At 50.1% G+C, this 57,671-nt stretch carries 52 protein-coding genes and 1 pseudogene; 22 read left to right on the top strand and 31 right to left on the bottom strand.

The window, feature by feature from the left end:
• Positions 1-44: 44 nt before the first annotated feature.
• Positions 45-641 (bottom strand): dephospho-CoA kinase, encoded by a 597-nt coding sequence (locus tag HZB31_07875; GenBank protein ID MBI5847850.1) that lies wholly within the window; start codon positions 639-641, stop codon positions 45-47.
• Positions 642-746: 105 nt separating this feature from the next.
• Here HZB31_07875 and HZB31_07870 point away from each other — a divergent pair, with 105 nt between their 5' ends.
• Positions 747-1,127: a zinc ribbon domain-containing protein gene (locus HZB31_07870; GenBank protein MBI5847849.1), complete on the top strand. Its 381-nt coding sequence runs from the start codon at positions 747-749 to the stop codon at positions 1,125-1,127.
• Entirely contained in the window at positions 1,124-1,900 is a 777-nt protein-coding gene (locus HZB31_07865; GenBank protein MBI5847848.1) for a sugar phosphate isomerase/epimerase, read from the top strand. Before HZB31_07870 ends, HZB31_07865 begins: the two co-directional genes overlap by 4 nt.
• On the opposite strand, the gene HZB31_07860 is transcribed toward HZB31_07865, so the two are convergent.
• Genes HZB31_07860 through HZB31_07850 form a run of 3 tightly spaced genes read right to left on the bottom strand, consistent with a single transcriptional unit; the run spans position 1,872 to position 4,707 of the window.
• The gene (locus tag HZB31_07860) at positions 1,872-3,017 is read right to left on the bottom strand and encodes an SAM-dependent methyltransferase (protein ID MBI5847847.1); all 1,146 of its coding nucleotides are present in this window, start codon (positions 3,015-3,017) and stop codon (positions 1,872-1,874) included. The two genes, HZB31_07865 and HZB31_07860, sit on opposite strands and share 29 nt — an antisense overlap.
• Positions 3,018-3,066: 49 nt before the next feature.
• Positions 3,067-4,053, bottom strand: coding sequence for a quinolinate synthase (gene nadA, locus HZB31_07855; GenBank protein ID MBI5847846.1), 987 nt, complete (start codon positions 4,051-4,053; stop codon positions 3,067-3,069).
• Complete coding sequence (locus HZB31_07850; protein ID MBI5847845.1) at positions 4,054-4,707, bottom strand: lytic transglycosylase domain-containing protein; 654 nt, start codon at positions 4,705-4,707, stop codon at positions 4,054-4,056.
• A 217-nt stretch (positions 4,708-4,924) separates the two neighbouring features.
• On the opposite strand from HZB31_07850, the gene HZB31_07845 reads away from it, so the two are divergent.
• Together HZB31_07845 and HZB31_07840 are read left to right on the top strand one after the other, a co-directional pair.
• Positions 4,925-5,608: a response regulator gene (locus HZB31_07845; GenBank protein ID MBI5847844.1), complete on the top strand. Its 684-nt coding sequence runs from the start codon at positions 4,925-4,927 to the stop codon at positions 5,606-5,608.
• Between the two features lies 1 nt (position 5,609).
• Positions 5,610-6,143, top strand: coding sequence for an NUDIX domain-containing protein (locus HZB31_07840; GenBank protein MBI5847843.1), 534 nt, complete (start codon positions 5,610-5,612; stop codon positions 6,141-6,143).
• Here the strand turns inward: HZB31_07840 and HZB31_07835 are convergent.
• From HZB31_07835 to HZB31_07770, 14 genes are all read right to left on the bottom strand, one after another.
• On the bottom strand, positions 6,133-7,629 hold the full coding sequence (locus tag HZB31_07835; protein ID MBI5847842.1) for a DUF4445 domain-containing protein: 1,497 nt from the start codon (positions 7,627-7,629) through the stop codon (positions 6,133-6,135). The genes HZB31_07840 and HZB31_07835 overlap by 11 nt on opposite strands.
• On the bottom strand, positions 7,619-9,550 hold the full coding sequence (locus tag HZB31_07830) for a molybdopterin biosynthesis protein (GenBank protein ID MBI5847841.1): 1,932 nt from the start codon (positions 9,548-9,550) through the stop codon (positions 7,619-7,621). The genes HZB31_07835 and HZB31_07830 overlap by 11 nt, the downstream gene beginning before the upstream one ends.
• A gap of 94 nt (positions 9,551-9,644) precedes the next feature.
• On the bottom strand, positions 9,645-10,601 hold the full coding sequence (locus HZB31_07825; protein MBI5847840.1) for a diguanylate cyclase: 957 nt from the start codon (positions 10,599-10,601) through the stop codon (positions 9,645-9,647).
• 95 nt (positions 10,602-10,696) lie between these two features.
• Entirely contained in the window at positions 10,697-11,182 is a 486-nt protein-coding gene (locus tag HZB31_07820; GenBank protein ID MBI5847839.1) for a hypothetical protein, read from the bottom strand.
• Positions 11,183-11,229: 47 nt separating this feature from the next.
• On the bottom strand, positions 11,230-12,426 hold the full coding sequence (locus tag HZB31_07815; protein ID MBI5847838.1) for a class I SAM-dependent RNA methyltransferase: 1,197 nt from the start codon (positions 12,424-12,426) through the stop codon (positions 11,230-11,232).
• A gap of 5 nt (positions 12,427-12,431) precedes the next feature.
• Positions 12,432-12,782, bottom strand: coding sequence for a response regulator (locus HZB31_07810; protein ID MBI5847837.1), 351 nt, complete (start codon positions 12,780-12,782; stop codon positions 12,432-12,434).
• The gene (locus HZB31_07805; GenBank protein ID MBI5847836.1) at positions 12,779-16,972 is read right to left on the bottom strand and encodes a PAS domain S-box protein; all 4,194 of its coding nucleotides are present in this window, start codon (positions 16,970-16,972) and stop codon (positions 12,779-12,781) included. Before HZB31_07805 ends, HZB31_07810 begins: the two co-directional genes overlap by 4 nt.
• Entirely contained in the window at positions 16,969-18,420 is a 1,452-nt protein-coding gene (gene glgA / locus HZB31_07800) for a glycogen synthase GlgA (protein MBI5847835.1), read from the bottom strand. The genes HZB31_07805 and glgA overlap by 4 nt, the downstream gene beginning before the upstream one ends.
• Complete coding sequence (galT, locus tag HZB31_07795) at positions 18,417-19,412, bottom strand: galactose-1-phosphate uridylyltransferase (GenBank protein MBI5847834.1); 996 nt, start codon at positions 19,410-19,412, stop codon at positions 18,417-18,419. Before galT ends, glgA begins: the two co-directional genes overlap by 4 nt.
• A 254-nt stretch (positions 19,413-19,666) precedes the next feature.
• On the bottom strand, positions 19,667-19,852 hold the full coding sequence (locus HZB31_07790) for an SAP domain-containing protein (protein MBI5847833.1): 186 nt from the start codon (positions 19,850-19,852) through the stop codon (positions 19,667-19,669).
• A gap of 106 nt (positions 19,853-19,958) precedes the next feature.
• Positions 19,959-20,792, bottom strand: a complete 834-nt coding sequence (gene nadC, locus HZB31_07785; protein MBI5847832.1) for a carboxylating nicotinate-nucleotide diphosphorylase — start codon at positions 20,790-20,792, stop codon at positions 19,959-19,961.
• Positions 20,792-23,446: a valine--tRNA ligase gene (locus HZB31_07780; protein ID MBI5847831.1), complete on the bottom strand. Its 2,655-nt coding sequence runs from the start codon at positions 23,444-23,446 to the stop codon at positions 20,792-20,794. The genes nadC and HZB31_07780 overlap by 1 nt, the downstream gene beginning before the upstream one ends.
• Positions 23,447-23,509: 63 nt before the next feature.
• A complete protein-coding gene (locus tag HZB31_07775) occupies positions 23,510-24,502 on the bottom strand; it encodes a response regulator (GenBank protein ID MBI5847830.1) in 993 nt (330 codons plus the stop codon).
• A 125-nt stretch (positions 24,503-24,627) separates the two neighbouring features.
• On the bottom strand, positions 24,628-24,834 hold the full coding sequence (locus HZB31_07770; GenBank protein ID MBI5847829.1) for a zinc ribbon domain-containing protein: 207 nt from the start codon (positions 24,832-24,834) through the stop codon (positions 24,628-24,630).
• 128 nt (positions 24,835-24,962) lie between these two features.
• Here HZB31_07770 and amrS point away from each other — a divergent pair, with 128 nt between their 5' ends.
• Positions 24,963-25,991, top strand: a complete 1,029-nt coding sequence (gene amrS / locus HZB31_07765; GenBank protein ID MBI5847828.1) for an AmmeMemoRadiSam system radical SAM enzyme — start codon at positions 24,963-24,965, stop codon at positions 25,989-25,991.
• Complete coding sequence (locus HZB31_07760; GenBank protein MBI5847827.1) at positions 25,984-27,177, top strand: PAS domain S-box protein; 1,194 nt, start codon at positions 25,984-25,986, stop codon at positions 27,175-27,177. The genes amrS and HZB31_07760 overlap by 8 nt, the downstream gene beginning before the upstream one ends.
• Positions 27,178-27,185: 8 nt before the next feature.
• Here the strand turns inward: HZB31_07760 and rimI are convergent, their stop codons facing one another.
• The 10 genes and pseudogenes from rimI to HZB31_07710 form a co-directional block, all read right to left on the bottom strand.
• Positions 27,186-27,653, bottom strand: a complete 468-nt coding sequence (rimI, locus tag HZB31_07755; protein ID MBI5847826.1) for a ribosomal protein S18-alanine N-acetyltransferase — start codon at positions 27,651-27,653, stop codon at positions 27,186-27,188.
• Positions 27,635-28,321 (bottom strand): tRNA (adenosine(37)-N6)-threonylcarbamoyltransferase complex dimerization subunit type 1 TsaB, encoded by a 687-nt coding sequence (gene tsaB, locus HZB31_07750; GenBank protein ID MBI5847825.1) that lies wholly within the window; start codon positions 28,319-28,321, stop codon positions 27,635-27,637. The genes rimI and tsaB overlap by 19 nt, the downstream gene beginning before the upstream one ends.
• A 7-nt stretch (positions 28,322-28,328) precedes the next feature.
• Positions 28,329-29,540, bottom strand: coding sequence for an MFS transporter (locus tag HZB31_07745; protein MBI5847824.1), 1,212 nt, complete (start codon positions 29,538-29,540; stop codon positions 28,329-28,331).
• Positions 29,541-29,559: 19 nt separating this feature from the next.
• A complete protein-coding gene (locus tag HZB31_07740; GenBank protein ID MBI5847823.1) occupies positions 29,560-30,384 on the bottom strand; it encodes a metal ABC transporter permease in 825 nt (274 codons plus the stop codon).
• Positions 30,385-30,398: 14 nt separating this feature from the next.
• Complete coding sequence (locus HZB31_07735; GenBank protein ID MBI5847822.1) at positions 30,399-31,142, bottom strand: metal ABC transporter ATP-binding protein; 744 nt, start codon at positions 31,140-31,142, stop codon at positions 30,399-30,401.
• Complete coding sequence (locus tag HZB31_07730; protein MBI5847821.1) at positions 31,133-32,125, bottom strand: zinc ABC transporter substrate-binding protein; 993 nt, start codon at positions 32,123-32,125, stop codon at positions 31,133-31,135. The genes HZB31_07735 and HZB31_07730 overlap by 10 nt, the downstream gene beginning before the upstream one ends.
• Positions 32,118-32,558, bottom strand: coding sequence for a transcriptional repressor (locus HZB31_07725; protein ID MBI5847820.1), 441 nt, complete (start codon positions 32,556-32,558; stop codon positions 32,118-32,120). The genes HZB31_07730 and HZB31_07725 overlap by 8 nt, the downstream gene beginning before the upstream one ends.
• A 159-nt stretch (positions 32,559-32,717) precedes the next feature.
• The gene (locus tag HZB31_07720) at positions 32,718-32,885 is read right to left on the bottom strand and encodes a hypothetical protein (protein MBI5847819.1); all 168 of its coding nucleotides are present in this window, start codon (positions 32,883-32,885) and stop codon (positions 32,718-32,720) included.
• A 77-nt stretch (positions 32,886-32,962) separates the two neighbouring features.
• Positions 32,963-33,681: pseudogene (locus HZB31_07715) on the bottom strand (hypothetical protein).
• A gap of 76 nt (positions 33,682-33,757) precedes the next feature.
• Positions 33,758-35,908 (bottom strand): response regulator, encoded by a 2,151-nt coding sequence (locus HZB31_07710; protein MBI5847818.1) that lies wholly within the window; start codon positions 35,906-35,908, stop codon positions 33,758-33,760.
• 219 nt (positions 35,909-36,127) lie between these two features.
• Here HZB31_07710 and hpt point away from each other — a divergent pair, with 219 nt between their 5' ends.
• The 13 genes from hpt (at position 36,128) to HZB31_07645 (ending at position 49,244) form a co-directional block, all read left to right on the top strand.
• Entirely contained in the window at positions 36,128-36,649 is a 522-nt protein-coding gene (gene hpt, locus HZB31_07705; protein ID MBI5847817.1) for a hypoxanthine phosphoribosyltransferase, read from the top strand.
• Positions 36,650-36,667: 18 nt separating this feature from the next.
• Entirely contained in the window at positions 36,668-37,039 is a 372-nt protein-coding gene (queD, locus tag HZB31_07700; GenBank protein MBI5847816.1) for a 6-carboxytetrahydropterin synthase QueD, read from the top strand.
• Positions 37,029-38,369: a TldD/PmbA family protein gene (locus HZB31_07695; protein ID MBI5847815.1), complete on the top strand. Its 1,341-nt coding sequence runs from the start codon at positions 37,029-37,031 to the stop codon at positions 38,367-38,369. Before queD ends, HZB31_07695 begins: the two co-directional genes overlap by 11 nt.
• Before the next feature lie 11 nt (positions 38,370-38,380).
• The gene (locus HZB31_07690) at positions 38,381-40,135 is read left to right on the top strand and encodes an aldehyde ferredoxin oxidoreductase (GenBank protein MBI5847814.1); all 1,755 of its coding nucleotides are present in this window, start codon (positions 38,381-38,383) and stop codon (positions 40,133-40,135) included.
• A gap of 7 nt (positions 40,136-40,142) precedes the next feature.
• Complete coding sequence (locus HZB31_07685) at positions 40,143-41,321, top strand: class II aldolase/adducin family protein (GenBank protein MBI5847813.1); 1,179 nt, start codon at positions 40,143-40,145, stop codon at positions 41,319-41,321.
• A gap of 95 nt (positions 41,322-41,416) precedes the next feature.
• A complete protein-coding gene (locus tag HZB31_07680; GenBank protein MBI5847812.1) occupies positions 41,417-42,577 on the top strand; it encodes an acyl-CoA dehydrogenase family protein in 1,161 nt (386 codons plus the stop codon).
• A 440-nt stretch (positions 42,578-43,017) separates the two neighbouring features.
• Positions 43,018-44,643, top strand: a complete 1,626-nt coding sequence (locus HZB31_07675) for a CZB domain-containing protein (GenBank protein ID MBI5847811.1) — start codon at positions 43,018-43,020, stop codon at positions 44,641-44,643.
• Between the two features lie 113 nt (positions 44,644-44,756).
• The gene (locus tag HZB31_07670) at positions 44,757-45,197 is read left to right on the top strand and encodes a dTDP-4-dehydrorhamnose 3,5-epimerase family protein (GenBank protein ID MBI5847810.1); all 441 of its coding nucleotides are present in this window, start codon (positions 44,757-44,759) and stop codon (positions 45,195-45,197) included.
• Positions 45,197-46,222, top strand: coding sequence for a dTDP-glucose 4,6-dehydratase (rfbB, locus tag HZB31_07665; protein ID MBI5847809.1), 1,026 nt, complete (start codon positions 45,197-45,199; stop codon positions 46,220-46,222). Before HZB31_07670 ends, rfbB begins: the two co-directional genes overlap by 1 nt.
• Positions 46,219-47,052 (top strand): dTDP-4-dehydrorhamnose reductase, encoded by an 834-nt coding sequence (gene rfbD / locus HZB31_07660; protein ID MBI5847808.1) that lies wholly within the window; start codon positions 46,219-46,221, stop codon positions 47,050-47,052. Before rfbB ends, rfbD begins: the two co-directional genes overlap by 4 nt.
• A 7-nt stretch (positions 47,053-47,059) precedes the next feature.
• Positions 47,060-47,740 (top strand): YdcF family protein, encoded by a 681-nt coding sequence (locus tag HZB31_07655; protein MBI5847807.1) that lies wholly within the window; start codon positions 47,060-47,062, stop codon positions 47,738-47,740.
• 11 nt (positions 47,741-47,751) lie between these two features.
• Entirely contained in the window at positions 47,752-48,492 is a 741-nt protein-coding gene (locus HZB31_07650) for an ABC transporter ATP-binding protein (protein MBI5847806.1), read from the top strand.
• Positions 48,489-49,244, top strand: a complete 756-nt coding sequence (locus HZB31_07645; GenBank protein MBI5847805.1) for an ABC transporter permease — start codon at positions 48,489-48,491, stop codon at positions 49,242-49,244. The genes HZB31_07650 and HZB31_07645 overlap by 4 nt, the downstream gene beginning before the upstream one ends.
• A gap of 3 nt (positions 49,245-49,247) precedes the next feature.
• On the opposite strand, the gene HZB31_07640 is transcribed toward HZB31_07645, so the two are convergent.
• Positions 49,248-51,701, bottom strand: a complete 2,454-nt coding sequence (locus tag HZB31_07640; protein ID MBI5847804.1) for a copper-translocating P-type ATPase — start codon at positions 51,699-51,701, stop codon at positions 49,248-49,250.
• Between the two features lie 122 nt (positions 51,702-51,823).
• Entirely contained in the window at positions 51,824-53,590 is a 1,767-nt protein-coding gene (locus tag HZB31_07635) for a VCBS repeat-containing protein (GenBank protein MBI5847803.1), read from the bottom strand.
• 232 nt (positions 53,591-53,822) lie between these two features.
• On the opposite strand from HZB31_07635, the gene clpS reads away from it, so the two are divergent.
• The 3 genes from clpS to HZB31_07620 are packed head-to-tail and all read left to right on the top strand — an operon-like array spanning position 53,823 to position 57,135.
• Positions 53,823-54,137: an ATP-dependent Clp protease adapter ClpS gene (gene clpS / locus HZB31_07630; GenBank protein ID MBI5847802.1), complete on the top strand. Its 315-nt coding sequence runs from the start codon at positions 53,823-53,825 to the stop codon at positions 54,135-54,137.
• Positions 54,134-56,383: an ATP-dependent Clp protease ATP-binding subunit ClpA gene (gene clpA / locus HZB31_07625; protein ID MBI5847801.1), complete on the top strand. Its 2,250-nt coding sequence runs from the start codon at positions 54,134-54,136 to the stop codon at positions 56,381-56,383. The genes clpS and clpA overlap by 4 nt, the downstream gene beginning before the upstream one ends.
• 59 nt (positions 56,384-56,442) lie before the next feature.
• Positions 56,443-57,135 (top strand): leucyl/phenylalanyl-tRNA--protein transferase, encoded by a 693-nt coding sequence (locus HZB31_07620; protein MBI5847800.1) that lies wholly within the window; start codon positions 56,443-56,445, stop codon positions 57,133-57,135.
• Here HZB31_07620 and HZB31_07615 read toward each other — a convergent pair.
• Positions 57,132-57,671: hypothetical protein (locus HZB31_07615; protein MBI5847799.1), on the bottom strand; the 540-nt coding region annotated here is incomplete at its 5' end. The genes HZB31_07620 and HZB31_07615 overlap by 4 nt on opposite strands.

Here is a 57,671-nt window from a genome sequence, read left to right as displayed (position 1 = left end):
CAGGTGATAGAAGCGGGTACCGCAAAGGCAACTACATATGCAGACTACGGAGTATTATCGTCCCTCAGAGCCTTATAGATCTTCCTTACCTGAACCAAAGTTTGCCGCCTCGTTCCATTGTTATCAATTACATAATCAGCAAGACGCTTCTTCTGGCGTATGTCCAACTGGGCATGCAGTCTTGCCAGAGCAGCCTTACGGGAAACGCCTTTTTCCTTAAGCCGGGCAAGGGAAGTCTTCTGGTTTGTGTACACAGTGATGGTCCTGTTGAACCGTTTTTGAAAACCGGACTCAAAAAGCAGGGGTACTTCTACGATCACCAGACAATTATCCCCCCTGAGCTTCTTTATTGAGGCTTCCATCGCCTTAAAGACCAGCGGGTGCAGCAATGCCTCGATTCTTCTTCGTGCTGTATTACTCTGAAAAATAATATCAGCAACAACACTCTTATTAAGCTTGTGGTCAAGGTTCAGAACCTCGGGGCCAAGCAGCATGCTGATCTTGTCAATGACCGCCTTTCTTTGGAGAAGGTCTGCGACAATCGCATCACAGTCAAGCGTATAGGCACCGCATTCCCTGAACAGTGACGCCACTGAGCTCTTCCCCATGCCGAAATTTCCCGTAAGTGCCACGACAAACATGATTCATTATACCCAAACAATCAACGAGGGTGTGCCGATTCGTTGACCCCAGCACAATTATTCAGTTATATTATATAGTTAGCTTAGCATTGGAGGTATTGGAGTATGCCGATTTATGAGTACAAATGCGAGAAGTGCGGAATAGAACATGAGGTCATGCAGAAAATCACTGCAAAGCCTCTGACTGTCTGTGAGAAATGCGGCGGCAGGCTGAAGAAGTTGATTTCGAGCACTTCGTTTGTCCTGAAAGGCTCAGGCTGGTACGTGACTGACTATGCTGACAAGAACCGCAAGAGCAGCGCAAATGAAGTCGCAGATAAGAAGGAAAAAGCAGACAGCACCGCACAGAAAGAGACAAAGAAAGAAAAGACCGACAGTACAACAGGGAAAGAGACAAAGAAGGAAAAAACGGAAAACGCTGCAGGGACAGAGACAAAGAAAGAGTCAAAATCTGAGCCTAAGACAGCACAGAAGTCCAAAGAGTGATCTCTCCTCACGTTCACGTCCCTTTCAACAGACTGACCGAGCATCTTGATCTTATCAGGGAAAAATCGCTGAATCTAGAGCTATACTTTACCGGTGATGTACTTGATTCCATAACCCTGGGCGATGTCCGGAAGGCAAAAAAACTTCTTGACCACAACCCATCGCTGTCGTTTCATGCACCTTTCATGGACCTTTCGCCAGGCGCAGTTGATTCTCTCGTCAGGAAATCCACCATGACGAGACTTAATCATATACTCGATGTCGCAGAGATATTGCGACCAAAAGCGGTCGTCTGCCATTCAGGATATGAGAAATGGCGGTATGCTCTGAAGCAGGACTGGTGGCTCGAAATGAGCCTTCTTACCTGGCAGCCGCTCAACAAAAGAGCCCTTGATATCGGCGTTGCGCTGGCAATTGAGAACATTTTCGAGGACGAGCCGTCAAACCTGAAGATGCTTATGGAGCATATGAACGCTGAGAACTTCGGCATCTGTTTCGATACCGGCCATTGCAATCTCTTCTCAAAGGTCAGGCTTGAAGACTGGTTGGCGGCATTGAACCCGCATATCATCGAACTTCATCTTCATGACAATGACAAGTCATCAGACCAGCACCTTCCGGTTGGCGAGGGGACATTTGATTTCGGCAAGTTCTTCCATCTGCTGAAAAACAGGGACTGTATATATACCATTGAAGCACATTCACCGGATAAGGTGATGCGATCAATGGAAAATATCGCCCGATTTACAGGAACCGCAGCTGGTTCCTTATAGAAAATGCCCGCAGCGCAGGAGTCCCATCGCCCTTGTATTGTATGAGCACCTTGTGCGATTCACCCATACCCTGAGGAAGAAAGAGTGTTTTGATGCGGCTCAATTCAATAAGATAATCAGCTGAAGTCTCGGCGAGTTTTGCAATCTCCTGATCGATACCCATGGCAAGAAAAAACGCACCCTGACTGCAGTAGCCCAGGGGCTTCAATCCTGCCTCTTCCCCCCAGCGCCTGACTGATGAGAAGTTCACGTGGCTGGTCATATCCTGGTCGCCGATATGTATATAGGGGTCTTCGCTAACCTCATGGTTGTGATAGCAAAGAAGCGTACCCCTGTTCCTGTCATCGCTATAATATTCTTCTGCCGGATGGCCGTAGTCAATCGTAAAGACAAACCCTTTTTCCAAAACAGCGCTGATATCCTGCAGCCAGCCGCGGATGCGCAGATTCACTTCCGTGGTATATCCGGTCTCGATCGCGATCCCGGTATCACTGAAATAGTTGTCGATATCATCTGTCGAGAGCTCTCCGGTCTGCTCATGAAAACTGGTGCCGTCATGGCTGAGATAGACCTCTTTGAGCCGGCCCTCCATCCTCAGGAGATGAACAGGGAAAGCGTCAAGGAGCTCGTTCGAAAATATGCAGCCCCTGATCGTCCCCGCTTCCCTGACAGCTGAAATCCACGCAATCTTTTCCTTATATATACTCAGCAGCTCCTGCTGACGTTTACGCTGAAGTTCGTTTCTCTCCACAATAACATACCGCAGCGTTTGGAAAAAACCGCCCCCGGTTCCCTGTTCCTCACTCCCCAAACGTGCCAGATAATCGAGCATATCCTTGCAGACATATCCTTCTCCTGCGCCCATCTCAATAATTGTAAACCCCTCGGGAGAACCGATACATTCCCACATCTCCCTGATCTGTTTGCCGATCATTGCACCGAATACGGGGTGAAGATGGGAGCTGGTGTAGAAATCCCCTTCTCTGCCAATCCGCTGCCCCCGGGAAACATAATAGCCGAATTCAGGGTCATAGAGGGCCATAGCCATGAAAGACTCAAAGGTAATGGGCCCTTCTCTCCTTATCCGTTCCGCAATCTTCTGTTCAAGGGGATTCATTGTATCTGTTCGGGGTTATTTGTCGGGGATACGCGTGTATTCAATCAGCCTAGGAAACTTCGAGCATCCTGTCGAGCGCCTTTTTTGCCCTGATACGAATCTCTTCCGGCACTTTAACGACATACGTTTCATTCTGGAAGGCCCGCAGAACACTCTGGAGTGTGGTTTTCTTCATGTTCGGACATATCATGTCCTTCCTGAGTGCATAAAAGGTCTTGTCGGGATTTTCTTTTCTAAGCCTGAACATGAGGCCGATCTCGGTGCCCACAACAAACACTTTTGCCGAAGAGGTATGAGCAAACCTGATCATGCCCGATGTGCTGGTAACATGATCGGCGATCTCAAGCACCCCGATAGGGCACTCAGGATGCGCCATGATAACTGCCTGCGGGTGCTGTGACCGTGCCTCCTGGATATCCCTTACCGTAACACGCTCATGCACATTGCAGTAACCGTCCCACGCAATGACCTTTTTATTCGAGTTCCGTGCCGCCCACATCGAAAGATTCTTGTCCGGAACACAGATAACGGTATCACCCGGCAGAGAGTCAATGACCTTCACGACATTGGCTGACGTGCAGCAGATATCGCTTTCTGCCTTGACCTCAGCAGTAGTATTCACATAAGCGACAACCGGAACGCCGGGATTCGCCTTCTTCATCTCTTTCAGCGTAAACTCAGGGGGATAGACATACGCAGGAGGATTATCAAAACCGGGGAAGCTCTTCCTCACAGGCCGCGGCGCATCGACGCTGATCATATCTGCCATAGGACAGCCGGCATCAATCTCGGGTAAGAGAACGGTCTTGTCAGGCGAAAGTATCGAAGCGCTCTCGGCCATGAAATGGACGCCGCAAAATACGATCATTTCGCATTCCTGTGTTGCCGCGATACGGGAAAGTTCAAGGGAGTCACCGACAAAATCAGCGACCTCCTGAACCTCGTCCCGCTGATAGTTATGGGCCAGAATTATTGCGCGCTTTTCCTGCTTGAACCTCAGAATCTGATCCCGAAGGGCGGAGAGATCTGGCGTCATTTACATCCTGGTCTTATTATTCTTTTCGAGTGTAGCGTTTGTGAAGAGGACCGTGCCATCTTCAAGAACCACTTTGTAAATAGGGGCTATTTTCTCGCGGGGAGCAACGCTCGCATCGGCAAACGTATAACTCTTTCTGCCATTGTACAGATTAAATATCCTTTTCACATATTGACGGGTCTCATCGATTGGAGGCACATTCCCATATTTTTCAACCGTGCCGGGACCGGAATTATACGCAGCAAGCGCAAGAGTCATATTCCCATTGAAGCGCTCAAGGAGATATTTCAGGTATCTGGTTCCCCCTTCGATATTCTCCTCAGGGTCAAAAGGATTGGAAACGTTCATATCTCTTGCGGTCGACGGCATGAGCTGCATAAGCCCTTTTGCACCTTTCCGGGAAATAGCCCTATGGTTGCCGTTGGACTCTGTCTTTATCACGGCCTTGATCAGTTCAGGCTCAAGCGCATATTTTGAGGCAGCCTTGTGGATATACTGCGAATAATCCCTGGGGAATGCAATAGCAGCTGCCGGCTGCTCTGCCTTCGCCGCTTTTTTGTCACTTGTCCTGTCGCTGCTGACCTGCTGAGGCTTTTTCCCGTACGGCGCATCCGTGAAGCAGACAACGCCGTTTTCATCTACGTATTTGTAGATATCAGCGGAAACCGTTGCTACAGCAAAAAAAAGACAACAGACAACCATTACTATTTTACGCATAGATACATGTTAGCACGGATACTATAGCGAGTCAATATTTCGGCCCTATTGTATGCTTTATCAGTGGGTTACGGGAAATTGTATTATATTCACTTTAACTGTTTTGCGCATCGTAATCGGAAAAATCGCAGCGTTTTCATGCTAAAATTACGACATGAAACATAAGATTCTTATCGTAGACAATCTGGAGGAAATGCACGAACGAGGAAAGACTGTCCTCAACAGGGTGAGTTTTCAGATATTTACCGCATCGACAGGTCACGAGGCTCTGTCGCTGCATAAGGCGCATCAGGTAGACCTCATGGTCATATCTCTTGACCTCCCTGACATGGGCGGAGATAAACTCTGCTCCCTGATACGGAAAGACCCGGACCTCCGGCAGGTATCGATCATTATGACCTGTAGCAACAATCCTGACTGCGTAGCGCGCGCCACGCACTGCGGCGCAAATGCCCATATCACAAAACCATTTCATTCCGGCCAGCTGACAGAACAGGTTACTAAATTCCTGGCTATTCCGCTAAGACAAGGCTGCCGGGTTCTCATCAGCATATCGATCAAAGGCAGTCTGGACCATGAACCATTCTTCTGCTCTTCCCATGATATCAGTTCCACGGGAATCATGATCGAGACAGACAAGAGGCTTGAAAAGGGCAATCTGTTGTCCTGTTCCTTTTTCCTTCCCGGCGTTGGAAAAATCGTAACGGACGCTGAGGTCATGCGGACAGACCATAGTGCCGATACATTGCGCTACGGCGTTCGTTTCCGCTATCTAGATCCCGAATACAAAAACGGCATTGATACCTTTATTGCCAATCGGACAGAACAACTAGCCTGATATGACTTCAGATGAGGAGATCTTCGAAGTTCTTGATACGAACGACCGGGTAATTGGTCTTGCAACGCGCTCAGAAGTGCATCGCGATCCCTCCCTTATTCACCGCGTAGTCCATGTTATGGTCTTTAACAGGCAGGGAGACCTGCTGCTTCAAAAACGCTCGATGAACAAGGATATCGCTCCAGGCAGATGGGATACGTCGGTCGGAGGACATGTCAATCCCGGTGAGGAGATCCATGCTGCCGCAGTGCGCGAAATGAGGGAAGAACTTGGCATCGTGCCGCACGATCTACAGTTCCTCTACCGGTATCTCTTCAGGAATCATCGCGAGTCTGAACGGGTAAGCACATTCAGCTGCAGCTGCGATGAAGAAATCCGTTTCAATAGAACCGAAATCGACGAGGTAAGGTTTTGGCAGATAAAAAGGATCAAAGAGCAGTTGGAAAAAGGCATCTTCAGCAGTCACTTTGAGCACGAATTCAGACACTACGTACAGCAGATTGAAATCAGAAATAAAGTCTATCCTATACCCTGAGCATCTCCGGATTCGTATGAGGGATAAAGAGTGCACCCTGCAACACATTCAGAAGGTCCGGGTCCTCACTCATCTCCCGATAGGTTATCAGGGACCGGATCTGTTCAATCGCTTCTATCTTCGAACTGTCAATGAGAATCATGGAAGCACCTTTCAGTGAGGAATTGCCAATAAGCGCAATGTTATCCCTCTGAATATCAGGGAGCATGCCGATATTCACCGCACTTTCGATATTAATGCCGCATCCCAGGGCACCGGAAATATAGATCTTCCCGATATCACCGATCCGCATGCCGACCAGTCTGAGGAACACATACAGAAAAGCGAACAGGGCAGCTTTGGATCGAAGAAAATTCTGAAGCTCGTGCTGGGTAAAAGTCAGCTCCCGCTCCGGCGACTTATACAGCCGATAGGCCGGCACCCCGTCCTTGATAACAACTCCTTTTCCCGCCCTGTTGAACTTGCCGGCCTGATCAATAATTCCTGAGGCGTAGAGTTCGGAAACGAGGTCTATAAGCCCTGATCCGCAAATGCCCTCCGGAACTCCGCCGCCGATAACGGACAGTTTCGGTGTTTGGGAAGCACGATCTATCTCCACACGGTTGATCGTACCACTCTCTGCCTTCTTCCCCATATCAGCCACCCCGCCTTCAAGCGCCGGACCGGCCGCTCCGGCGCCGACCATGATCCAGTCTCTGCAGCCGAGCGTAATCTCCACATTTGTGCCGACGTCCATAAAAAGGACAGGGTCTTCCTGTTCATGGAGTTCCGTATATAGTATGCCGCTTATGATATCACCACCGACATAACTGCCCGCATTGGGAAGGATGTAGACCATTGCATCGGGATGAATCATAATGTTGATTTCACCTGACGAACAAAAAATGGCGCTGCTATTGGCAGGTGTATTGGGCGTAATGGGGATGTTCCTCACGTCAAGTCCGAGAAAGAAATGGGACATAATGGTGTTTCCGGCAACGGTCATTGCATAAACATCTCTTCTCTGAATGCCCTGCTTCGTACAAATGTCCAGAATAAGGCTGTTTACGCCGTCTCTCAATAATGCAGTCAGGTCTGCGCCTTTCCCTGTCATTGCCATCTGAACACGGGTCAGCACATCTGCTCCAAAACCTATCTGAGGGTTCTCTCTTTCTGATACATCAATCCTTTTTTGCGTGTCCAGCTCAAAGAGTGCACATTCCAGCGTAGTGGTTCCAAGATCAAGCGCAATGCCGTATATTTTCCCCGGGTTAATATCAATTACCCTGTACCCGTAACCGTCGCGTCCCATTACTACCGTCACGGAAAAATCGTTTTCCCTTAGTTTTTCAGGAAGTCTTCGGAGAACAGGAAGAGGGATAGATACAGGGGAGAGTCCCAATCTAGCAAGCGCCTCTATCAGCCGCTCGGCATCGGCAGCCTTATCTTCAGGTGAGGGACGCTGAAGCTCAAGGGCAAGGGCAAACGCAAGCGGCCTAAGACTCATACATTATTGTTCCCATATCCGAGACGTCATATCCCCCGAGCTTTTCGACCGACACCCTGAATGCCGTATCGTTTCTGATAATATCGAGCATCGCAGTTATCTGCTCCATCGGGACAAAGTCCTTTGGAATAGCCAGATCGTATCGCTCCTTTGCAACGGGTATGAAATCCAGCCCCAGCGCATTGGCAGCAGCCAGTATGCCCATGCCGGTGTCAGCAATGCCGGTAAGGACTGCAGATGCGACTCCCATATGCGTATATTCCTCACGGTCATACCCCTTTATCAGCCCCGGAGAAATTCCCTTTTCTTTCAGATGCTTGTCTGTCAGAAGTCGGGTGCCGGACCCTCCCTGCCGGTTGATAAAACAGACATCGTCCCGCAAGAGGTCGCCAAAATCTCTGATATTCTTAGGATTGCCCCTTATTACCATGAAGCCCTGCTCCCTGTACACAAGATTGATAAGGAGCATTTTATTGTCCTTCAGATACTTCTGCAAAAAAGAAACATTATATTGCCCCGTTGTCTCATCAAGCATGTGCGTACCGGCAATATGGGCCTCCCCTTTCTTCAGCGCTATAAGACCTCCCATGGAGCCCACATGAGCGGACGAAAGTGAAAATTTGGGATACGCCTTCCTAAGCTGATTTGAAAGCAGATCAAGGGCATTGTCGTGACTGCCGATGCATACGATGGTATTGTCGATCTCATCCTTTCCCCGCAGCATCTCGACGACTACTTCAGTCCCTGCGCCGCATCCTTCAGACATGGCAGGAATCCTCACAAAGCCGTCAGCCCGAACCAGAGACATCAGAATACCCGCACCCCTGCTTACCGGTGTTGCAATGAGGTTCTCACCTACCCGGCCGAGCTTTACCCTGAGGAATTCTTCCTGGCCGAGCGAAGAGGAGACCTGCCGCGACAGCTTTGCCTTCATCACCTCGATTGTCGGTACGTCTATACCCTGCAAGGCATGGATGACTATTTTGCCGAACAGATTGAATGTCAGATATGCGGCAACCGGATATCCAGGCAGGCCGATTACGGGTTTGCCCATAACCCAGCCCAGGATAACAGGCTTGCCCGGTTTTATGTTGACACCATGCAGAAGAACCGTGCCAAGTGATGAGATGGCACGTGCGGTAAAATCCTCTGAGCCAGCAGAGGAACCGGCATTAATCACAATAACGTCATAGAGCTCACAGGCTTTTCTGAGCGTTTCCGTTATCTGGTCAATATCATCAGCAACCGGACCGAACCGAATCGGTTTACCTCCCCACTCCTCGACCAGCGATGACAGTATGCGGGAATTAAATTCAATAATATTACCCTTTTTAAGAGGCTCACCCGGCTCAACAAGCTCTGACCCTGTCGGAATAACAGCTACCTTCGGCCTTCTTCGGACCTTGACCTCCGTATGGCCACCCGACAGCATTGCGCCGATGTCAATAGGTCGAATCCGGTGGCCGTCGGTGAGGATAAGTTCGGTAATTACGATGTCTTCGCCAATCACCCTGACATGCTGCCAGGGGGTTGTCGGACTGATGACCTCGATCGAATCCCGACCGTCCTTCATAATACGGTTCACTTCTTCGATCATGATGACAGCATTGAAACCCTCGGGAATCGGGTCTCCGGTATCGACATACCTTGCATCGTCCGGTATAAAAAGGCTTTTCGGTTCAGTTTCGGACGCTCCAAACGTATCGCTGAATCTTACGGCAAATCCGTCCATTGCAGAAGAATGATAAAAAGGGGAAGAAACCAGGGCAAAAACAGCCTCGGCAGTCAGCCGTCCGAGAGCTTCGTGAACAGGGACTGTTTCGTCAGGCAGCGGTCCTGCACTATGGTCAGACAGTGTATCCTGCCAAATCTGCAGAGCCTTTTCAAGCGGCGTATTTTCGATATATATTCCTTTTTTCACAAGCCTCTTCCTCCCTGACGAGCCGTATATCGCATCTGAATTTACGTATTAAACACAGGCGGGGTTAAAACAACAAAAGACAATACCGGAAGAGCTATTCTTTTACGTATTCAAGTTCAAGAGCCTCGGCAGTAACCGTTCGGTTTCTGCCGAGCTGCTTTGCGCGGTACATGGCAAAGTCTGCACAGCGGATCAGTCTGTCTTCATGCTCGACCTTGGCATCAGGCATTCCTGAAATACCGATGCTTACAGAAATCTTTCGGTCCAGTTCGGCAAAATCATGACGCTCTATCTCCTGCCGCATCCGTTCGGCAACAACCCGGGCATTAACTTTATCCGTATTCGGAAGAATGACCATAAACTCCTCGCCGCCATAACGGGATGCAGTATCAATGTCCCTGATGCTCTTCAGCAGTATGCCCGAGACTTCTTTTAACACCGCGTCTCCCACATCATGGCCAAACGTGTCATTGATCTTCTTGAAATGATCGATGTCCAGCATGATAAGCGAAAACGGCGTGCCATACCGTTTCGCGCGTTCAAATTCGCTGACCAGCACATCGCGAAAACGCCGTCTGTTGTACAGACCGGTAAGTGCGTCCGTGATCGCCATGTAATTGACCCGGTCAAGCAGGTCCTCGAGCTGTTTATTCTTCAGTTTCAGCTCATCCTGAAGCGCCTTTGTCCTGAGTGAGGCATAAATGCGGGCATTGAGTTCAAGCTCGTTGTATGGCTTGGGAAGGTAATCGTCAGCGCCGATCTGCAGCCCGGAGATCTTGTCAGAAAGCTCCTTCTTGACCGTAAGCATAATTACCGGTATACCTTTACTGCTTTCATCAAGCTTCAGCCACCGGCAGACCTCATAGCCGTCCATACCGGGCAGAATCACATCCAGAAGAATGATGTCAGGTTTTTCCGACTTCACCAGCTTAATGGCATTGATCCCGTCTTCGGCCCAAAGAACCTCATATCCTACCTTCAGGAGGATATCCTTTGTGGCTGAGGCCTGTATGGGATCATCTTCAACAAGTAAGACTTTTGCTTTTGCCACCGATAGAGATCCTCCCCTGAGTCCGTTTAAGCATAACAATTGAAAAAAAGATATTCAAGCTCTTTTGGCAGCCCGCACGGGGCTTGTCAACATCTTCAAAGACTGCTGGCGATGATGCACCGGCTTTCATCCGAAACGAGATGACAGTAAACGTGCATCCCTTTTCTGTTGGCCTTAGCTTCAGCCTTTGACCTGGCTGCATGGCAGAGACGCCGCAGAATATCAAATTTCCGGCCGTAATAGAGCCAGGGGAGAAGGTCGCTGATTTCCGCCTTCCCGAAGGGCTGCAGTTCCGCCTCCGCAGCGCCGGACTTTTTCAGCAGGCTTAAGACATCGAACAGGGGAGGCTTCCCGGGTGACCAGAGAGCAATCCTGAGGAGATTCTCCCAATCCGCTACGATATGGAGACGGTCAGCGCCTTTTTCGAAAACGGAAAGGAGCGAAGCAAAAAGATCCGTCCCGCTTATACGATAGCGGCTGGCCTCAAAAGCATAAAGCTCTTTGTGAGCCTGTGCAGCAAGATCATTAACAGCGAGGACCACCTCCCGGATTTCTTCAAGACCGGCTGGTTCATTTATCACGCTGATGGCAACTCCTTCCGCATGTCGATTATGAACAGGGCACTACTTCATTTTCGCCTTAAAAAGGCTGCAGCCTCTATATGAAAGGTATTCGGGAAAAAATCGATCATCTGCACGGACTGAATTTCATACGCTACTTTCAGCTTTTTCAAATCCCTTGCAAGCGTTGAAGGATTGCAAGAAATATAGACGATGGTATCTGCCGGAGTCTCAAGTATTTTTTTTACAACTTCAGATGTCAGGCCGGGCCGCGGAGGATCAAGTATGATCAAATCAAATTTTTTCTGAATCCGGTATTTTTCAGCCGAGGATTTTACGAATTTACAGTTCTTCAGCGCATTGAGTTTCAGGTTCCGGGTTCCGTCTTCAACCGCAAAAGGGTTCTCCTCTACCAGCACTACCTCTTCTGCATACCGGGAGAGGGGCAGCGAAAAGTTTCCTGCTCCGGCATACAGGTCCAGCACTTTTTTCACTTCCAGCGGAGCAGTCAGCCCCGTAATATACTCAGCCACTTTCAGGTTAAGGCTCCAGTGCGCCTGGAAAAAAGTCCACGGAGATAACGTATAGTTCAAGCCGTTCAAATCAAACGCAACCGTGCCGGAGCCTTCAATAAGGCTGTTGTTAACCGCGATGCTCGCAATTCCTGCTTCCCTGAAGGCTTCGGTCCGTTCAACGTCTGCCAGGTCTCCCTTCAGCAGGACAGCGGCAGAATCCCCTACCGAAAGATGAATCTCTTTGAGGCCGGAAGCAAGATTATTCTCCCTGATCCGCTGAAGCAGTTCGTTGATGCGACCGATCATGAGGGGACAGGAATCAAATACTACCACATCTCTCGACGACTCCCTGAAGAAACCGATCGTCCCCTCCCGGGAAACTTTGAATTGGGCTCTATGGCGGTAATGCCACTGCTCACCGGTCAGTGACGGCGAAAGCTGAACCTCGATGCCACCAAGTCTTGTCAGTGAATCTACCAGGACCTCCTCTTTCATGCCCACCTGTTTCTCATAGGCGATAAACTGCAGATGACACCCGCCACAGATACCAAAGACAGGGCAGTTCGGCTCGACTCTGAACTCTGACGGTTCTATTACCTGGGTGACCGTCGCAAGCATATAGTCACGTTTTCTTTCATCAATATTCACGTCAACGAGTTCACCCGGGACAGCTCCTTTGATCAGAATGACCTTCTCTTCCCTCGCTATGGTGTATCCGCCGTATGCCGGCAGTGTTGGTCTTAAAATCAATGACGTTATTCCTTTCCTGCAAGTTTCTTGATCGTTGCCTTCATCTCGCTAAGGTCAGCAGACTTCACGAGATATGCTTCTGACGCCCAGACCGAAAAATCATCGCGGTAGTCATAGGCCGTCGACATAATAATCGGCATTCTCGGTTTCTTCTCTTTCATTTGTCTGAGCAGCTTGATGCCGTCAATATCAGGGAGATGAATGTCCAGCGACACCAGATCAAAGTCTTCGGCTTCGAACTTTGACAGCCCCTCCTTGCCGGTTGCTGCAGTAACAATCTGATATCCCTCCTCTTCCAGCTCTTCCTGGTAGAGCCTAAGGATGCTCAGGTCATCATCAACAATGAGAATTTTCATGTTTGTTTCTCCTTTATCGGTATAGATATTCTGAAGACTGTGCCTTTATCAACTTCGCTCTCGACCTCAATTTGTCCGTCATGCTCCTGTATAATCCGGTGTGTTATCGCCAGTCCGAGGCCCGTGCCGGACGATTTGGTTGTAAAGAAAGGGTTGAAAATAGAGTTAATCTCTGCCGCAGGAATACCCTTTCCTGTATCGCGAACCTCAAGGACTACGCTGCCCTCTCTAACGTAGGTTCTCACCGTAATCGTACCCGTGCCCTGAAGGGCCTGCATTGCATTGGTGATAATGTTCACAATCGCTTCTTTTATCCTGTTGGGATCAATAAATATCTCAGGCACAGCCTGGTATTCCCTCTGCAGGCTGATCCCGCGCTCACTCATATCAGACTGCATAAGCTGAATAATATCATCAACAATATCGTTCATGCCCACCAGCTCACGGGCAAGCCTCACCTCTTTTACAAAACCGAGGATCTCCCTGAGAATGCCTTCAAGCCGGGATACTTCTTTTACAATGATCCCGGCATACTCTTTGAGATTCCCGTCAAGCTTCTTCTCAAGACGCTTTGCAAACCCGCCGACGGAAACAAGCGGATTCCTGATCTCATGGGCAACTTTGGCAGCAACTTCGCCCAGCGCAGCCATTTTTTCGGACATACCCACTTTTTCCTGCAGCTGCTTCAGTTCGGTAATATCACGGACGACATGCACAGAGCCGATAAACTCTCCGCTCGTATCAAATATCGGAGAACTTGAGGTGAGGAATGTGCCGCCCAGATGGGGCTCATCGAGCTCTTCAACGTAGGCCTTCATGGTGTTGACGGTCTTGTGATGGGGGCACTTCCCCAGAGGCTCGCTTGTCCCATGAAACAGTTCGTAGCATTTTTTGCCGAGTATCTGCTCTGAAGAAAGTCCGAGTCTGTTTATGACTGCCTTGTTCACCCTCTTTACGACATAGTCGCTGCTGTTAAAATAGACCATGTCAGACATGGATTCAAAGATATTCTCGAGCTGCTGCTCAGCCATGGTCATCTGCTCATACAGGCGCGCACTCTCAATGGCAGACGCAATCTGGTTTGAAAAACTTGCGAGGAATTGCATGTCCTCGTCGGTAACCGCTTTACGGTTAAAATAATTGTCCACCCAGATCAGACCGATGACCTTGTCACGGGCGATGAGCGGGACCACGGCATATGCCTGCGTACCAAGCTGCTGAATAAGCACGGCGTCCGAAAGCGCTTCCTGTCGCACGTCAAGCACGTTGAATGGCAGCTTTTCCTTTACTGACTTCGTCAGTATCGTATTTTCGTTGAGGGATAACTCAATACCTACGGTAAGACGCTCCAAAAAAGAGTCCCTATGGACAGGGTTCGAAATAATATCCTGCATGATGTTGTCAAGCGTCTTGTGCCTGAGGGAAAGATCATCCCAGACCTTCCAGGCCTCCTCAGGCGTCGCAGGGCCCACTCCCATAACACCCTTGAGTACTTCCCGCTCGTCATCTACCAGAAAAAGTATCGCCCGGTTGAATCCCATACCGTCGCTCATGGTAACCGCAGTCAGTACCATCCTGAGAAGCTTGTCAAGCTCCAGCGTGCTGCGCATGGCCGCAGAGATGAAGAAGAGCCGTGACATCTCCTGATTCCTCCTGATCAGTTCCTTTTCAACCCGCTTCTTTTCAGAGATATCCCTCGATATACCGCAGATGCCGATCACCTCGCCTGCTGCGTCTTTGATCGGAGAAAGGGTGAGGCTTACCTCGATAATGGAACCGTCCATCTTTTTTCGAAGCGTTTCAATATCCTTGAGCACTTCACCTTTCTTGAGTCTGTCGATATGCTCTTTTTCCTTTTCAAGCAGAAAATCAGGGACAAAAGGAAGAAACTTTCCCTTCACCTCGTGTTCAACAAATCCGAAGGTCCTCTCGGCGCCAAGGTTCCATGACGTTACGATGCCGGCAAGGTCACTGGTCACGATGGCATCGGCAGAGTTATCGATAATGCTCTCAAGATAGTCCTTGGTCTGGATCACTTCGCGGTACAGGCTGAGGGTCTCCTCCTGATACAGGATCCTCTCGGTAATGTCCAGAATGAAGACCACCGCTTCAGCAATTTCTCCCTGTTCGTTCATGATCGGATAGGCGGTCAGTTCTGCATAATTGACACCCCGCGATTGGGTTATCGTATTGATCTCTCCCGTCTCAAAGGTCGCCTTGGCGGCGCAGTGGGGGCAGATACCGATCCTGTCATGAAAAATTGCGAGACTGTCCTTTCCTATCAGGTCAGGGTTGGAGAGTCCCATCCATTCCTCGACGAATTTGTTGGCAGAGGTGATCATAAAGTTTCTGTCCAGGGTAATGATACCGCCCTGGACACTATCAAAAAGAATATTGAGGCGCTTCTTTTCATCAAGTGCCTGCTTCTGCCTGCTGATTTCAGTCTCATAAATCCTGGCTTTCTCTATGGCAATCGATGAGATGGAGGCAAAACCCTCGACCGTGTTCAGGTCATCGGCAGCAAAAGGGATCGGTTTTCCCTGGCTGTCCAGCTTATCATAGAGGCTGAGCGTACCAATCACGGTCTGTCCCACGATCAACGGAACGCATATGACGGTCTTGATATCAATCCCGGGGGTCTTCATGTTCGCCGCAATATTCTTGGTATCTTCAACAAGCATCGACTCATTGTGCTGTGCGACCCATCCTGCGATGCCTTCTCCGAGGGACAGCTCAAGCTGAGGTTCAAGCTCCTTCTGAAGGCCGTAGGAAGCCCTGATCTTTAATTTGTTCTCCTCTAACAGGCGAATGATACAGCCGCGTGAAGAGACAAGGCGTGACATCTCTTCCGTGATCTTCTTCAGAAGCTGACCGGAATCAAGGAGTGATGTTATCGCCCGGCTCAGGTCAAAAAGCACCGTCATCTTCAAAATCTGGTTTCGAGCGGCATCATACAGTTCGGAATTCCGGAAAACCGAACCAATGGTATGAGAGACGATCCTGAGCGTGCTGATCTCATCATCAGAAAACACATGTTCCTGCCGGTTCCTGATAACAATCATGCCGACACAGCTGTTTTCACGCGTTATAGGCATGGCAAGTCCGCTTTCTCCCTTCTCCCCAAAAAGGTCTTCACCATCAACGCTGAAGTCCCCCGCTTTAAAGATGACCGGTTCAAGCGAGGATATGATCTTTTGAAACAGGCGGTTCTCTGTTGAGATCCGAAATCTCTTTTCACCCTCTGCGGGATCGTTCGACGCATCAAGCAGAAATGCCTTACGCTCAACGTGTCTCATGTAAATGGAACAGATGCCATAGTTAAGCTTCCCGGCAAGTATCCCGGCCATTTCAACAAAGGCGGTCTTTCTGTCAAGCGTACTGCCGGCGATGCGGGCAATGTCCAGAAGCAGCTCTGTTTCGTTGAGCTTGCGCCCCAACTTCCTGCTCGACGCTTCAAGGTCAGTCACCATATCGTCAAATCGCGCCGCGACAACGCCGAATTCATCAGAGCGTTCCATCCGGATGCGGTAAGAGAGGTCACCGGCACTGATCTTTTCCGTTGCCTTGAGCAGCTCATTAAATGGGGACGCAATAGCCCTGCGAATACTGATAATCAGGATAAAGGAGATTATTGAAGTCAAGCCGATCAGGGAAAGATGGTAGGTAATCATCCTCCTCCTGGTTTTCTCGCCTGAAAGGGCAACGTTCGAAACTGCTTTTACCGAGGATTCCTGAATCGTATCGATAGCAGAGACTATTTCGAGGGTAAGGCTTTCAATTTTGCGGATTAGTACTGCAACCTCATGATCTCCGGCAGGGTCCCGTTTATCCATAATAATTCTCGCATATCCAAGAACAACGTAGAATTTTTCAGAAAGAATATCAATATCAGCCTTATGCCCGGACTGAACGCTGAGAACCCCCAAATTCCTGTATACGTCAGAAAGCCGGTTCGTGAATTGCCTCCTGAACCGCGCCTCTCCGGTAATGCCCCAATCTCTCACATCTTCGACAAAATCAGATATATTGCGCTCAAGATCGCTGATTAATTTGCTTTCTGCGCTCGCAACACTGAGCGTGCCCATATGCCTGCTCAGGTTCTCAAAAATCAGGATCGTTCCGGTCCCGAGAATTGCGATCAGAATAAGAAAAACAGAGAGCATAAAGGTGATTCTGGTTCTAAGTGTCATGTATATCGCTTTTTCCCTGCCTTACGGTACAGGTCAAGATATCCTGTGGCAGCCGTCTCCCAGGTAAAATTCTTCTCCATCGCCTGGCAGATCAACGCCTGCATCTTTTTTCTGTCAGTATAAACGCAGAACGCTCTTTTTGCGGCTGAAAGCAATGCTTGTGATGCGTATTCCTCAAAAAGAAATCCCGTTCCCCTGCCAACAAGATGATCGTAGTCATCAATGGTATCTGCAAGGCCACCGGTCTTTCGGGCAATCGGAACAGTTCCGTATTTCATGGCGATCAACTGGCCCAAGCCGCATGGTTCATACCGCGATGGCATAAGAAAAAAATCAGATCCGCCGTAGATAACATGGGCCAACGGCTCTTCAAAGCCGATGCGCAGATAGACCTTTCCCCGGTGCTCTTCAGCCTTGCCTTTCAGTGCAGACTGGTAGAGTTCCTCGCCCCTGCCCAGCACCACGAGATTCGCACCAAGGTGGACAAGTTCATCGATAGCATCGAGGACTATGTCAAGCCCCTTCTGAGAAGAAAGCCTGCTGACGATACTGACAACAGGGGCCTTCCTGTTTTCAAACCCTGCAAGCCTGATCAGTTCTTCTCTGCAGAGGCTCTTGCCCCTGAGCTCCTTTGCGCTGTATGTTGAGGGGAGAAATGTATCCTTCTGCGGGTCCCATTCCTGAGTATCAATTCCGTTAATGATGCCGAACAGATCCTCTCTTCTTTTCGTAAGCAGTCCGTCCATGCTGCATCCGTGTTCGGGATCAAGGATCTCCCGACCATAGGTTTCACTTACCGTATTGAGCAGATCAGCATACAGCAGCCCTGCTTTCATAAAGCTGAGCGTACCGAAAAACTCAAGCCGCTCCGGCACAAAATAGTCCCACCCCAGACCGGTAAAAGGCACATTGGCAGGCTCATAATTGCCCTGATACCCGAGGTTATGTACCGTGAAGAGCGTTGCGGTCGCGCTGAACTGCCGGTGATGGGCGTAAAGGCTTTTGAGATATACCGGTATCAGTCCGCTCTGCCAGTCGTTGCAGTGGATAATGTCAGGATGAATATCCAGCACAATGCAGGCTTCAAGAACCGCGCGGCAAAAGAAAATAAATCTGACGGCATTATCCCCATACTCGCCATAAGCAGTTCCATAGAGTTCGGGTCTGTCAAAGAGCTGATTGCACTCGATAAAGTATGCATCAGGCACAGTACCCTTCCCTGCCATATAGATAGTGCCTTCAAGGGCAAAATTGCCCATAGGAACCCTGATCGTTTTCCCTGTTTTATGCAGTCTGAACTTCTCCCTGATAGTCTTATACAGGGGAAGGATCAGTGAGGCCTTATGCTTTTTCCTGCGGAACTCACGGACAAGAGCGCCCGTCACATCAGCGAGCCCTCCGGTCTTTGCATACGGTACTGCCTCACTGCATGCGATCAGAATATTCAAATCCTGGCCTCGCGCATGAACTTGGCAGACTCCTCAGGCGGTGTCGGATTAATATAGAAGCCTGATCCCCACTCAAATCCCGCAATTTTTGTAAGCTTCGGCACCAGTTCTATATGCCAGTGGTAATAGTCATTCACCTCATCATAAAACGGCGAGGTATGGATAACAAAATTATAGGGCGGCGCATCCAGAATCCTGTCCATCTGGCGCAGAATGCGCTGGAGGATCTCAGCCAGATCGCTATAGTTCTTTTCAGCCGGACTGAATGTCGACTCATGCCGCTTCGGCAGAATCCATGTCTCAAAAGGTGCACGGGGAGCAAAAGGAGCAAGCGCCACATATTTGGCATTTTCGTAGATGACCCGTTTGCCATCTGCAAGTTCCTGACTGATAACATCGCAAAAGATGCACCGCTCCTTGAACTCGTAGTGTTGACGAGCCGCATCAAGCTCTTCCTTGACCAGTTTCGGTACGATAGGAAGCGCGATAAGCTGCGTATGAGTATGCTCAAGAGATGCTCCGGCAACCTCTCCCTCGTTTTTGAAGACCAGGCCATATTTGAAGCGCTGGTCCTTCTTCAGGTCGGACAGTCTGAGAAACGCTGCCCAGAGTACATCCTCAACTGCCTTCTGCGACATGGTCGCAAGGGAAAGGTTGTGGTCGGGTGTTTCAACAATGACCTCATGGGCGCCAACACCATTCATCTTGTCAAAAATACCTTCGCCTGACTTGTTCAGGTCGCCGTAAATCTGCAGGGCAGGAAATTTGTTGGGCATAACGCGCAGTGTCCAGTCAGGGCTGTTGGCCGCGGAATTAGGCGGCCTGAAGGCCATTATTTCCGGCGGTGTCGTATATTCATTCCCCGGACAAAAGGGACAGAAGCCGCCTTTTTTTCTCTGCGATGCAGAAAGAAAATCCGTCGGTCTTTTCCCCCGCTCGATCGATATAATCACCCATCTTCCTACAATGGGATCTTTTCTCAGTTCAGGCATATATCCTCCGATTATTGCAACGAAAGGAGAAAAAAGATAATCTTCCCCCCATTTCATGCGTTTTGATTTCGGTTATTATATCATGTGTACAATTGAAAGCGACATTCCGTCAGGAGTATGCGGAAGATCTGAAAAGCGATGGCGGCAAAGATCCCTGCACTCCGGTATAGCTAGCCCAGATAAAGGGATTCACGGCGAATAAGGACAGAGGAAACTGCGAAGGAGCTTAAAGGGGAAGTGCCTTGTGTACCCTTTCAACAGCTCAGGCAGTCCTTGCGCCAGAGACAATCCTCCTGAGAACAGTCACCTGATACAGCAGTCCCAAAGCAGTCGAAATTGCCCTCTGCTCTCTGGATAGCCCTGACAAGCTCGTCTTTTTTCATCTTGCCAGCCTTGATATCATAATTCATGGCCCTCTCCTTAACCTCTTTCAGCGTCATACATACCACCTTTCCTAGTATTTATATTTATAAGGGCATCATATGAGATGACATTAGTGCAAAATAAACAGGAATGCAAGAAAAAAATCACGGGATCTCAGGATAACTACTGGACTATCTTGAGGCTGATGTCTGCAGCGGTCACGGAATGGGTCAGGGCACCGACAGATATCATATCAACGCCAGTTTCAGCAATCTCACGGACATTGTCGAGAGTGACATTTCCCGAGGCCTCAAGCGCAACCCGGCCATTGACAATCCTCACCGCCTCGGTCATGTCAGCTATAGACATATTGTCAAGCATAATGATGTCAGCCTTTGCCTCAAGCGCCTCCTCAAGGTCTCTGAAGTTCTCGACCTCCACCTCGATCCTTGCCAGGTGATGACCCGCCTTTGCCAGGCTGACCGCTTCTTTTATCCCCCCGACCGCTTCGATGTGATTGTCCTTGATCAATATACCGTCAAATAGTCCATACCGATGGTTTACACCGCCGCCCATGCGGACGGCATACTTTTCCATGAACCGGTGGCAGGGGGTCGTTTTCCTGGTGTCAAGGATCTTCGCTTTAGTTCCTGCAACAGCCTCAACAAACTGGGCTGTCAGGGTAGCTATTCCGGAAAGATGTTGAAGGATATTCAGACTCGTCCGCTCACCCGCAAGAAGCAGCCTCGTTTTTCCGGCAACTTCGCCCAATACATCGCCCCTGATGACCTTTGCACCCTCTGCGTGGAATGTTTTAAACGATACGGTCTTGTCAAGAATATGAAACACTTCCCGACTGAACGGAAAGCCTGCAAGCACAAAGTTTCCCTTTGCAATAAAGAGAGCCCGGGCCTCACTTTCCTTTGGGATAATAAGAGACGACGTTATGTCACCGTGACCGATGTCCTCTTCGATCGCATGCCGCAGAAGTTGGGTGACACTTGCCGGCAAATCCATTATGCCTCTGTTCCCTTAAGGTCCAGCATTTTCTGCAGATTTTCCTTAACGCGGTCCATCCTTCTTATACAATCGTCGTATTTTTCTCTTTCTTTTGCAACGATCTCTTTCGGGGCCCTGCCGACAAAGTCTTCATTGTTCAGTTTTTTACCAAGGAAGGCCGCCGTCTCCTGCAGCTTTTCCATTTCTTTTTTGATGCGTTCTATCTCGATGTCAAGATCAAGCAATCCCTCAAGAGGAACATATACTTCGACATGGGTCCTGACCGCTACAGAAGAACCCTTCGGTTTTTCGACATCAGCGCCAATCTTCTGAATATCAGCACGGCTCAGTTTCTTCAAAAAGAGCATATTATCTGCAAGAATATCTTTTGTATGGTCAGCATGGGTCTTTACGATCGCCCTCAGTTCAACGGACGGAGATATGTTAAGCTCACCCCTGATAGTCCTGATCGCCATGACCGTCTCCATGATAACTTCCATCTGCTCCTCAGCAGAAATATCACGGGGGATGTCCCGGGGATACGGGGCCGTTACGATACTCTCTCCTTCATGAGGCATAGTCTGCCAGATCTCTTCCGTGACAAAGGGCATGAACGGATGGAGCAGCCTGATCGTACTTTCGAGGATATACAGGAGGCACTCTTTTACCGCTTCTTTATCTCCGTCTTCGCCGTAGAGCACCGGCTTTACCATTTCGATGTACCAGTCGCAGAGTTCATGCCAGACAAACGAGTACATGCTGCCAGCCGCATCATTGAAGCGGTATTCCTCAAGCGCCCTATGCACGTCGCCCGCTGCAGCAGAAAGTCTGGAGACGATCCATCTGCTGCCGACATCAAGATGCGCCATATCAGCAACTGCCGGTTTCCTGCTGCCTTCAGTGTTTGCGAGGATGAACCGTGAAGCATTCCAGAGCTTATTCACAAAGTGGCGGTACCCCTCAACCCGTTCCTCCGAGAACTTAACGTCACGTCCCTGGGCAGCAAAGACCGCAAGCGTGAACCGGAACGCATCAGTGCCGTATTTGTCCATCATGAGCAGAGGATCGATCACATTGCCCTTTGATTTCGACATTTTCTGGCCGCTTGCATCTCTGACAAGGGCATGAATGTACACATCCCTGAACGGCACCTCTTTCATGAAATGAATTCCCATCATCATCATGCGAGCAACCCAGAAGAAGATGATATCAAATCCGGTAACCAACACCGCCGTCGGATAATATTTCTTCAGTTCCGGGGTTTCGTCAGGCCAGCCCAGCGTCGAGAACGGCCAGAGCGCCGAAGAAAACCAGGTATCAAGGACATCATCATCCTGTTTGAGCCGGATATTGCCGCATTTACCGCATTGTTCAGGCTCTCTGCGGCTGACCATCACTTCACCGCAATCGCAGTGCCAGGCAGGGATCCTGTGGCCCCACCAGATCTGGCGAGAAATGCACCAGTCCCTGATATTCTCCATCCAGGCAAAATAGGTATTCTCCCAGGACTTGGGCACAAAATTCGTCTTGCCGGTCCGAACCGCATCCATCGCCTTTTCCGCAAGGGGGGCTACCTTCACATACCACTGAAGAGCAGGCAGCGGCTCGATGACCGTTTTGCAGCGATAGCACTGACTGATGGCATGCGTGTATGGGTCCTGCTTTTCGATCAGATCCATTTCAAGAAGATCTTTAATGACCGCCTTCCTGCAGGCATACCGGTCCATTCCCGCATACTTCTTCCCCGCTTCTGCGGTCATGGTCCCATTAAGCGCAATGACCGTGATAAAGGGGAGCACTGGCGACTGCCTCTTTGCCGTGGCCTCGTCATTAAAATCATGAGAAGGCGTCACCTTCACGGCACCGGTTCCGAAAGCCGGGTCGACTGAAGCATCAGCAATAATTGGTATCTTCCTGTCCGTAAGCGGAAGGTCAATGGTCCTGCCGATCAGATGCTGGTATCGCTCATCTTCCGGATTCACCGCAACTGCCGTGTCGCCCAACATGGTCTCAGGTCGTGTGGTAGCAACAATTACATGGCCGCTTTTGTCAGTAAAGGGATACTTGATATGAGTCAGTTTGCCGTCAACATCCTCGTGCTCCACCTCAATATCGGAAAGCGCGGTATGACACCTGGGACACCAGTTAATCAGCCGGTTGTCACGGTAGATAAGCCCCTGCTCATAAAGGGTAACAAAGACTTCGACAACAGCCTTTGAAAGGCCTGTATCAAGAGTGAAGCGCTCGCGTGACCAGTCACAGGAAGAACCGAGCCGCTTAAGCTGATTAATAATCCTGCCGCCGTATTCACCCTTCCATGTCCAGACCCGCTCGATGAATACATCCCTGCCCAGCTGATGGCGGTCGATCTTCTCCGATGCCATTTGGCGCTCGACGACGTTCTGCGTAGCTATCCCGGCATGGTCCATACCCGGCACCCAAAGGACATTGTACCCGCTCATCCGTTTCCAGCGGATCAGAATATCCTGCAGGGTCGCATTCAGCGCGTGACCCATATGAAGCGTCCCCGTAACATTGGGGGGCGGGATAACGATCGTAAAGGGCTCACCGGGCGCGTTCGGGTCAGCAGTGAACAGGTTCCTGCCTGTCCAGAACTCATACCATTTCTTTTCTGTTATTTCGGGGTTATAACTCTTATCTAATTCTGCCATGCCAAAGAAAAACGGGGATTCGGTTTTGCCGCTTCCCCGCCCTTTCTGTATAAATTATGAAACCTAAAATTCAGACTTAATCTTCTCGATCTCCTTCGAGATCATGGTAGTTGCCAGATCAGGAACAGTCTCCCAGATAACCTTTTCCACCTGACCGGTAAGAGAGGCAATTGAGCCCTGGAGAACTTCTTTAAGCAGCTTCTCGGCAAGCTCCGGAGCTATCTCCCAGAGGACCTTTTCAACCGATTCTTTCATGGCCGGTGTAAGCGATTCCAGGATTACTCCCTTGATATCAAGGTTTGACAGGAAAGCGGTTACGCTCGAATTCACCGTCTTTTCAAAGACAGCCAGCATCTCCTCTTTTGAGGGCAGAACCACTTCCGGCATCACGACTTCCCTGACGACCCGAGGCTCAGGCACCTCGATAGCCGCTGCAACAGACGCAGGCCGGGCAGGAGCTTCTTCAATTTCGGGAAACACAGCCTCCTCCGCAATTTCAAAGGTCTCTTCTTCTGACTCTGCACTGAGCGCTTCAGTGATTTCCGGAACCTCTTCCATAGACCATAGATCATCTTCAGCTTCGGCAACCGCTACCACCTCTTCGGCATCTTCCGCAAGAACAAAGACATCTTCACCTGTTACTGCATCGCTCTCTTCAGCAGCAAGAAACTCTTCTTCACCGGCAGACCCCATGGTCAGAACTGAATTGATCTTGCTGATCAGCTCCTGTGATTCAAAGGGCTTAATCACAGAATCGTCAGCTTTGATCTGGGATGCGAGCTCTTCGTCAATCGGTTCAAACGCTCCGGCAAGGAGAATGACAGGGATATGAGCGGTAGCAGGATTCTTTTTAATCTTGTCGCAAAGTTGATACCCGTTCACTTTGGGCATCTCTATATCAGCAAGTACAATGTCCGGTTTGAAGCCTTCGATCAGATTCAGCGCGTCCTCACCATTACTCACGGACTTTATCTCAAAATCTTCCTCAGCGAGGACGAGCTCCACAACCTTCTGTATGGTTATACTGTCATCCGCGAGTAATAGCTTGCGAGCCATTCTTCACCTCAATTTAAAGTATTTTGACAAATTTTAGTGCTAAGTGCTGAAATTGTCAAGACTTTTTATCAGTTCGTGACTATCCGGAACAGGGCTGAACCAACGGCTCAGCAGGAAGAAACACCTCAACCTCCGCCGCTAAATCCGCCTGAAGGCATAGAGGAGGAAAGGCCGTTGCCCGATCCTGACGAACAACAAAATGACGACATCAACTTCTTCACGTTAGCAGATCCGCATTTCGGACATTTTGTCTCATTCTTTCCAGATGTTATACTCTGCAGAAAAGAAAATCTCTCTCTGCAGTCCAAACAGTCATATTCATAAATAGGCATTGTTACCTCCTGTTACTTAATTTCATACATTAGTATACTAAAAAGAAGGACGTTTCTAAGTCAATTAGAGATCAATATTGTTTAATAAAAAGGGGTTACATCTTGCTGATACCTGATATAATGAAGTCATGAAAGAAGCCATGATGTATGAAAAACGGGACGGGGATGATGTAGCCTGTCATCTCTGCAGTCATAACTGCCTCATCCATAATGACAAGAGGGGGTTGTGCGCGGTCCGGGAAAATCGACAGGGAACGCTCTACAGTCTTGTGTACGGCAAAGTCATCTCAATGAACATTGACCCTATTGAAAAAAAACCGCTTTTCCATTTTCTCCCCGGTACGACATCTCTTTCCATCGCCACGGTCGGCTGTAATTTCAGATGCCAGCACTGCCAGAATTACGAAATATCCCAATTTCGCCCTGAAGAGAAGTTCGCCATACCGGGGCGGGATGTGACCCCTGAAGATATCGTAAATGCAGCTGTCTCAGAGGGCTGCAAAAGCATCTCCTACACCTACACCGAGCCGACGATCTTCTTTGAGTTCGCCTATGACTGCGCGCAATTTGCCAGGACAAAAGGCATCAGAAATGTCTTTGTATCCAACGGATATACCGGCTCCGAAGCAACAAGGCTGATAGCACCATTTCTTGACGCCAATAACATTGACCTGAAAGGCAGCGATACCTTTTACCGCACTATCTGCGGGGCAAGACTCCAGCCTGTACAGGAGACCATCAGACTCATGAAAGAACTGGGGGTCTGGATTGAGGTGACGACTCTCATCATCCCTGAACTCAATGACTCTGATGCCGATCTCACAGCCATTGCAGAGTTCATCGCATCGGTCGATCCGGTCATACCCTGGCATGTAAGCCAGTTCCATCCTACCTATAAGCTGATGGATAAGCCCCGGACGCCTGTTGATACTCTTCGCAAGGCAAGGGATATCGGATTCAGGGCAGGCCTGAAATACGTTTATGAGGGAAATGTGCCTGGTGAGGGGGGGGAGAACACCTACTGCCCCTCATGCAGAAGCCTGCTCATAAAGCGCGTTGGATACCGGATACTCGAAAACCATCTTACGGCAGAACAATGTCCGCAATGCAAGGCAAAAATCAACGGCATCTGGGGAGATCACCCATACAATGCATAGGACCTTTCAGCAAAAAAACTATCTCCTCAAGATCATCAACTCGGCAAATGAGGGTATCTATGTCACGGACAAGGACAGAAGAATCGCGATCTGGAATAAGAAGGCAGAGGCAATAACCGGCTTTACGAGCGAGGATGTTATCGGTAAATTCTGTCATGACAACTTGCTGAACCATTGTGACCAGACGGGCAATAATCTCTGCATGGGCAGGTGTCCGCTTTCAGGCACGATCGTAAGCCGATCGTCTTTCGGACCCGAAATCGTCTATCTGCGCCATAAGGACGGCCATACCATACCGGTCGAAATATCCACTTCGCCGCTTCTTGACGAAAAAGGCGATGTGATCGGCGCAGTTGAACTCTTTGAGGATGTCACCAGCCGCATCGAAAATGACAAACGCCTCATCGAAAAGACGCGGAAACTTGAGGCCGTGCTGAACAACATCCGGGAGGGAATTATCTTCCTGGACAACTCAGGCACGGTAACCCTCTACAATAAGGCACTTTCCTGTATGCTCGACGTCAACGACGACCTGAAAGGCAAAAATGTATTGTCGCTTTCCTTAAACCATCACCTGAGACAGGCGGTATTCCGTGTGGATAAGTCCTATAGGGGTCCCTTCTGCTGGGAGATTAACCGCTGCAGTTCAGAAGAGGCCTGCCCCCTCAATGGTTCAGGATTCTGCAGGTGCTGGATCTTCGCCTGCGGCCGGAAAACGTGTTCTCACACACCCTGCGTTGATTGTCCTGCATACAACAAGGTGAAGCGCTTTCTTGAAGAACCCAAAGAAATTGAGATCGCAGGCAGAACCATATCAACTCACTCTACCTTTATTGAGTTCAGTGACAAAAACGATATATGGGAAGTTCTCGTATTCAAGGATGTGACCGCAGAAAAACTTGATGCCGTAGTGAAACTTGCAAGCGGAGCAGCTCACGAACTCAGGCAGCCGCTCCAGGTTATTGTGGGTGCCGTATCACTGCTTGCCGATGAGCTCGGCACTTTGACGGATTCTACGAAATATCTGGGAGCCCTTGAGGAGAGCTGCTTCCGGCTCAATGATATTGTCACAAAATTAGGTCATGTAACGAGCTATAGAACCAAGTCGTATACCGAGGATATTACCATCCTCGATATTGACAGCTCATCGAAGAAAAAGGCAAAAAGAAATACCCTGACATCCTGATAGAATACTCAGGGTTCTTCTGTCCGCAGCGACATGATCACCGCATCCTCAACCGGCAGCGTATAATAGGCTTTTCTCGTCGAGATCCTGCCGAATCCCGCTTTCTCATACATCCGGAGCGCAGCCGTGTTAGATTGTCTCACTTCGAGAAAGATCGCGCGGCAGCCCTCTTCCCAAAGCAGATCGAGCATAGAATGGACCAGCCGGGATGCAATGCCCTGCTTGCGAAAGTCGGGATGAACGGTAACATTCAGGATATGTCCCTCCTCAAGAAGATAGTTAGCGCAGATGTAGCCAACGATCATATCTCCGATTGCAGCCGCCTTTGGCAGAGACCTGGGCTTGAAAATTTCATTCATGAAAAGGATCTCTGACCAGGGTGTGCTGAAAGAACTCCTTTCTATTGCAAGCACTTCCGGAACATCCTCAGGTCTGAGGTCACGGATCAGGACATCCATCAGCGTTTTTGTAGCCATTTTACCTCAGCCTCTGACTTCCTGATATAAAAAGGCTCAGCAGCCGATGCATCAGTGAATGCGCCCTGAACTGCCTTTTCAAGGCCGAGCAATGCAACATTGGCCGGAGACGGCACCATATGTATGAGAGGAGCAAACAGTGCCCTGTCTCCGAGTAATGCAAGAAGTCTGTCACGATAGACCAGTGCCCCCTCGCCCGCAAGAATAACCGGGCTGTCAACATCTCTGAACAGGTCTTCCGGGGCCGCAGAGACCTCATCAAGGAGTTTTACGAAACCGCCGCTCCACTGGTAAACCGCAGCATATACCTCGCCCCTGCGCGCATCAAGCATAACGCAGACAGGATGCCTGGAGAAGGGGAAACTGCGTGCATAGGCATCGAGCGTTGGAACCAATACCAGTGGTCTGCCCGTTGCATAGCAGAGTCCCTTGGCCGTGCTGAGACCTATCCTCAGGCCGGTGAATGAACCAGGACCAGAGGCGACCGCAAAGACATCAATATCGCAAAGCGCCAGCTCAGATTGTCTCAGCTGCTCATCAATGGTCGCCATCAGCCGCTCAGAGTGTGTGGACTTAACATTCAGCCTCGTCTCTGCAATAAGGCCCTTTTCATCAGCTATGGCAACGCCGCCGAGCATGGTCGATGTTTCAATGGCAAGAATTTTCATACCGGTATTATATCGTAATGCGCTGCTTCAGATATCGTTTCGCAAAAAAGGACGCAGCGAACAGACAGATAAGACCTGATACAGAAACTGCATGCGGCGTACCGAAATAGTCGGCAGCGACTCCCATGATCGCATTGCCAATAGGGACGGTGCCCAAAAATACGAGCGAATAGATGGACATGACCCGCCCCCTGAGTTCATCAGGAACCGTTATCTGAATAACGCTGTTGGCAACAGCCAGATAGCTCACCATACCCCAGCCTGCAGCCATAATAATCAGCAGCGACAGCCAGAATGTGCTGGACAGAGAAAAGAGAAAAAGCGCTGCGGAAAACGTAAGCGCAGCAAAAGACATAAAGCGCGGCTTGTCCCTTATATCCCTGCGCGCGGCAATAAGAAGGGCTGCCGTGAAGGCCCCGATGCCGGATGCGCCGACCAGAAATCCAAGCCCCTTTGGGCCTGCATGGAATACCTCGCCAGCAAAGATCGGAAGAAGGCTGATATAGGGCAGGCCTATTACGCTGAAAACAGCGATCAGCAGAAAGACGTGCTTCATCTCTTTGTTTCCTCCGATAAAGACAACCCCTCTCTTAAAGTCCCTGAGCATCCCCTCTGATCTTCCTCTGATCTCGCCCCTGGCCTCGATACGGTACAATGCGATGATGACGGCAACAAAGCTCAGGGCATTCAGATAAAAACATGCCGGAATGCCCAGGTAGGCTATCGCAATACCGGCGATCACCGGGCCGATTATGCGCGCTCCGTTAAAGGCCGCCGAGTTAAGGGCAATGGCATTTGCAATATGGCCTTTTCCGACCATCTCTGCAAGAAAAGACTGGCGCACCGGAATATCAAGTGCATTGATCGTTCCCAGAAATGCAGCCAATGCTGCAACATGCCAGACAGTCGCTATATTGTGGCTCACGAGATAGCCGAGAATTACTGCAGGTATGATCGAAAGCGCCTGCGTGAGAAGAAGCAGATTACGCTTTGGGTAGCGGTCTGCAATCAGACCTCCAAAAAGCGAGAAAAGCAGTATCGGCAGGGCATTTGCCGCAGCGACCATGCCGAGATGAAGTGGTGATTTTGTGAGGCTGTACACCAGCCAGCCCTGTGCAACCGTCTGCATCCAGCTGCCGGACAGGGATATTATCTGTCCGAACCAGAAGAGTCTGAAGTCCCTGAATGAGAAGGCAGAAAATCTGCCGGAATGTTCCATGGTCTATTGAGCAGCTGTACTATTCTGCAGCATGACTGCCGAAAAAATGCCTGAAAAGAAAGGAGCCGCACAGAAGAAAGACGTTGACCATCACAATGGTAGCGCCTGCAGGCAGGTTCAGGGTAAAGGAGATAAACACACCGGACACAAGGGAAAGGAACGAGGAGATTGATGCAATGATGATCGCATTCCTGAACCCCCGTGCATTCTGAAAAGCGGTCACGGCAGGTATGACAAGAAGCGCAGAGGTGAGCATAATGCCAACAACCTTCATGGTAAGCACAACCGTAACCGCAGTCAGAACCATCAGCACCGCATTGATGCGGTCAACCGGGATGCCTGAGGCTCGCGCAAAATCCTCATCAAAGGTGATCGAAAATATCTCATCAAAGAAGAAAGAGATGGCTGCAAGCACGGATAGAGATATGAGCACTGCTGCGGCAACCTCAAACGTGCTGATCGAAAGGATATTGCCAAACAGATAGCTGAAGAGATCGACATTAAATCCTCCGGAAATGCTGGCAAGCAATATCCCGATTGCTATGCCGATCGATGAGACAACCGCAATGGCAGCATCCCCGAATACCCGAGCCTTTTCCATCATCTTGAGTATGCCGAAGGAGCTTACCACGACGATCGGCAATGAAACCGCAAGGGGATAGAAGTTCAGTGCCATGGCAAGGGCGACACCGCCAAAGGTGACATGGGAAAGGCCGTCGCCGATCATCGAGAGTCTCCGCAGCACAAGGACCACGCCAAGCACAGCGCAGAGCACGGATATGAGAGAACCGGCAATAAGCGCCCGCTGTATGAACCCGTAGTCTAAAAACTCAATAAAATCCATTTACATCCTTTTCGTCAATGTTTATGGCAGATAATATGCTGCGAAGCAGAGCCAAAAAAACTCGCCATGTTCTCTGAAAGGCAGAACTCATCAAACCCGCCAAAGAAGATCACCCTTTTATCGAGGTACATCAGCTTTGTTGCGTACTGGCCAACGCCGCCGATATCGTGCGTAACCAGAACGATCGTGACCTTCTTCTTCTGATTCAGATCGTGGAGCAGCTCGAAAAAACTTTCCCTCACTTCAGGGTCAAGCGCACTGGTAGGCTCATCAAGGATAAGAAATTCCGGTGCGTTCGCAAGTGCCCTCGCAATAAAGACCCGCTGCTGCTGGCCTCCCGAAAGCTCCCCGATCAGCCTGTTCCTGAGAAATCTCAGGTCAAAGAGCTCTATCACTTTTTCTATCTCTTCACCACCTGACTTTTTCCCTGCCCTTTTGTTGGCGATCATTCCCTGTGAGATCACCTCGGTCACGGTCGTAGGAAAACGTGGGTTGAAAAACTCCATCCTCTGCGGCAGATACCCGATCCGCTCACGGCTCTTCATTTCAAGTGGTGCTGAACCAAAAAGAGAAATATCTCCGTGAGAAGACTTGATCAGGCCGAGCATGCATTTGATAAGCGTTGACTTGCCTGATCCATTCGGGCCGACAAGCCCGATGTAATCGCCCTGCAGGATACTGAAGTTCACGCCGGACAGCACCTGTCGCCCGTCAAATGCAACACTGAGGTCCCTGGCCTCGACTATAGTTAACGGCATTGAAGACCTGCCTGCAGATTAGCAAGATTCCTTTCCATCAGCTCAATAAATGTCCTGTTTGCATTGAACTCTTCCTTCGAAATATTATGGGCCCCATGGAGCTTCAGAAGTGATGCACCGGTCTCCTTTGCGATCGTATCGGCAATCCTCGGGCTGAGGAGTTCCTCATAAAAAAGGTGCCTCAGCCCCTCTTTGCGGAGCGTTTTGCTTATATCCGCAAGGTTCCTTGCGGTCGGCTCAGCATCAGGAGAAAAACCGTATGTTGCCCTGTATCTGAGCCCATATCGGTTGGCAAGATACCCGAAGGTATAGTGGCCTCCGTTAATAAAAATCTTTTTTCGGCAGTTAGCAAGCCCCTTTTGATAGGCCCTGTCCAGAACTTCGAGACGGGCTTTATAGGCCTCTGCATTTTTTTGATACATATCTCTGTTGACAGGATCTTTTGCGATAAAGGCGACTGCAATAGTATCGACCATCTTTTGGGCATTGCTGAAGTCGAGCCATATATGCGGGTCTGCCCCATGGACCTCATGCTCTTTGTAATCTTCCTTATGTCCGGGCTTGCTCTGATGGTCATGCTTTCCGTCTTCAGCGCCGTCAATGCTGCCTTCGATAAATCTTACACCGCTGCTTGCATCAACAACCGTAAGGCCTTTGGACTCTGTTCCCTTCAGCAGTTTCTCTGCCCAGGGCTCCATATATCTGTTCGTATAGATAAATATGTCAGCATGGTTAAGCATTACCATGTCGCTTGTCCTGAGCTCGAAGCTGTGGGGTTCTGCACCGGGCGGCAAAAGAAGCTTCACTTCAGCCCGGTCCCCTGCTATGTTCCTTGCAAAATCATAAAGCGGAAACAGGGTAGCAATGACAATAAGTTTTCCGGATCGATCCTTGCTTTGTGAATCCTTTGATCTGGAGCAACCAAACGACAATGGGAGCGTCAGTAAAACCATCAGAATCAGTAGTGACCTAATCTTAGCCATGCGCCGGAACCTTCTCAGTCAGACATCTGCTGCAGAGCCCGTTAATCTGGAGGATATGCGAAAGGACCTTGCCCTTCATGCCTTTGACCACCAGAGTTTCTATCTCCTTTTCAGCGCAGAAATGCAGGTCCTCGACCCTGCTGCAGGAAACACAGATAAAGTGATGATGGTGTTCTTCATTCCTGCAGAGATAATAGTAGAGCTTTCGGTCAGGATGGAGTACGCGGGATATGATGTTGCCTTCATGCAGTTCTTCGAGGATACGATACACGGTAGGAAGGCCGATACTCTTGAACCTCTTCTGCATCTTCTTCCAGATCGCCTCAGGACTCAGGTACACCTTTTCGTCATCGAGGATCTCTAATAGCGCAATCCTCTTCGGCGTTGATTTCAGACTGAGGCGCTTCAATAATGGCTGAAAATCAGGTTTCATGACTCCCCTTCGTAAATAGAAACTGTTTCTATTTAACGCGGAAAGAAAGGAGAAGTCAAGATGACAGGCGGGCGATAGAGAGGACAGGTCATATTAAGAGAAAGCTCGATTTTCCAGGGTCTACTTTTTAGGACGGAGGTTGCACCTCGTCGCTACAATTCAGCTTCGACTTTCATTCTGCCTCACGATAAAAGCATATTGAGCTTTTTCCCTTCTTGTGCCAACCTTCCATATGCCTCTGGTTATCTCAAGCAGAGCCTGTCCACTCATTCCATCTTGGTATTTTTGACTAATGCGTATAAGGATTGATGGTTCTGATATTTTCATTAAAAGTTACCTCCTCCCGAAATAATTTATCAAAATATAGTCTATGGAGTCAGACTCATTTATTGAGATTCGCACATCTATGAATCCGTCGCGTTGAGACCTTTGCCGGCAGGATCAAGCTTCACGCCGCTGAGTGCAATCGCCTGTGTAAGCACTGCTGCAAGCCCGTCAGCCGCACCGCCGCTCCCAATAGTTAGGATATCCGGCATTATCTTGATCTTGCCTGTAGAGATATGTTTTGCGAGTTCGATAGCCATAATGGCCTGAGGCCCGATGGCTGTCTTCTGCTTTTCATACGCCTCTGCCGTAGCAGTACCGATTGACTCGATTGCCCTGGCATCACCCTCACCCTTCAGTTTTGCGCTTTCAGCATTACCTTCAGCGAGTGTAACGGTCTCTCTTTTCTTCTGGTCTGCAACTTTAACCGCAATCTCGGCCCGGACAAGTTCAGGCTGCTGATCAGCTGTCGCCTTGGTCTTTTCCATCTCTATTCTTGTCACCTGGGCCTTCTGTTCTTCCTGAAACTGTGTAGTCTGCTGCTGTGCGATAATCTTTTTGGTCTGGGTATCCATGAGCTCCTGCGGCAGCATGATGCGATAATCTTTTTGGTCTGGGTATCCATGAGCTCCTGCGGCAGCATGATCTGGCAGATAAGGACCGAGACGCATTCGACATGGTACCGTTCGAGTTCCAGCCTTGCCCTTGTTTCAGCTTTTGTCTGCTCTTCCTGCCTGTCCTGCATGAAGTTCATGGCCGACGTTGTAGAAGCCTGGTTTCTGAAGCTGGAATCGATCATGGGGTGAATAACGTGAAGGATAAGGTTGTCGATAGAACCGACCTTTGATACCAATATCCTTTAGGGACAACGTAGTTCAGTCGCCCGCAATCACGCGGGCTATCATATCGGTAATTGTGCTGAACTCAAAAGGCTTTTCGATGACCCCTTTAAGGCCGTGCCGCCCGAACTGGGCCATAATCGGATCATGAGAATATCCGCTTGCGACAATCACCTTGGCCTTTGAATCAATCTCAAGCAGTCTTTCAACTAATTCTTTTCCCCCCATTCCGCCGGGAATGGTAAGGTCGGTTATGACCAGATCAAATGGCTCTGACGCTGCCATGGCAGCTTTATAGGCAGAAAGGGCTTCTTCACCATCCGCCACCGGCAAGACCACATATCCACAGCCCTCAAGCAGAGTAAACAAAATTATCCTAAGGTCCTCTTCATCATCAACTACCAGAATTTTTCCTTTGCAGGAGGCGGCAGAGATCATAGCCCGCGGAGCATCTGTCTCTACTTCCTCAAATGATGCAGGCAGATAGACGTTAAACGTAGTGCCCTCACCAAGCCTGGACTCCAGCTTGATAAGCCCATTATGTTTTCTGATAATCGAATATGAGATCGTAAGGCCGAGACCCGTACCATAGTCCTTGGTCGTAAAATAAGGGTCAAATATCTTCGCCATATTCTCTGGAGAAATGCCGGACCCATGGTCCTGAATCGTGATGGCAACGTAACGGCCAGGTGCCAGGCCCGCAATCTCTCCCTCAAAGGCTGTAATATTGGCCGCTGTCACCCTGATGCTGTCCCCCTCGGAGGAGGCCTGAGCGGCGTTAATCAGCAGATTGCTTATTACCTGACCAATCTGTCCCGGATCTGCGTAGACTGCCCATAGGGTATCGGAGATGCTGATATCGCCCTTTATCGGCGAGCCGCTCAGCGCAAACTCCACATTTTCCCTTAGCAGATTCGAAAGAGTAATGCTTTTAATGATCGGTTCTCCGCCCTTTGCAAAGGTCAGCAACTGATTGGTAAGCGCCGTAGCCCTACGAGTTGCCTTTAAAATCCTCTCCAGAAATGGACCGGCATCCTCTCCCCTGCTGCCCGTTATTTTGGCCAGCTCCGCGTTGCCAAGAATGCCGGACAGGATATTATTGAAATCGTGTGCAATTCCGCCGGCAAGCAGACCGACCGACTCGAGTTTCCCCGTCCGGTACAGATCTTCTTCCATGCGGACCTGATCCGTAACATCACGGAAAACAAGCACAGCACCGACAACTTGCCCGTCTCTGTCAAAAATGGGGGCGCCGCTGTCAGAGATAATCCTCTCAATGCCTTTTCGGTTCACAAGGACTCTGAGCTCCATGGCCGCCACGATCGTCTTTTTTTCAAAAACCTCGGTCAATGAGATGTCGCATGATTTCCCGGACGCTCTGTCATTGACATGAACAATATCCCCGACAAACCTGCCTGCTGCCTCCCCCTGAGTCCATCCGGTCAATTTTTCTGCAACGGTATTCATAAGAACAACCAGTCCGTTCATATCTGCAGCAATAACACCTTCTCCAATAGAACGAAGCGTCACCGCAAGTCTCTCCTTCTCTGATATAAGGGCCTTCCTCGCCTTACTGAGTTCATCAACCGCTTCTCTTAATTCCGTATTCTGGATCTCGATCTTAAGGGCAGCGGACATGACATATTCAAAGAGAGAGGTGATAATCCAGAGCACTAGCACACTCGGAATAAATCGTATTTTTATCTCGCTGACATAGGTTGTCTTAAGAAAAGGAGTGCCGGGCCAAAAAAGAATTACCGCAGCAAACAGAAGCGATGTAAATACGATAAGGGAGCCTTTTCGGGCGCCAAGCAGAAAAAGAGAGATGAGTGGAAATGAGTAATACCATAAGATCCCCGAGTTTCCACTGCCGCCGGTGGCCAGCAGATAGAGAAATGTCCAGAAGAGTACAAAAACAAGAAAATAGCTGCCGAAGATGAAGTTCTTTGTTTTCCTGAGAAAGGTAAACGTTGCGGCACAGAGGAAACCGGATGCCGTAATGATATAACCCAGAGGCTGAAGACCGCGGTATATATCGAGAATCCCAAATACAAGCAAAAAGGGCGTTCCAACAATAAGGATAAGGTTCAGCATCATGAATTTATACATGACTGCCGGTTCACACTTACCATACATGCCGCTGGTAAAAATATCCTGTTTATTCAGCCGCAATCCGTGATCCCTCACCGATCACCTATCCTCTCAGAAAATTTACCAGGCCGATAATTATGTCTCACCCTGCCGATCAGCCGGGCGCGCATCTCATCCCTCATAGGATATATGCCAATATCTTATGAATATGAATATAAAAGAGCAAGTGCTGGAGGCAGATACCCCTTTTAGTTGTAGAATAGTAGTCCGGAACGTTAAAATAGCTGCACTTATTTATTGTTGCGGGAGGTTTTCATGGTCGTTGGCAAACCGTTTCTTACCGTAGAACAGATACAGAGCAAAAACAGGGAACTCGCAGCAAGAATATCAGCCGATTATAAAGGCAAGAACCTTCTGGCCGTCGGCATCCTTAAGGGCGCCTTTATTTTTTTCAGTGATCTTGTGAGACTTATCCAGACTCCGCTCACGATCGATTTTATCGTGGCATCAAGCTATCTGAAGTCGGAAACCTCCGGAGAGATAAAACTGCATTATGATATCAGGGAAGAGCTTGCCGACAAGGACGTACTGCTTATCGAGGACATCATCGACACCGGCATCTCGATGAATTACATCAGGGAGCGTATCCTGAACAGGGAGCCCCGCAGCCTCAGGATCTGCACGTTCCTCGACAAAAAAGAACGCAGAGAGGTCGATCTGCCGCTGGACTATGTCGGCTTCGAAATACCGAACGAATTCGTCGTGGGCTGTGGCCTTGACTACGACAACCAATACCGCAATCTTCCCTACGTATCCATATTCAAAAAAACCACCTGAACTTTTCGGAGGACTATAATGTTTGAACTGTCGGTAGAAGTTTCTTTTTCTGCAGCCCATCAGCTGAGAGAATATAAGGGCAAGTGCGAGAACATGCACGGCCATAACTGGAAGGTACAGGTCAGCGTCATGGCCGAGACTCTGAATGAAATTGATCTTGCCATAGATTTTCATGATCTCAAGAGAATGGCAAATGAAGTGGTAGCACCTCTTGACCACGCATATCTGAACGACATCTTTCCCTTCACCGAGAAGAACCCCTCGTCAGAGAATATGGCGAAATGGATCTTTGACAGCATGAAGAAGAAGATCACCGATGAACGCGTCAGGGTCTCTGCGGTTTCGGTCTGGGAGTCGGACACGGCATCAGCCACCTATTATGAGTCCTGATCCCGGCTTTGCCGAGGATATTCTTGGCAGGGCACTCAAAAGCGGTGCTGACCAGGCAGAGGTATTCTGCAAGTCTTACCGGAACATTGCCGTTGAAATAAAAGACCAGGCCGTCGAATCTCTTTCTACCTCTTTCAGTTCAGGCTATAGCGTGCGGGTCATCAGAAACAACCGTCTCGGCTTCTCATTTTCTACGGCTATCAGCGAAGCTGACCAGGTAATTGCACGCGCCATGGATGTATGCCGCTCAGTTGAGAAAGACCTCTTTCACTGTCTCCCTTCGCCGTCGTCGCCAAATACAGTCGATATTTTTGATGCTGCCATCCGCGATCTGAAGGAAGACGATGCAATCTCCATGACAATGCAGATCGAACGCGCCGCATATAATGCGGACCACAGGATCAAAAGAGTAAGAAAGCCCTCGACATCCTTCACCGTTGCTGAGACGATTATCGCAAGTTCCCTCGGGGTAAAGGCACAATATCAGTCGACCTCTTGTTCAGCGCAGCTGACCGCTATTGCAGAGTCCGGCAAAGAGAGCCAGACAGGGTGGGACTACATGGGCTCCCGTTTTCTAAAAGAGATTTCCTTCGAGGACGTGGGCAGGACAGCAGCGGGATCAGCCATCCGCCTGCTCGGATCACGGAAGATACAGTGCGGGAAAACTACGGTCATTCTTGACCATTCCGTTGCCAATGATTTCTTGGGCATCTTTGCTTCATCCCTTTCCTCTGATGCGGTCCAAAAAGGCAGGTCACTGCTTGCAGACAGACTCAATACACTGGTCATCAGCCCGAAGATCTCGATCATCGACAGCGGCCTGCTTCCCGGCAGACTCGGCAGCAAGCCTCTTGACGACGAGGGCGTCGCCACACAGTCAAAGCCGCTGATACAGCAAGGTATGCTGCAGTCCTATCTCTTCAATACCTATACCGCAAGGAAAGGGAATACCGTCTCGACCGGCAATGCGGTCAGGGGCAGTCATGCGTCTCTGCCTTCAGTGGGCGTCACGAACCTGTATCTCGAACCTGCCACTGCTGCTGACCGCATTGCCGCAAAGGATCTTTTCAGGACAATGGGCAGAGGGCTTTATGTCGTCGATGCCATGGGCATCCACATGGTAAACCCTATTTCCGGCGATTTCTCGATCGGCGTCACCGGACTCTGGATCGAACAGGGAGAGGTCGCCTTTCCGGTTAAAGAAGCGCTTATATCGGGGAATCTTCTTGACTTCTTCCGGAAGGTCTCTGCCGTGGGAGATGATATGAAATTTTACGGAAGTCTCGGCTCTCCAAGTTTGCTCATCCCCGATATTGATGTAAGCGCCTGAACGGCCCACCCATGTACGGATACGCGTCCAAAAGCCTGAGAATCGACCTTTCTGCAAAAAAGACCGAAATCGTTGATACTCCGGTCGACCTCATTGAACAGTATATCGGAGGACGGGGTATTGGCGTAGCACTGTTGGGTAAAAGGATTGTGCAGAACTATGATGCTCCTGAGATGCCGCTTATTTTTGCATCAGGTCCTCTCGTGGCAACAGACACACCAACCTCCGGCAGGTCTTCCGTCGTATCGCGTTCCCCCCTCACCGGCACCATATTTGACTGCTCAGTGGGCGGCAGGTTCGGGACAGAGCTAAAGCGTGCCGGCTATGATTTCATCGAGATAACCGGCAAGGCCGATACATGGGCGATGGTCCTGATCGATGACCAGACTGTCGTGATCGCTGATGCCGGTCACCTTGCCGGGAAAAATGCAGAGGACGCGCGGACCCTGCTCGGAAGCAAGGGTTCTGATGCCATAATCGGCATTGCTGGAGAAAATCAGGTTTCATTTTCATCGATTGTTTTTGACGGGCACTACCTCGCAGGCAGGGGCGGACTCGGCGCAGTCATGGGAGCCAAGAAGCTCAAGGCGATACGCATAAAAGGTAGCGGCTCGTTCGACATATTTGACGCCGCTGCAGTCAAAGAGAGTCGGGAAGATATTATGCGGCTGCTCAGGGCATCCCAGGCAGTCTTTGGTGAGCTCGGCATTTCAGAGTTCGGCACCGCCGCACTTGTCGACCTTATCCATAGCCGCAGGATGGAGCCCACCAGCAACTTCAGGCAGACCTTCTATACTGCGTCCTCATCCTATTCGGGCTATAACCTGAAGCGTCTTTATGACGCAAAAAAAACCGGATGCATGGGCTGTCCGATCCTCTGCAAGAAGATTGGCAGCAGGGGTGAAGTAATGCCAGAATACGAAACGGTTTCGCACTTCGGCGCACTGAATACTAATAGTGACGCTGCGACAATCATAGAAGCAAACAGGCTCTGCAATGATTACGGCCTCGACACGATCACAACAGCAGCAACCATCTCCTGCTTTGCCGAGACAGAAGGAATAGAACTGAATTCTGGTGAACTTCTTGCGCTCATCACGGAGATTGCAGAAATGAATACCGAACGGGGCAGAATGCTGTCGCGCGGCTCGCGTCACTATGCCATGGCTGTCGGAAAACCGCAGGCAAGCATGTCGGTCAAAGGGCTTGAATTGCCGGCCTATGACCCTCGCGGCGCATACGGCATGGCACTGGCGTATGCAACATCGAACCGTGGAGGCTGCCATCTGCGTGCCTACCCCATCAGCCACGAGATATTAAGAAAGCCCGTTGCCACGGACCGTTTCTCCTTTGAGGGTAAGGCACGGATCATCAAGATCGCCGAGGACATGAACGCAGTCATTGATTCACTGACTGCCTGCAAATTTGTCTTCTTTGCTGCATCCCTTGAAGAATATGCAAAAGCGGTCTCTGCGGTAACCGGCAAGGCCCATGATACCCAGTCTTTACTCAGGACAGGCGAGCGCATTTACGTGCTCGAACGCTACCTGAACTCCCTGAACAATATCACCGGCGTTGAGGACGACCTTCCCGGGAGGTTTTTTTCCGAGGAGGGCACCTCTTCAGCGCAGATCAAAGTGAGGCCGCTGGACAGAAAGGAATTCCTGGGTGCACGAAGCAATTACTACAAGATCAGGGGATATGACGAGAAAGGATTACCAACAAGTGTCTTGATGGAGAGATTGGGATTGGGAGCGTATCTGTAGCAGAGCGATGAAAAAGCTTATTGCCAAATATGCAGACAAAATCGTCCGACAGGGGCTGGCTCAACAGAACAGTATTTCATTCCTCGGCCTCGACGCAGAACTGACTTCAAACAGGTCTTTGACTGATATCGACCCTGAACTGGTTAGGGTCTTTGACCTCATGCAGATCAATAGTCTGCTCTATGCAGAGCCTGCTGAGCCGTACAAGAGCATCCTTGCCTATTATGCAGATCATCAGAAATCCGCTCTGGTGCCGACAGACTGCGAGACAAGGACCTTTCTCCATGACATCCCTATCATCCCTGTGCATTCTGCTGTGGCGATCAGCCGCGCCCTTTCCAGACGAAAGGCGGCCATTGTCGGAAACAGAGGCATTGTCTCCTGTGGCACGGTCAGCCCTGAACAGGCCTTTGTTTCTTTCAGCTCGGTCTGCTTCTCGATTTTTGTCAAGTTTTTTTCAGATGTCATGTTCCATCTTGAAGACCGTAATACTGGCAAGACGCCTGAAAACAGAAATCTGCTGAATGCATATCAAAAGATCGTTGATAAAATACCTGTGGCAATTGGGTCCGGCACTGATATTCCATCTGTCCCGCCCCGGAATGAGCAGGAGGTATATCAGCAGCTCATACTGACGGGCAGGGAGCTTGTTGGACAAAAACTCGTCGACTCCTATTTCGGCAATATCTCTTACATTTTCAATAACACAATTTATATAAGCCAGACGGGCAGTTCCCTGGATGAGCTCGAAACCTGTATTGACGCAGTCCCTCTTGACGGATCGTCCTCCTCAGGAATAACTGCTTCGTCAGAGCTTTCCGCGCATATCAGCGTCCACAAAAAGACGGGCAGACGCGCCATTGTCCATGGCCACCCAAAATTCACGGTAATCATGTCCATGTCCTGCAGAAAAGAGGGCTGCGATATCTCAACCTGCTATCGCTCCTGCAGGCAGCAGAGGGCAGTATCGCGGATACCAATCGTATCAGGCGAAATCGGTACAGGTCCGACAGGCCTCGTAAGAACCGTTCCTGAAGCGATGGAAGACAGTCGGGCAGTTATTGTCTTTGGGCACGGCATCTTTTCTGTCAGCGACGATACCTTCAGTCCAGCCTTTGAACTCATACAATCCACTGAAAATATCTGCATGCATGAATATTTGAAGAAAATTCAGGGACTTATCTAAAAGTTCTTTCTTCCAAAAAGCCTTCCGTATCTGTTAAAATGACCGCTGATATTTTGATATGCACTCTGCAGCGAATTTACGTTGGAGGATTGATTATGGATTATTTATTGACTGAAGAGCAGGTAATGATACGGGATCTTGCCCGGCAGGTTGCCGAAGAAAAGATTGTTCCTGTTCGGGCCCATCTGGATGAGACCGGTGAATTCCCCTGGGACATCATGAAGGTGCTCGCTCAGTCAGACCTCTTCGGCCTCTTCATCCCTGAAGAATACGGCGGTCTCGGCAAGGGATGCCTTGAACTCTGCCTCTGTGTTGAGGAACTGTCCCGCGCCTGTGTCGGTGTCTCAACGTCATATGCCGCCAATGCTCTCGGCACCTATCCGCTGCTTCTCTTCGGCACTGATGCGCAGAAGAAAAAATACCTTCCGGACATTGCAGCAGGCAAGAAACTCGTTGCCTTCGGTCTGACCGAAGCAAATGCAGGCAGCGATGCGAGCGGCATTCAGACAACCGCAAAACTTGACGGCGATGAATATATTCTGAACGGCACCAAACAATGGATCACAAACGGCAGCGTAGCAGATGTCTATACGATCATAGCGATCACCGACAGGGCAAAAGGACCCCGCGGCGCTTCGGCCTTTGTTGTCGAAAAAGGCACGCCCGGTTTCACCTTCGGCAAGAAAGAGGACAAGATGGGTATCAGGGCGTCCATAACGACCGAACTTGTTTTTGACAACTGCAGAATTCCGAAGGAGAACATCATAGGTAAAGAAGGTATTGGCTTTATCGTTGCGATGAAGACCCTGGACAGTTCGCGCGCAGGTGTTGGCTCGCAGGGACTTGGCGTTGCGCAGGGCGCCTACGAAGAAGCGGTAAAATATGCTCGCAAGAGGATCCAGTTCGGCCACCCGGTCATCAGCTTCCAGGCAGTGCAGCACATGCTGGCGAATATGGCAATGGACATCGAGGCGGCAAGGTCTCTTGTATACTCAGTTGCAAGACTGGTTGACAGCGGAGCAAAGGATGTGTCCAAGGAATCTGCCATGGCCAAGTGCTTTGCAACAGACGTAGGTATGAGGGTCACCACGGATGCGGTCCAGGTCATGGGCGGCTCAGGATACATGAAAGAGTACCCCGTCGAAAAGATGATGAGGGATGCCAAGATCCTCCAGATCTATGAAGGAACGAACCAGATTCAGCGCAATGTCATCGGTCAGGAGATTATCAAGGAATTCGCGAGAAACAACAAATAGTCATTTATTTACCATAAAAGCCCTGCCCTCGTATCGAACAGGCAGGGTTTTTTATTTTTTGAGAACTTGCCTCATTTACCATTGACTACGGTATCCCCGCCAGATTCATTCAAAATCTCAGATAGTTATTGACAAGTCCTTCGCTTTGCGCTAAGTTTTGATTGTGCACATGTGGCTTGCATTTCAAGACCACGGGTGGCAGGGGATTGAGGGGACTGGCCTTTGCGTTGGGCCAATTATCAGACACTGCGGTTCTCAAACGGAGGGGACACCGATGAGTGTGCTTTTTTTCTTGTATCAATCCAGGCATCCTATTCCTGTTCAATGCTCAGCAGGCATTTATCCATCCGCATATGGACTGCCTGGACTCTCATGCCCTTGCCCTCTCCGAAAAGTGAACCACGCACTGTCTGACATAGACACCAGGAGGGATAACTGTCATGAAACTCAGAACAACGTTGCAGATCGCCGTAGGATCACTTGCAGTAATTTTGCTTGGGCTGGGAACATTTGCACAGATCTCGATCAAGGAGACAATGAGGGAGATTAGCGAATCCAATGCGCTTCGCGAGATCCAGGGCAGCATTGCACCAAGAATCATTGATCACTATAAATGGGCAGAGGGCCTTGCGGTTGGCACGATCCTCTTCGGAAAGGATTTCCAGGGCAAGCTCGATCACCGGCAGTGCAATCTGGGCAAGTGGTATTTCGCCTTCATTCCACCCAGGGGGCTTGAGCAGTCGTACAAAAAAATAGAAAGTCCCCATGAGCGCTTCCATGCTACCGCAGCAAAGATTATCGGGGCAGTAAAGAACGGAAGACAGGATATTGCAAAAAAGATCTACGAGGAGGAAACGGCTCCTCTTTTGACGGAGACACAGACTGCCCTCAGCGATTTCCGCGGAGAGGTCAAAAAAATGGTCGATGCGAAGGCTGAAGCAATGATCTCCAGACAGAAACAGATGCGCTATATTTCACTGGCACTATATGCCGTCATATTGGGAGCATCTCTTGCCGGATCCATCCTACTTATGAAATACCTCCTGAGCAAACTCGGCGGTGATCCTGCCCAGATCGCCGGTATAGCCAGACGAATCTCCGAAGGCGATCTGACGATGGAGTTGTCATCTACCGGCACGGAAAGCGGTATTTTACTGGCCATGAAAAATATGCTCGACAGTCTCAAGAAGATCGTTGCGGAAGTAAAGTCTTCCGCAATCAGCGTGGCTTCAGGAAGTGAAGAATTAAGCACCACATCCGACCAGATCAGCCGCGGCATAGCTGACCAGGCCTGCCGGACACAACAGATCGCCACGGCATCTGACGAGATGTCGCAGACAGTAGGAGATATCGCCAGGAACGCAACGAATATTGCATCTTCTGCAACGGAGGCCAATTCACTTGCCAGGGACGGACAAGGCATTGTCAACAGGTCGGTGGAAGAGGTGAAGAGCATCGCGGCAACGGTCGAAGAATCATCGCGTCTCATGGAGTCTCTTGGCGGGCGCTCGAGCCAGATAGGAGAAATCGTCACGGTGATTAGCGACATAGCCGATCAGACAAACCTGCTTGCCCTGAATGCTGCCATAGAAGCGGCCCGTGCCGGTGAACATGGACGAGGCTTTTCTGTTGTGGCTGATGAGGTAAGAAAACTGGCTGAACGCACTGCAGCTGCAACGGGAGAAATCAGCGGCATGATCCTGGCCATCCAGGGTGAAATCCGGGATGCCGTGTCGGCCATGAACAATGCCACCGAAAAGGCAGGACGGGGGGTTCAATACACATCTCAGGCAGGAACAGCACTGGCAAGGATTGTCAGCAGCGTAGAAGAGCTTCAGGGCATGGTTCAGCATATAGCGACCGCCGCAGATGAGATGTCTACAACGACCGAACAGGTCAACGGCGATATCCAGTCAATTGCAGTCGGCTCGCAGCAGATGTCCTCAGGAACTGAACAGATAGCCAGGGCATCCACTGACCTGGCAAGGTTGGCAGAGGTCCTGAAAGGTACGGTCGAACATTTCAGGTTCACCTCTAAAGGCCGTCCTGAGCAGGCCAGCGCCTAGAAAAGACCAAAAACAAGAGTTCACTTATCTACGAGCGGCTGTTGCCGGCATAGCCGGAGCAGGCGCCTGATTTCGGCGAACTCATGCACGGATTAATGCTATAATAGCGCACCATGGAAGGCGTTATCATTAAAGAATTGAATCAGTTTCACGCTGATCGCGGATGGCTTGTAGAGATATACCGCGATGATGAGCTCGACTTCAGGCCTGTTATGTCGTATATCTCCATGACAAAACCTGGCGTCTCCCGCGGTCCGCATGAACACAGGGATCAGTCGGATTACTTCTGTTTCTTCGGCAATTTCAGGCTTTACCTGTGGGATAATCGCAGGGACTCTCCTACCTATCAGAAGCAGATTACCTTTGAGACGGAGGGGAAACCGCATATTGCAATTGTGCCGCCAAACGTTGTGCACGCATATAAGAATATCGGAGATGGCGAGGGACTTGTACTCAACCTCCCGGACAAGCTCTACAAGGGCAAGGGCAAAATGCAGCCTGTTGACGAGATCAGATATGAGGGTGATCCTGACGCTCCTTTCAGGGTTGAGTAATGCAGATACTGGTCACCGGCGGCGCCGGATTCATCGGCTCGAACTTCATCCGCTACATGCTTGCAACGCACCCCGAGCATACGATCACCAACCTGGACAAACTGACCTATGCGGGCAATCTCGAAAATCTTACCGACATCAAGGATCTCCCAAACTATACCTTTTTCAAGGCTGATATCTGCGACAATCTTTTTATCGACAGCCTCGAATTCGATGCCATCATACACTTTGCCGCTGAGAGCCATGTAGACAGGTCTATCCTCGATTCCTCCCCGTTTCTTCGCACAAACGTACTAGGCACGCAGAGTCTGCTTGAGGCTGCAAAGAAACGCAACTGCCGGATGCTCCATGTTTCGACAGACGAGGTCTATGGCTCGATCGAAAATGGGCTTTTTACCGAAGAATCCCCGATCATGCCGAACAGTCCCTATGCTGCAAGCAAGGCGTCGTCAGACCTGCTGGTGCGGGCATATCATGAGACGTTCGGCATGGATTTGATCATAACGCGCTGCTCGAATAATTACGGTCCCTACCAGTTCCCTGAAAAACTTATACCTCTTGTCATCTCAAGCGCGCTGCAGGGCAAAGGCATCCCGGTATATGGCGATGGGCGGAATGTCAGGGACTGGATCCATGTAACTGATCATTGCAGGGCAATCGATCTCGTTTTCCACAGAGCAAAGGCAGGCGATATCTATAATATCGGGGGCAGGAACGAGCTGCAGAATATTCAGATCATTAAGAGCCTGCTTGCACTGATCGCCGAAAAAACGGGAGCGGACCAAGAAGCTCTCTTGAGTCTCATCACGTATGTAAAAGACCGCCCCGGACATGACAGAAGATACGCAATTGATCCGACAAAAATAGAGACTTCCCTCGGATGGAAACATGAAACGAGCTTCGACCAGGGACTCTCGGAAACCGTTGACTGGTATCTTGCCAACGAAGCGTGGTGGCGCCGTATCATCTCGGGTGAATATCTCTCATACTATGCGTCCCAGTATGGTGAAAGGTTCAGCGGATGAAGGTAGCGCTTACCGGTGCTGACGGCATGCTCGGTCACGCAGTACAGAAGGTTTTCACCGAAATACATCTTGTTCCTTTTTCCCGCACGGGCCTTGATATCACAAAACTTGACGGTGCCGTTAAGGCTGTACGGGAGACAAGGCCCGACGTCCTGATTCATGCAGCCGCATTCACTGATGTAGATGCCTGCGAGTCGGACCCTGAGAAGGCTTATCTTGTCAACGGCATCGGTGCTCGCAACATGGCTATTGCCTGCGAGGAGATCCACTGCCCGATCATCCATATCAGTTCTGACTACGTCTTTGACGGGACAAAAAGCTCTGCATACGACGAGTGGGACAGGACAAACCCCCTGAGCCACTACGGGCGATCCAAGCTCATGGCAGAACAGTTCATCACATCCCTTACCAACAGATATTATATTGTCCGTACCTCCTGGCTCTATGGCCCTCATGGCAAGAACTTTGTAGACACGATAATAAGGCTCCTTGCTGAAAAAGACTCTCTTCAGGTCGTAAACGATCAGTTTGGGAGCCCGACCTTCACGGAAGATCTTGCGGCCACAATCAGACAGCTCGTCGGAAAGGGCTATGGCATCTATCATGTTACCAATTCAGGTATCTGCAGCTGGCATGAGTTTGCGATAACGATCGCTGATCTTATCAGTATTGACAAACCGATCATGCCTGTCACCTCCGAGGAGTATAAAAGACCTGCCAGGCGGCCGACCCGATCTCCACTGAACAATACCATGCTGCGATTAGAGGGCATTTCTGCTCCTCGCCACTGGTCTGAGGCGCTGAAGCATTACATAAAAGAGACTCGCTGATGTTGATATGGTCTGTCCAACAGCCCGGCTTGATGAAGGAGGAACAAGACCCCGGGTCCTTTTCTTTCAGGCGGTCAAGATGATACGGTTATTGAAACTCTTTTTTCTCATTGCGTTCGTTGCCGGAATTATCTTCCTCACCCACGGATTTGTTTTCACGAAAGCAGCGGAGATGCTTATCAGGAAAGACGAAATGAAACCGGCTGATGTGATCGTTGTGCTTGCCGGTGAGCAGGAAGAGCGCGTCCTCTACGGGATAAAGCTCTTCAAGGATGAATGGGCCCGAAAAGACAGGATCATCATGGCCGGCGGCCCGTTGGTATGGAAATATACCTGGGCATCGCTTATGAAGGAGCAGGCCGAATCTCTTGGCATCCCCGGCAAAAAAATACTCCTTGAGGACAAATCAAGATCCACTGAAGAGGATGCGCTTTACACAAAGGAGATCCTCAAAAAGAACGGCTTTAAGTCCATTATCCTTGTTACCTCCCCTTACCACAGCAGAAGGGCAGCGCTTATTTTTAATAACGTTTTGGGCAGTGAATTCAAAATCATCAGTGCGCCTGCAGATGAAAGCTGGTTCAACGTAAACGACTGGTGGAAGAGAAGACGCGACAGGGCAGCAGTGCTGAACGAGTTCTCCAAATACGTCTGGCTCTGGCTCTTCGGGCTCCAGGAAAAGGCATAGATACCAAACGTATGGTTCTTGTTAACGCTGAACAGTTGGTCAAACACTACGGCAATCTCTGCGCTGTTGACAACATCAGTTTCGAGATCATGCAGGGGGAGTGCTTCGGTTTTTTAGGCCCCAATGGCGCAGGCAAGACAACGGCCATGAGTATCATCTACTGCTTCATGCCTCCCACATCCGGCAGAGTGACGGTCTTCGGCATTGATGTTACGAAACAGCCGAGCGTCATCAAATCCCGCATCGGTGTTATGCCCCAGGACGACAACCTTGACCCTGACCTGTCCGTGTTCCAAAACCTTATTGTCTATGCCAGATATTTTGACATCCCAAAGAAGACTTCTGCGCCTCGCGCATGGGAACTGCTCGATTTCGTCGAACTCAGGGAAAAGGCTGCCGTGAACATCAAAAGCCTTTCAGGAGGCATGAAGCGGAGACTTCTGCTGGCCAGGGCACTGCTGAACAATCCTGACCTGCTTATCATGGACGAGCCGACCGTAGGCCTTGATCCGCACAGCAGGCATGCTGTATGGAACAATCTTGCCCATCTCAAAGCAGAGGGCAAGACGACCATACTTACGACCCACTATATGGAAGAAGCGCAACAGGTCTGCGACAGGGTTGCTATCATGGATAACGGCAGAATCATTGAAACCGGGAGACCGGCAGATCTCATACAAAAATATGGCGGCAATCTAGAAGATGTTTACCTGAACCTTACCGGCAAGAACCTCAGAGAGGTGATCATATGAATCTCAGACGGGCCTTCCGGGTCTGGCAGAGAAACTTCACCGTATTTACCAAGCTATACAAGTCGAGTCTCGCGCTGAACTTCGCAGAGCCCATCCTCTACCTCTGGGCGATGGGGTTAGGGCTTGGGGCCTATGTAAAAGAGATCCATGGTGTGCCGTATATCAACTTCATTGCACCGGGCATGATCGCCTCATCGGCCATGTTCGCAGCAGTGTATGAATGCTCGTATGGCACGTTTGTTCGTATGACCTTTCAGAAGACCTTTGACGCAATCCTTGCAACGCCGGTCAATATCTACGATCTTGTTGCAGGAGAACTTATGTGGGGGGCGGCAAAAAGCGTTCTGTACGGCACGATCATCATGATCGTGATATCTGCGTTGGGGCTGGTCGATTCCGCTGCAATTGTTATGGTGCTTCCGATTCTTTTCATAAGCGGGCTCATTTTTGCCGAGATATCGCTGATCTTTGTCTCGGTCGTGCCAGGCATCGACTCCTTCAACTACTTCTTTACCCTGTTCATGACGCCCATGTTCCTCTTCTCCGGCATATTCTTCCCTTTAGACACCCTTCCCCCGCTTGTTTCGAAGATCGCCTTCTTCATCCCGCTTTATCATCTGGTGAACATCTGCAGGTCACTGGCACAAGGACATGTCGCTGCTATCGGATGGGATGTTCTTTGGCTCGCAATTGTTGCCCTTGCTCTCGCGCCCTACCCATTCAGGATGATGAAGAAGAGGATTGTGAAGTAACGCCTACGCAGGCCTAAACCGTCTCAATCTAAGTGCATTCGTCACAACCGTGACCGATGAAAAGCCCATGGCCCCTGCAGCAAGCATCGGGTTCAGGAGTATGCCGAAGAAGGGAAAGAGCACGCCTGCTGCAACAGGGATGAGAATAACATTGTACGCAAAGGCCCAGAAAAGGTTCTGCTTGATGTTCCTCATGGTTGCCTTTGAAAGAGCTATTGCCGTGACCACTCCCCTGATGTTGCCCGCTATGAGCGTAATATCAGAAGCCTCCATCGCAACGTCTGTGCCTGTGCCGATCGCAATGCCAACGTCTGCCTGGGCAAGTGCAGGAGCATCGTTGATGCCGTCTCCGACCATCGCAACAATTTTGCCCTCTGTCTGGAGTTTCTTCACCTCAGCCGCCTTGTCCTGGGGAAGCACCTCTGCCAGCACCCTGTCTATACCTGCCTGCCTGCCTATTGCTTCGCCGGTGCGCTTATTGTCGCCGGTTATCATCACTACCTCAATCCCGAGAGCCTGGAGCTGTTTGACTGCAGCCACAGACTCCGCCCTGAGCGTGTCCGCAACCGCAATGATTCCTGCGGCAACCTTATCCAGCCCTATAAACATCGGGGTCTTTCCCTGTAAAGAGAGCATGTCGGATTCAGCTATCAAAGATGTGAGATCAACACCCTCATCCTGCATAAACTTCTGATTTCCAAGAAGCACCGCCCTTCCCTGAATATTTGCCTTGATGCCATGACCGGGGATGGCCTGAAACTGCTCAGGGTCTGCAATCGTCAGGCCCGTATCCTGTGCCTTCTTAATGATCGACTCGCCAAGCGGATGCTCAGAGCCCTTCTCAGCTGATGCTGCATAAAATAGCAGGTCTTTTTCGTCCATGCCTCTCGCAATCATATCCGTCACCTCAGGCCGTCCTTTGGTGAGCGTTCCGGTTTTATCAAATACAATCGCCGTTATCTTGTGGGCTTTTTCGAGGGCCTCGCCGCTTCTGATCAAAATGCCATTTTCTGCGCCCTTGCCTGTGCCGACCATAATGGATGTCGGTGTTGCAAGGCCAAGGGAGCAGGGACAGGCAATAATCAGTACTGCGATAAAGTTCAGCACAGCATAGGTAAATGCTGGGCTCGGCCCGAAAAAATACCAGACCGCAAAGGTCAGCGTTGCGATGCCTATTACCGCCGGAACGAAATAGGAGGCTATAACGTCAGCCAGGCGCGCAATAGGCGGCTTGGATCCCTGTGCTGACTGGACCATCTCGATAATATGGGAGAGCATGGTCTCCTTGCTCACCTTTACGGCCTCAAACCTGAAAGTGCCCGTCTTGTTGATTGTACCGCCGATAACAAGGTCCCCTGCATTTTTTTCAACAGGGATCGACTCGCCGGTAACCATAGACTCGTCGACCGATGAATATCCCGCCCTGATCAGACCATCAACCGGTATCTTTTCTCCGGGACGCACAATGATAATATCACCTATCTCAACATCCTCTATCGGGACATGCATCTCCTTGCCGTCTTTTATAACCAGCGCGGTCTTTGCCTGAAGGCCGATCAGTTTCTTGATCGCCTCTGAAGTCTGGCCTTTCGCACGGGCCTCAAAGAGCCTGCCAAGGAGGATAAGAACGATGATCGTTGCAGAGGTATCAAAATAAACCTCGGCAGTGTATCCCTTGATGGCAAAGAGATCAGGCAAGAAGGTGGCGACAATACTGTACAAATATGCGGAAGAAGTGCCGATGGCGATCAGCGTATTCATATTCGTTGTACGGTGCCGGGCAGCGGCAATGGCGCCTGCATAGAATTGCCGTCCGATCCAGAACTGCACAGGGGTTGCCAGAAGAAGCTGTATCATGTGATTGAGCTGCATCGGCATATGAAGAGCATGGCCGACGATATGATTCCACTGCATCAATACCATAAGAGGGACAGCGAGGACTGCGCCGGTGATCACCTTTGTCTTCAACTCTTTGTATGCCTTCTCCCGCTCCTTCTGCTCTTTCTCAACAATGTCTTCGCCCTGCTCGGCCTCAACGACCTCGTATCCAGCCTCCTTGATAACCTTTTTAAAGTCCCTGATGTTGACACGTGACGGAATATATTCGATTGTCGCCTTTTCGATCGCAAAATTCACAGAAGCAGAGATTACGCCGTCGAGCTCCCTGAGCACATTTTCGACCGCTGACACGCAGGCAGCACAGGTCATGCCTCTTATCGGCAAGGTGATGCGGGAAACAGAAATACCATAACCCTGATCAATCACCGTTTTGGTAAGATCAGTCAGCTTGAGCCTTAACGGGTCATAAACAACGGTTGCCGTTTCCGCGGCAAAGTTCACCAATGAGCTCTCTACGCCGCTCAGCTCAGCCAATGCAGTTTCTATATGGCTGGCACACGAGGCGCAGGACATGCCGGTGACCGGCAGGTCTATTTTTTTCAATGTAGACTCAGTCATTCCTTGATTCCCTTTTTTTATTATACCATCGGCGTTGTGAACAAAATATGAAGCAAAAGGATGATGGAAGAAAAACTCTGTTAGGCTTCAGCAACCAGAGAAAGACCTGAAGATCCCCTGTTTCACTGCACTTCGACGCTATCCTTTCGGCAGGCGAAATGGCGAAGGTTTCCGTTGTAGTCGCCGACAGACAGCTCCATAACGCCTTTATTCATGAAGACTGACGGGGCGCTGTGGCTGTTAACCATCAGGCCGCTCAAAAAATCTTCACGCGAAAAGACCGGCATTCCTCTGCCTGCGCTTTTTGCTGAATAGAAACGTATGCCGCCATCCTGTTGCCCAACAAGGAGAAAGATCCGATCATCATCGCGCACCAATGACGGCGAGGCATAACGACCGGTCTTGACCTCAGAAAAAACGTCTTCGATCTTTGTCCAGTGAGGCTTGTCAGACTCCGCCGTGTCCATGCGGTACGCTGTCACATTGCCGTCAACATCCCCCACAACCAGCTCCCACATGCCATCGCCATCAAGATCAAACACCGTTGGCGAGGCATGAAAGGTTTTCGGCACTCCCCTGAAAAAATTCTTCTGCTCGTTCCATGCCGGATTTTCCTCGGATCCCGTATTAAGAAATGCGCGAACATATCCATCCTGCTGACCTGTTATAAGCAGATACCGTCCGCGCCAGGAGACCACCGTGCCCCGCGCATAGCCCGAGAGCTTGATTGACTTGAAGAAGTTCGGCTTCTCCGCCCAAGGCAGAACTTCTGCATGGGGCTGGAACTCAAAGAGTTTCATTTCGCCGTTGATATTGCCCGTAACCATGCAGGATTTGCTGCCAAGCTCGGCCATCGTCGGTGAGCAGGCCGGGCCCGGCATGAGCCGACCGGCAAAAAAGGTGCTGAGTTCCTCCCAGTGCCGGTAATCAGCCTTTGCGTTCCTGTAGTAATGTATCTGGCCGTTTCCGTCCGACACAACAAGGTTTGGCACAGGATCGTCACTGTCCTGCATAAACGCAGGGGCAGCAAAATTACTGAACTCCATCTTCAAGCCCGACTTCTGCCATGACGAAGTCCCATTCTTTTTTTCGAGCAGGTAAAGCTTACCCATACTGTTACCGGCAATAATGATAATCCTCCCATTGCTCATCGTCGTCGCAGGCATACCGTACATGCCGACGTTGACACCTCTGAAAAAGTCAGGCTCCCGGGTAAAAGATACCGCTGTCTGGATCGAGGTATTGCGGTAATACATGAGGGCGCCTGTGGAGTTGCCAACGATCAGGTCGGGCTTCCGGTCACCATTTACGTCTATCAAAGCCGGCGTTGCGTCATCGCCCACATCAATGAGCGGCATATCGACTCTCTGCCATATCGGCTTATCAGATGTTCCCGCATTCTTAAATATCATGACCCTGCCTGATTCAGAAGAAAAACCGCCAGTACCAACCACGACCTCAGGTTTTCCATCAAGGTCTATGTCCGCAACCGCAGGGGAAGAGAAGGCGCCTACTTTAATCCCATCAAAATAGCCGCTGACAAGGACCCACTTCTGATCGGGACCGGACCGCTCTCTCCTATATAGCCTTAGTGAACCGTCCTTGGCACCCGCAATTAATTCCTGTCTGCCGTCGTTGTCCATATCAAAAAAAGAAAGTCTCACAAAGGGCAGGATCTCGATGCCGCTGCGGTTAAACACAACAGAGGTATTCTCCTCGCAGGCAAGACCGGTTTTATATCGCTTCGGTACAGGCATAGATTGGGGCTTTATTTCTGGAGGGGGTATCGGAATAATCCTTGTTTCCTGAGGGAGCCCTTTCACTTCCGTATGAGGCATACAGGAAGCAAAAAGCATAAGAATAATGACAAGTGATGCGATCTTCTTCATCGTAAATGATAACCCCCTGCCACCGGTCGGCAAGCGTAGAGTTATGAATATTATAACAAATTACCTTTAAATTGCTTCGAAATGAATGCGTCAGTTCCTTTCTGCCTTTTGCATTTCTGTTTTCACTGCAGGCATCCCTGGCAATGCACGTCTGCCTTATGGCACATATCCTGTCATGTCAATGGCAATTTCCAGGGAATCACACGCTCGTCCTGTGATAAAATACCGGCAGATGGCAATCCACAATCCGCAAAGAGAAAAAGACGCACAGGAAGATGCTGACCTGCAGTCTAAAAAGCCCCCGCTGTATGCCGTATTCCTCCTTAACGACGACTATACGACCATGGATTTTGTTATTCATGTCCTTGAAACCATATTTCATATGCCGGTGGTTGAGGCCACAAGGATCATGCTTCATGTTCACAAAAGCGGCAGGGGACTTGCAGGTATCTACACGAGGGAAATCGCGGAAACAAAGCTGGACACCGTACACAAAATTGCGCGGGAGCATGAGTTCCCGCTAAAATGCGTAATGGAGAAGGAATGATCAACAAGGAATTCGAACTTATCATGGAGGCGACCATCAAGGACGCCCGGTCCCAGCGCCATGAATATCTGACGGTGGAACATATCCTGTATGCGATCCTTCATGACGACCTCGGCGCAAACGTTCTAAAGAACTGCGGCGGAAACATTTCAAGCATCAAAAAGGCGCTTGCTGAATATTTCATGGAGGAGTTCAGGAAGCCGGCTCCGAAAGGCAATCCCTACCCCAGGCCGACGATAGGCTTCCAGCGCGTAATCCAGACAGCGCTGACGCATGTGCAATCTGCCGGCAGAGAGGAGGCAGACGCCGGAGATATTCTTTCGGCGATCTTTTTCGAAGAGGATTCGCATGCCGTCCATATCCTTCATCAGGAAGGCATTCAGCGTCTCGATGTCCTGGAATATATTTCTCACGGCATGGCAAAAATACGTAAAGAAGGGCCGCTGCCTCATGAGCAGGAAGATCGGGACCAGGAGCGGCATAAGGAACGGCCCTCTGAAGATCCTCTTGGCATCTATACGGTCAACCTTGTCGAGAAGGCTCACAGCGGTGAGATCGATCCGCTTGTCGGCAGAAAAACCGAACTGGAAAGGATGGTCCAGATCCTCTGCAGAAGGCGCAAGAACAATGTCATTCTTGTGGGCGAACCGGGCGTTGGCAAAACAGCGGTTGTCGAAGGGCTGGCCCTGAAAATCCAGTCGGGCATGGTCCCTGAGGCGATGAAAAAAAGCAGCATCTATTCTCTCGATATGGGTTCACTTATCGCAGGAACAAAATACCGCGGTGATTTCGAAGCGAGGCTCAAGGCCACGATCAAGGCGCTCGAGCGCATTCCCGAGGCAATCCTTTTTATTGACGAAATCCATACCATCGTTGGCGCCGGAGCGACAAGCGGCGGATCAATGGACGCATCGAACATCCTTAAGCCTGTGCTCAATTCCGGCAGGCTGCGCTGCGTCGGCGCCAGTACCTATGAAGAATACAGGAACTATTTTGAAAAAGACCGAGCCCTCTCTCGCCGCTTTCAGAAGTTGGAGATTCAGGAGCCGTCTGTGGAAGAGACCATCAGCATCCTCGGAGGGCTGAAATCCTATTATGAGGAGTTTCACCATGTACGCTACTGCCAAAGCGCGCTCAGGGCAGCGGCAGAACTTTCTGCCAAATTTATCAACGACAAATATCTCCCTGACAAGGCGATCGATGTGATCGACGAAGCAGGAGCGCTCTCAAGACTTGCAGGGAAAGCCGGCACCCATGCAATCGGCACAGCAGAGGTTGAAAAGATCGTTGCTAACATAGCAAAAATACCTCCCCAGACGGTCTCTCAGTCAGATATCAAGAAGCTCATGACCCTTGATAAAGATCTGAAAAAGGTAGTCTTCGGCCAGGATCAGGCGATCGCCTTGCTGGTTTCTTCCATCAAGAGGATCCGTGCAGGCATGGGCAATCCCGGCAGGCCCGTCGGATCATTCCTTTTTCTCGGTCCCACCGGAGTCGGTAAAACAGAAGTCTCAAAACAGATGGCTGCGGTCATGGGCATCAAGTTCATACGCTTCGACATGTCAGAATATATGGAAAAACATGCCGTCTCCCGTCTGATCGGAGCGCCTCCGGGATATGTTGGCTTTGACCAGGGAGGACTGCTTACGGATGAGATCAGGAAGCACCCTTACGCCGTTCTTCTGCTTGATGAGATCGAGAAAGCGCATCCTGACATTTTCAATATCCTCCTTCAGATCATGGACTATGCAACACTGACTGACAACAGCGGCAAAAAAGCCGACTTCCGGAATATCATTCTTATCATGACCTCCAATGCAGGAGCGAAGGATATGGACAGGCAGGTGATCGGCTTTGGTGACAGGTCGCAGGACAGGGAAATGAAGGGTAAGGACGCCATTACGAACCTGTTCAGCCCGGAATTCAGAAATCGACTGGACGCGACACTGACCTTTAAGTCGCTGACTCTGGAGATTATGAAAAAGGTCGTCGACAAGTTCATGGCCGAGCTGAAAGGTTCAATGAAGAAAAAGAAGATACACATACTTCTCTCTGATGAAGCTCAAACTTGGCTTGCTGCAAAGGGACACGATCCTGCTCATGGCGCCAGACCGCTTGGAAGACTTATCCAGGAAAAGATCAAGGATGTCCTTTCGGATGAGGTGCTCTTCGGCAGACTCAGAAAAGGCGGGACCGTTGCGATCGGCGTCCATGATGACGCGTTGACCTTTGATTATAAATCCTGAGTCGCGTCAATGCATTTTGCCGTGAAATACTGATATGCATCTGCACCTCATTATCTGCCGTGTCAATCGCTCTACTGACTGACACCATATCCTTTCCTTCTCCCGAACATGCGGAGGAAGACGGGCTGCTTGCCGTCGGTGGCGACCTCAGCAGGGAGCGCCTGCTCAAGGCATACTCCATGGGAATATTCCCCTGGTATTCTGAAGATTCTCCCATCCTCTGGTGGTCGCCAGACCCCCGCCTTGTACTCTTCCCCCAGGAACTGAAGATCTCACGCAGCCTGCGGCAGTGTATTAAGAAAGGCATATTCTCCGTCACTATGAACACCGCCTTTGAGCAGGTCATCCGATGCTGTGCTGAAAGCTGCCGCAAAGGCCAGTCAGGGACATGGATCACCGATGAAATGATGGATGCTTACATCATGCTCCATCATTCAGGGCACGCCCATTCTGTTGAGGCATGGCACGACGGAGAACTTGCAGGCGGGCTCTATGGAATTATTATGGGCAGGATATTCTTCGGCGAGTCGATGTTCTCGAAGATAAGCAATGCGTCAAAAGTCGCCTTTGTAACGTTTGTTGAGCAGTTGAAACAGAAGGGGTTCGGATTAATCGACTGTCAGGTGAAAACGGAACACCTCGTAAGCCTGGGCGCAAGAGAGATTACGCGCAAAGAGTTTCTCATGGCGCTGAAAAAAACTCTTTCGCCGCCGCCCTCACCGAGAAAAGGGAAACAAGATCCTGCCGTTTAAACCTTGAACTTCTTCAGTTCAAGCAGGAGGTTGTAGGCATCTTCCTTAAGCGCGCTCACCACAGCGTTCATATCATTGGCAGACCCGGTCAGCTTGCCGGTGGTATTCTTGATCTTATCCATCGACTTGACCATTTCGGCACTGTTGTCCTTCTGCTTGCTGATCGCCTCAGCGATATGAAATGCCTGAGTTGTGACGTTTTCGATAACACCGGCTATCTGCCTGCTCCGGTCCTTCTGGTCACTCGTAGCATTCTTCACCTGCTGCGAAAGTTCCTTCACCCGATCCGTGGCTTCAATGATAAACCTGCTTCCCTTGGTCTGTTCCTGAATCGCCCGGGAGATGGTTTCCGTCTGCTCAGTCATTCTTTCGACCGCATCCGTAATCTGCTTGATCGCAAGTGCCTCTTCCTCAGTTCCGCGCTGAATCGCCCGCGCCATTTCTGTTGACGCCTTTGAACTCTCCACGATATCCTTGAGAGCGTCATTGACGTCAGTCACCAGCGTCAGCCCCTTATCCACGGTATGGATACCTTC

The sequence above is a fragment of the Nitrospirota bacterium genome, assembly GCA_016235245.1.
Taxonomy (GTDB): domain Bacteria; phylum Nitrospirota; class Thermodesulfovibrionia; order Thermodesulfovibrionales; family UBA6898; genus UBA6898.
The sequence above is the reverse complement of the archived record's forward strand: the minus strand, read 5'-3'. Positions and strand labels throughout refer to the sequence as shown.

What these genes read in the sequence shown, in the direction of transcription:
- clpS (MBI5847802.1), top strand. Translation starts at nt 53,823, where the DNA reads ATGGCAATCCACAATCCGCAAAGAGAAAAAGACGCACAGGAAGATGCT.
- HZB31_07770 (MBI5847829.1), bottom strand. Translation starts at nt 24,834, where the DNA reads ATGCCTATTTATGAATATGACTGTTTGGACTGCAGAGAGAGATTTTCT.
- HZB31_07840 (MBI5847843.1), top strand. Translation starts at nt 5,610, where the DNA reads ATGACTTCAGATGAGGAGATCTTCGAAGTTCTTGATACGAACGACCGG.
- rimI (MBI5847826.1), bottom strand. Translation starts at nt 27,653, where the DNA reads ATGGCTACAAAAACGCTGATGGATGTCCTGATCCGTGACCTCAGACCT.
- HZB31_07735 (MBI5847822.1), bottom strand. Translation starts at nt 31,142, where the DNA reads ATGCCGTTAACTATAGTCGAGGCCAGGGACCTCAGTGTTGCATTTGAC.
- HZB31_07680 (MBI5847812.1), top strand. Translation starts at nt 41,417, where the DNA reads ATGGATTATTTATTGACTGAAGAGCAGGTAATGATACGGGATCTTGCC.
- HZB31_07760 (MBI5847827.1), top strand. Translation starts at nt 25,984, where the DNA reads ATGCATAGGACCTTTCAGCAAAAAAACTATCTCCTCAAGATCATCAAC.
- HZB31_07685 (MBI5847813.1), top strand. Translation starts at nt 40,143, where the DNA reads ATGAAAAAGCTTATTGCCAAATATGCAGACAAAATCGTCCGACAGGGG.
- HZB31_07720 (MBI5847819.1), bottom strand. Translation starts at nt 32,885, where the DNA reads ATGAAAATATCAGAACCATCAATCCTTATACGCATTAGTCAAAAATAC.
- clpA (MBI5847801.1), top strand. Translation starts at nt 54,134, where the DNA reads ATGATCAACAAGGAATTCGAACTTATCATGGAGGCGACCATCAAGGAC.
- HZB31_07875 (MBI5847850.1), bottom strand. Translation starts at nt 641, where the DNA reads ATGTTTGTCGTGGCACTTACGGGAAATTTCGGCATGGGGAAGAGCTCA.
- HZB31_07670 (MBI5847810.1), top strand. Translation starts at nt 44,757, where the DNA reads ATGGAAGGCGTTATCATTAAAGAATTGAATCAGTTTCACGCTGATCGC.
- HZB31_07650 (MBI5847806.1), top strand. Translation starts at nt 47,752, where the DNA reads ATGGTTCTTGTTAACGCTGAACAGTTGGTCAAACACTACGGCAATCTC.
- HZB31_07740 (MBI5847823.1), bottom strand. Translation starts at nt 30,384, where the DNA reads ATGGATTTTATTGAGTTTTTAGACTACGGGTTCATACAGCGGGCGCTT.
- HZB31_07645 (MBI5847805.1), top strand. Translation starts at nt 48,489, where the DNA reads ATGAATCTCAGACGGGCCTTCCGGGTCTGGCAGAGAAACTTCACCGTA.
- HZB31_07775 (MBI5847830.1), bottom strand. Translation starts at nt 24,502, where the DNA reads ATGGCTCGCAAGCTATTACTCGCGGATGACAGTATAACCATACAGAAG.
- amrS (MBI5847828.1), top strand. Translation starts at nt 24,963, where the DNA reads ATGAAAGAAGCCATGATGTATGAAAAACGGGACGGGGATGATGTAGCC.
- HZB31_07845 (MBI5847844.1), top strand. Translation starts at nt 4,925, where the DNA reads ATGAAACATAAGATTCTTATCGTAGACAATCTGGAGGAAATGCACGAA.
- HZB31_07675 (MBI5847811.1), top strand. Translation starts at nt 43,018, where the DNA reads ATGAAACTCAGAACAACGTTGCAGATCGCCGTAGGATCACTTGCAGTA.
- HZB31_07695 (MBI5847815.1), top strand. Translation starts at nt 37,029, where the DNA reads ATGAGTCCTGATCCCGGCTTTGCCGAGGATATTCTTGGCAGGGCACTC.
- HZB31_07640 (MBI5847804.1), bottom strand. Translation starts at nt 51,701, where the DNA reads ATGACTGAGTCTACATTGAAAAAAATAGACCTGCCGGTCACCGGCATG.
- HZB31_07725 (MBI5847820.1), bottom strand. Translation starts at nt 32,558, where the DNA reads ATGAAACCTGATTTTCAGCCATTATTGAAGCGCCTCAGTCTGAAATCA.
- HZB31_07870 (MBI5847849.1), top strand. Translation starts at nt 747, where the DNA reads ATGCCGATTTATGAGTACAAATGCGAGAAGTGCGGAATAGAACATGAG.
- HZB31_07730 (MBI5847821.1), bottom strand. Translation starts at nt 32,125, where the DNA reads ATGGCTAAGATTAGGTCACTACTGATTCTGATGGTTTTACTGACGCTC.
- HZB31_07690 (MBI5847814.1), top strand. Translation starts at nt 38,381, where the DNA reads ATGTACGGATACGCGTCCAAAAGCCTGAGAATCGACCTTTCTGCAAAA.
- HZB31_07810 (MBI5847837.1), bottom strand. Translation starts at nt 12,782, where the DNA reads ATGAAAATTCTCATTGTTGATGATGACCTGAGCATCCTTAGGCTCTAC.
- HZB31_07790 (MBI5847833.1), bottom strand. Translation starts at nt 19,852, where the DNA reads ATGACGCTGAAAGAGGTTAAGGAGAGGGCCATGAATTATGATATCAAG.
- HZB31_07835 (MBI5847842.1), bottom strand. Translation starts at nt 7,629, where the DNA reads ATGAGTCTTAGGCCGCTTGCGTTTGCCCTTGCCCTTGAGCTTCAGCGT.
- HZB31_07860 (MBI5847847.1), bottom strand. Translation starts at nt 3,017, where the DNA reads ATGAATCCCCTTGAACAGAAGATTGCGGAACGGATAAGGAGAGAAGGG.
- nadC (MBI5847832.1), bottom strand. Translation starts at nt 20,792, where the DNA reads ATGGATTTGCCGGCAAGTGTCACCCAACTTCTGCGGCATGCGATCGAA.
- nadA (MBI5847846.1), bottom strand. Translation starts at nt 4,053, where the DNA reads ATGACGCCAGATCTCTCCGCCCTTCGGGATCAGATTCTGAGGTTCAAG.
- HZB31_07780 (MBI5847831.1), bottom strand. Translation starts at nt 23,446, where the DNA reads ATGGCAGAATTAGATAAGAGTTATAACCCCGAAATAACAGAAAAGAAA.
- queD (MBI5847816.1), top strand. Translation starts at nt 36,668, where the DNA reads ATGTTTGAACTGTCGGTAGAAGTTTCTTTTTCTGCAGCCCATCAGCTG.
- HZB31_07805 (MBI5847836.1), bottom strand. Translation starts at nt 16,972, where the DNA reads ATGACACTTAGAACCAGAATCACCTTTATGCTCTCTGTTTTTCTTATT.
- HZB31_07635 (MBI5847803.1), bottom strand. Translation starts at nt 53,590, where the DNA reads ATGAAGAAGATCGCATCACTTGTCATTATTCTTATGCTTTTTGCTTCC.
- HZB31_07655 (MBI5847807.1), top strand. Translation starts at nt 47,060, where the DNA reads ATGGTCTGTCCAACAGCCCGGCTTGATGAAGGAGGAACAAGACCCCGG.
- rfbD (MBI5847808.1), top strand. Translation starts at nt 46,219, where the DNA reads ATGAAGGTAGCGCTTACCGGTGCTGACGGCATGCTCGGTCACGCAGTA.
- hpt (MBI5847817.1), top strand. Translation starts at nt 36,128, where the DNA reads ATGGTCGTTGGCAAACCGTTTCTTACCGTAGAACAGATACAGAGCAAA.
- tsaB (MBI5847825.1), bottom strand. Translation starts at nt 28,321, where the DNA reads ATGAAAATTCTTGCCATTGAAACATCGACCATGCTCGGCGGCGTTGCC.
- galT (MBI5847834.1), bottom strand. Translation starts at nt 19,412, where the DNA reads ATGCCTGAACTGAGAAAAGATCCCATTGTAGGAAGATGGGTGATTATA.
- HZB31_07745 (MBI5847824.1), bottom strand. Translation starts at nt 29,540, where the DNA reads ATGGAACATTCCGGCAGATTTTCTGCCTTCTCATTCAGGGACTTCAGA.
- rfbB (MBI5847809.1), top strand. Translation starts at nt 45,197, where the DNA reads ATGCAGATACTGGTCACCGGCGGCGCCGGATTCATCGGCTCGAACTTC.